This window comes from Acidovorax sp. SUPP2825, from assembly GCF_030158995.1.
GTDB lineage: Bacteria > Pseudomonadota > Gammaproteobacteria > Burkholderiales > Burkholderiaceae_C > Paracidovorax.
This window is the reverse complement of record NZ_BQXK01000014.1, coordinates 55,002-110,132: the sequence shown is the minus strand read 5'-3', so window position 1 is coordinate 110,132 and position 55,131 is coordinate 55,002. Positions and strand designations below refer to the sequence as shown.

The window sequence follows — 55,131 nt, the reverse complement described above, 5'->3', positions numbered from 1 at the left end:
ATGAACGCCTGTATGCCAAATACAAGGCCATCGATCCGCAGACGCTGAACACCGAGCAGCGCCAGGCCTTGCGCAACGCCGTGCGCAACTTCGTGCTGTCGGGCGCCGAGCTGCAGGGGGCGGCGCGCGAACGCTTCGCGCAGATCCAGGAACGCCAGGCGGAACTCAGCCAGAAGTTCAGCGAAAACGCGCTCGACGCCACCGACGCCTTCGCCTACTACGCCCGGGAGGACGAGCTCGACGGGTTGCCCGACGACGTGAAGCAGGCCGCACTGGCCGCCGCGCAAGCCGAGGGCAAAGCCGGCTACAAGCTCACCCTCAAGATGCCTTGCTACCTGCCGGTGATGCAGTTCGCCCGCAGCAGCGCCCTGCGCAAAACGCTGTACCGCGCCTATGTCACCCGGGCCTCGGACCAGGCCGAAGGCGATGCCAAACGCTTCGACAACAGCGCCCTCATCCGCGAGATCCTCGCACTGCGCAGGGAAGAGGCGCAACTGCTGGGATACGCCAATTTCGGCGAGGTGTCGGTCGTCGCCAAGATGGCCGACTCGCCCCAGGAGGTGATCGACTTCCTGCGCGACCTGGCCCGCCGTGCCCGGCCCTACGCCGAAAAAGACGTGGCCGACATGCGCGAGTTCGCCGCGAAGGATCTCGGCATTGCCGATCCGCAGGCCTGGGACTGGCCCTACATCTCCGAGAAGCTCAAGGAAGCGCGCTACGCCTTCAGCGAGCAGGAGGTCAAACAGTATTTCACCGCGCCCAAGGCCCTGGCCGGCCTGTTCAAGATCGTCGAGACGCTGTTCGAAGTGGCCATTCGCCGCGACAGCGCGCCCGTCTGGAACCCGGCCGTGGAGTTCTACCGCATCGAGCGTGGCACGGAGCTCGTGGGCCAGTTCTACCTGGACCAGCCGGCGCGCAACGGCAAACGCGGCGGCGCCTGGATGGACGATGTGCGCACCCGCTGGCTGCGCCCCGACACGGGCAAGCTGCAAACGCCTGTGGCGCACTTGGTGTGCAACTTCGCCGAAGGCGTGAACGGCGCGCCGCCGCTGCTGACCCACGACGACGTCATCACGCTGTTCCACGAGTTCGGCCACGGCTTGCACCACATGCTCACCCAGATCAACGAGCGCGATGTCTCGGGCATCAGCGGCGTCGAATGGGATGCGGTCGAGTTGCCCAGCCAGTTCATGGAAAACTTCTGCTGGGAATGGGACGTGCTCAAGCACATGACCGCCCATGTGGAGACTGGCGAGCCGCTGCCGCGCGCGCTGTTCGACAAGATGATCGCGGCGAAGAATTTCCAGAGCGGCATGGGCACGCTGCGGCAGATCGAATTCGCGCTGTTCGACATGCTGCTGCACACCTCGCACGACCCGTCGCAGGACTTCATGCCCTTGCTGGCCCAGGTCCGCAGCGAGGTGTCGGTGCTGACGCCGCCGGCCTTCAGCCGCACCGCCCACACCTTCAGCCACATCTTCGCAGGCGGGTATGCCGCAGGCTACTACAGCTATAAATGGGCCGAAGTGCTCAGCGCAGACGCTTATGCCGCGTTCGAGGAGACGGCCGGCGCGGACGGCCTGCCCAGCGCCGAGACCGGGCGCCGCTACCGCCAGGCCATTCTGGAAGCGGGCGGCAGCCGCCCGGCCATGGAGTCGTTCAAGGCGTTCCGAGGCCGCGCGCCCAGCCTGGATGCGCTGCTGCGCCATCAGGGCATGGCCGGCAACGCTTGAGCCCATCGATACCCGAGACTGTTCCCTTTGGAGTCCTACGACATGAAGCAACCGCTCTTCGCCCTCGCGCTGGCTTCGACCTTCCTGGCCGTGACCGCCCTGCCCGCCCAGGCACAGCAGGTGTACCGCATCGTCGGCCCCGATGGTAAGGTGACCTTCTCGGACCGCGCGCCCGATGCCAAGACCCCACCGGCCCAGGTGGGCGGCGGACGCGCCAGCGGCCCGGCCCTGCCTTATGAACTGCAGCAGGTCGCCAACCGTTTTCCGGTCACGCTCTATACCGGCAACGACTGCACGCCGTGCGTGAGTGCGCGCAACCTGCTGGTGAACCGCGGCGTGCCGTTCACCGAACGCACCGTGAACACCGAAGAAGACGCCGATGCGCTCAAGCGCCTCAGCGGCTCCACCAATCTGCCCTTCGGCACCATCGGCTCGCAGCAGCTCGTGGGCTTTTCGGACAGCGAGTGGGTACAGTACCTCGACGCGGCCGGCTACCCCAAGCAGTCGCAGTTGCCCCCGAACTATCGCCGGGCCCCCGCGGCGCCGATGGTCGCGGCCAAGCCGGCAAGCCCCCCAGCGACGGCAGCACCTGCCGCGCCGGCCGAAGCACCGCGCCCCACCGCACCGAGCGGCAATGGCGGCAGAACGCCAAGCAACCCGGCAGGCATCACGTTCTGACGCGGCATCCGGCATGGCAGGCCGGTTGCGGCGTCACTTGCGCAGATTGCAGCACTGCCTTCAGTCCCATTCGGTACCAGGCCACCAGGCAGGTAACGGCCCGGCCCTGAGGGTTTTCAGTATTGAACGGTGCGTACGCCCTGCGCCGTGCCCAGCAGGCACACATGGGCTTTCTGGTGCGCGAACACGCCCACGGTCACGACGCCCGGCCACTGGTTCACCTCCGACTCGAAAGCCAGCGGATCGGTGATGCGCAGGCCACGCACATCCAGAATGTGCTGCTGGTTGTCCGTCACCAAAGGCGCGCCGTCTTTCTGGCGCAGCGTGGCTTGGCCGCCAAGGGCCGAGAAGCGGCGGGCAATCTGCTGAGCCGCCATGGGAATCACTTCCACGGGCAGCGGAAACTGGCCCAAGGCATCCACCCGCTTCGACTCGTCGGCAATGCACACGAACTGCCGGGCCAGGGCCGCCACGATCTTTTCGCGCGTGAGCGCAGCGCCGCCGCCCTTGACCATGTGGCCCTGCCCGTCGATCTCGTCGGCGCCGTCGATGTAGACCGCCAGGGACTCGACTTCATTCGCATCGAACACTGGAATCCCCAAGGCTTTCAGCCGCTGGGTGCTGGCTTCGGAGCTGGACACGGCGCCCCGGATGCGGTCTTTGATGGTGGCCAGCGCGGTGATGAAATGGTTCACCGTGGAGCCGGTGCCGACGCCGACGATCTCGCCGGGCACGACGTATTGCAGGGCCGCCTGGCCGACCAAGGCCTTGAGTTCTTCTTGGGTGAGGGGTGAAGGTGTCGTCATGGGGGAAAATCGGGAGTAGTTCACCGAATTATCCCCATGTCCTTGATCCCCTACGCCCTCGCCCGCCCTCTTCTTTTCGGCATGGATGCCGAAGCCGCCCACGACATGACCATGGACATGCTGTCGCGCGGCCAACGCACGCCCTTGCAATGGGCCTGGTGCAACGACACCGTGGACGATCCCGTGACGCTGGCCGGCCTGACCTTTCCCAACCGGGTCGGGTTGGCCGCGGGCCTCGACAAGAACGCCCGCTGTATCGACGCACTGGGTGCCATGGGCTTCGGATTCGTCGAGGTCGGCACCGTCACGCCCAAGGGCCAGCCGGGCAACCCCAAACCACGCATGTTCCGGCTGCCGCAGGCCAATGCGCTCATCAACCGCTTGGGGTTCAACAACGAAGGGCTGGACGCTTTCCTGCACAACGTGCAGCAGGCGCGCTTTCGCACCCAGGCGCGCAAACACCCCATGCTGCTGGGATTGAACATCGGGAAGAACGCCACCACGCCGATCGAGAACGCCACTGCGGACTACCTGGCCTGCCTGGACGGCGTCTATCCCCACGCCGACTATGTCACGGTGAACATCAGCTCACCGAACACGCAGAACCTTCGCGCCTTGCAGAGCGATGCAGCCCTGGATGCGCTGCTGGGTGCCATCGCAGAGCGGCGGGAAGCCCTTGCCCAGCGCCATGCCAATGCCCAGGGGACTCCTCGCCGCGTGCCGGTGTTCGTCAAGATCGCCCCCGATCTGGACGCGGCCCAGGTTGAGCTGATTGCGGCCACACTACAGCGCCACGGGATGGACGGCGTCGTGGCCACCAACACCACAATTGCCCGAGATGCCGTCAAGGGAATGCAGCATGCCGAAGAAACCGGGGGGCTCAGCGGCGCGCCGGTGCTGGAAGCCAGCAATCGGGTGATCCGCCAACTTCGGCAGGCATTGGGGTCTCAATTTCCGATCATCGGCGTGGGCGGCATTCTGAGTGCGGACGACGCGGTGAGCAAGATCAAGGCGGGCGCCGATGTGGTGCAGATCTACACCGGCCTCATCTACCAAGGCCCTTCGCTGGTTCCGCAGGCAGCCCGGGCGATCAAGGCCATGCGCTGAAGCCAATGCAAAAAGGACCCAAAAGGGTCCTTTCGTTCCACGCAAGGCTTACTTACGACGCGTGCGAGGCGCAGCCTCAACGCCGCATTTGCATGATCAGCGGCATGGCCAGACTCGCCCACCGAATCAGCCGGGCCGGCCCCGCCACCACCGCCAGTCCGGCCACCACGGCAATGGCGGCGGGATGCGATCGCGCGAAGGCGAGCAGCCGGATGGTCATCGAGGTGTCCGAGTCGGCAGCTTGCCGTTCGTCTTGTGCGGCCTGCACTTGCATGGCCTGGGATCGTGCGGCGCGCCTTGCCCGCAGACGCTGACGCTGCAACGCAATGCGCTCTAGAATTTTTTGTTGTCGATCGCTCAGGGAAACAGAGCCATCTTGTGATCTGGATGTCATGGGCTCAGAGCCTTTCCTTGATGTCGCGCCAGTCCTGCGCCAGTTCTTGCCGCGTCAGCGCAAATGCATTGCCCGCCTGCTTGGCCACGGAGATCAATCCGATCAAGGCCCCGGCCCACAGCACCAGCCAAGTGCCCGCCACCAGCCAGCCCACCATCGTGCGCTGGGGCGAATCCCAGAATTGCACCAAAACAGCGAGTGACGCCAGCACCAGGGTGACGACCGTGAGACCGCCCACGGCAACCACCAGCATGACCATCAAGCCCAAACGCCGCTTCTGCTCGGCCCATTCGAGCCTCACCAGATCCAGCCGGTCTTCCGCAGCAATGGCCCCTTCGATGACAGCAGCGCGCCATCGCGCAACCCAGCCGTCCAATCCCAGAAGTGCCAACCAATTCATGCGAGCCTCTCTTGAGCCATCAGGTCATTGTTTTTAATGGGGATTAACGGCGTGCCAGCAGGAAGCCGACCAGGGCACCTGCTGCCAAGGCAGCGGTGGCCACGCGCCAGGGTTCGTCATGGGCGTATTGGTCAGCAGCGCGTGCGGCTTCCTTGGCTTGGTAGGCCGCATCCTGGGCAGCGCGCACAGCGGAGTCACGCACCGAGTGGATGCCATCGTCCAGGCGCTGGCGCAGTTGCTTGATTTCCGGAACGCTGTCCAGATCCTTGCTGGACAAAAGGCCACGCAAGTCAGAAACCAGCTTTTCCAGTTCGTTTTGCGCGGAAGAAAGCGTGTTGGATGCAGAAGTCATGAAGAAGCCTTTCATAGCATGGAATAAAGGTAATCCGCCCCATACAGCCGGGCTGTAGGCGGATGTCCCATCTTAGTCACACGCTTTACATACGGCCGTAGGCCATGGCCGCTTGGATGAGAAAGTCAGCGGGAGACTTGATCTGCGACATGCTCGCCCAGAGCCAGGGCACTGGTAAGGCCTGGTGACTCGATGCCGAACAGCTGGATGAGCCCACCCATGCCATGCGTTTCAGGGCCTTGGATGCAAAAGTCCGCTGCGGACTCGCCCGGCCCGTGGATCTTGGGCCGAATGCCTGCATAGCCAGGCACCAGGGCGCCATCCCGCAGGCCCGGCCAATACCGGCGCACTTCCGCATAGAACGCCTCGCCGCGCGCAGGATCGACCGACAGGTCGTAGGCGGAGCCCACCCACTCCACGTCGGGACCGAACTTGGCTTGGTGTCCCATGTCCAGTGTCAGGTGCACGCCCAGGCCAGCCGCTTCGGGAACGGGGTAGATCAAGCGGGAAAACGGCGATGCGCCCGTCAGCGTGAAGTAACTGCCCTTTGCGTACTGGGCCGTTGGCACATGGCGCGGATCGAGGCCATGGAACCGCTTGGCCAGATCGGGCGCCTGCAGGCCTGCGGCATTCACCAGCGTGCGGGCACTCAAGCGTGTACCGTCGCTTGCTTTCAAAACGATAGCATCACCCCCTAGTACTGCATGCGCCAGAGGCGAATTCAGTGCCACGATGCCGCCCTGGTGCTCCAGATCGCCTTGGAGCGAGAGCATGAATGCATGGCTGTCCACGATGCCGGTACTGGGCGACAGCAGTGCCGCCACGCATTCCAGCGCGGGCTCCAAGGCCCGGGCCTGTTCCCGCGTCAGCCATTGCAGGTCGGTGACGCCATTGGCATGCGCCTTTTGCTGGATGCTTTCCAGCGATGCCCGCTGCTCGTCCGACGTGGCAACGATCAGCTTGCCGCAGCGCCGGTGCGCGATGCCCCTCGCCTCGCAGTACGCGTAGAGCATGTCGCGGCCCTGCACGCAAAGCCGGGCCTTGAGCGATCCTTGGGGGTAGTAAATCCCCGCATGCACCACTTCGCTGTTGCGGGAGCTGGTGCCCGTGCCAATCGCATTGGCGGCCTCGAGCACCAGCACCTCGCGCCCCCGCAAGGCCAGGGCACGCGCAACGGCCAAGCCCACTACCCCCGCGCCGACGATGACGCAATCCACCGACTCGGTCATGATGGCTGCCGGCCTTGCGCTTCGAACCCATCGATCACGTTCACCGTGTTGAGGCCCAGCTCCGCCGCGGCATAGCCGCCTTCCAGCACGAACACGGTCGGCAGGTTCAGTTGTGCCAGGCGCTGCCCGATCCGAGAAAAGTCCTGGGATGCCAAGGAGAAGCGCGAGATGGGATCCCCCTCGAACGTATCCAAGCCCAGGGAGACCACCACCGCCTGCGGACCGTAAGCCAGGATGGCCTTGCAGGCCTTTTCCAACGCGGCAAACCATGCGTCGAACCCGGTGCCGGCGGGCAGCGGCAGATTCAGGTTGAAGCCCGCTCCGGCACCGTGGCCGGTCTCGTCCGCATGGCCCAAATAAAAAGGGTATTCGGTCATCGGGTCGCCATGGATGCTGATGAACAGCACGTCCGAACGCTCGTAGAAAATGCTTTGGGTGCCATTGCCGTGGTGGTAGTCCACATCCAGCACCGCCACGCGAGGCATGCCGGAGTTGCGCAGCGTCTGGGCTGCGACGGCCGCGTTGTTGAGAAAACAGTAGCCTCCCATGAAGTCCGGCCCCGCATGGTGGCCGGGCGGCCGCGTCACGCAAAAGGAGGCCCCCGCGGCGCCGCTGGCCACCGAGGAAGCGGCACTGGCAGCCGCGTCCGCGCCGGCCTTGGCCGCGGCCCAAGTGCCTTCGGCCAGCGGCGTCCCGTTGTCCATCGAATACAAGCCATAGCGCGCCGTGAAATTCGCGGGTTCGATGTCCGACCGCAACGTGCGAACCGGCCACACCGAGGGAAACGGCTGAACAGTGGCATTCGCCGGGTCTTGCGCCAGCCATTGCGGCCACGCGGTCTGGAGGAAGGACAGGTACCGCTCGGCATGGATTTGCTTCAACACGGCAGCGCTGTCGACATTGGGCGGCAGTAGCGCGTGGCCACACTCTTTCAGACGCTGCTCCACATAATCCTGGCGCGCCGGCTTCTCGAAGCACGGCACCCGTTCGCCACGAAAGAACTCATGCACCGGGGCATGGGCGTTGTGCAGGGGATTGTGAAAAGTGAGCATCGTCTGGCGGCCTCGGAAATCGAAACCATCGATTGTGGCCGAACGCAGCGCGCCAAACCCATTGGCGGCGGGCATCCGGCGAGGCCTCATCCATCACTAAGCAGGCAACAAAAAACCCCTGCAGACAAAGCCTGCAGGGGTTGATGTGGTGGGTGATACATGGATCGAACATGTGACCCCTGCCGTGTGAAGGCAGTGCTCTACCGCTGAGCTAATCACCCATTGAATCAGCCATGCGATGCACTTCTGATTCAAAAAACACTGGTGGGTGATACATGGATCGAACATGTGACCCCTGCCGTGTGAAGGCAGTGCTCTACCGCTGAGCTAATCACCCGTGTTGTCTTGCGACAAGCCCATGATTATTGCACAGCTTTTTCTACCGAAGACTCAATTCGCCAAATTGTTTTTCCACCACTGGCTTTGTCGATGTGGGCCAGCGTCTCCTCGTGCAACGACAGTTCCTGCTCGCTGGCGGTGAGCACCTGCAAAACCAGCGCGCTCAGATCGATCGGCGCCACACGAATGCCGGACTTGGTGTCGCTTTCTTCGTCAGAGATCAGCAACGGGTCCTGCCCGCGCGTCAGGTTGATGTAGACGTCGGCCAACAGTTCCGCATCCAGCAGTGCGCCGTGCAGCGTGCGGCCGGAATTGTCGACGCCGAGCCGGTCGCACAGGGCATCCAGAGAATTGCGCTTGCCAGGGAACATCTCCTTGGCCATCACCAGCGTGTCGGTCACGCTTTCGACGTACGTCTTGAAGCCGGGGCGGCCCGTCAGTTCCAGTTCCTTGTTGAGGAAGCCCACGTCGAAGGCTGCGTTGTGGATGATGATTTCCGCACCCTGCAGGTACTGCAGGATGTCGTCGGCCATCTCCGCAAACTTCGGCTTGTCCCGAAGGAATTCGTTGCTGATGCCGTGCACCTTGAGAGCGTCTTCATGGCTGTCGCGCCCTGGATTGAAGTACAGGTGCAGGTTGTTGCCGGTGAGCTTGCGGTTCAGCAGTTCCACGCATCCCAGTTCGATGATGCGGTCGCCGCCTTCGGCAGACAGGCCGGTGGTTTCCGTGTCCAGAACGATCTGACGCGACATCAGTGGTTCTCCTTGGCGTGGTTGATGGTGTACTTGGGGATCTCCACCGTCACGTCGCTCTGGGCAAGAATCGCCTGGCAACTCAGGCGCGACTGTGGCTCCAGGCCCCAGGCGCGGTCGAGCAGGTCCTCTTCTTCCTCTTCGGCCTCATTGAGGGACGCTCCCCCGGCACGCACGATCACATGGCAGGTCGTGCAGGCACAACTCATGTCGCAGGCATGCTCGATCTTGATGCCGTTGTCGAGCAAGGCTTCGCAGATCGAGGTACCGGAAGGCGCCGTGATGTCGGCGCCCGCAGGGCAGTACTCGGAATGGGGCAGTATTTTGATGACGGGCATGGGGCTGGATCGTCGTTTAAAGGGTTTGCACGTTCTTGCCGCCAAGGGCCTGCTGGATTCCGCGATTCATGCGGTGCGCCGCGAATGCCTCGGTCCCGTGGGCCAGGGCCTGGGTCGCCGCCTCGATCGCTGCCGCGTCGTCCAGTTCACGCGCCTGCTGCAAGGCCAGCATCAGTGCTTCAATGGTTTCGCGTTCGTCGGTTTCGAGCAGATCGGCATCAGAATCCAGCGCACTGCGGGTGGCCATCAACATGCGATCGGCATCCACGCGCGCTTCGACCAGCGACCGCGCCCGCATGTCCTGCGCGGCCGTTGCAAAGCCTTCTTGCAGCATGCGTGCAATGTGGTCGTCCGACAGGCCGTAGGAAGGCTTAACGTCGACGCGCGCTTCGATGCCACTGCCCTGCTCTTTCGCGCTCACGTTGAGCAAGCCATCGGCATCGACGGTGAACGTGACCCGGATCCTGGCCGCGCCTGCGGCCATCGGTGGAATGCCGCGCAGTTCGAACCGCGCCAAGCTCCGGCAATCCGCCACCAAATCGCGTTCGCCTTGCACCACATGAATGGCCAGGGCGGTCTGGCCGTCCTTGTACGTGGTGAAGTCCTGCGCCTTGGCGGTGGGAATGGTTTCGTTGCGAGACACGATGCGCTCGACCAGTCCGCCCATGGTTTCAATGCCGAGCGACAAAGGAATCACGTCCAGCAGCAGCATGTCGCCCGATGGATTGTTGCCCGCCAACTGGTTGGCCTGAAGGGCGGCACCCAGTGCGACGACCTCGTCCGGATTCAGGTTGTTCAGTGGTTCCGTTCCGAAGAACGATTGCACTGCGCGCTGCACTTGCGGCATGCGCGTCGAGCCACCCACCATGACCACGCCTTGCACCTCTTCGGGAGACAGCTGCGCATCGCGAAGGGTCCGGCGCGCCGCCGCAATCGAACGCTGGGTGAGCGCCGCCGTGGCCGCTTCCAGATCGGCACGGTGCACGGGGACGTCGATGCTGGCGCCCGATACCTCGGCGACGAAGGCTGCAGTCTCGGCAGCGCTGAGCGCCTCTTTGCACGCGCGTGCGGCCAGCCGAACGGCGGCCTTCTCCTGGGCCGTGACGGCCACCAAGCCCTGCTGCTGAAGCACCCAATCGGCCAGCGCCGCATCGTAATCGTCGCCCCCCAGAGCGGAGTCTCCCCCCGTGGCAATCACTTCGAACACCCCTTGGGTCAGCCGCAGGATCGACACATCGAACGTGCCACCACCGAGGTCATACACCGCATAGACGCCTTCGCTGGCATTGTCGAGGCCGTAGGCAATGGCGGCGGCGGTCGGCTCGTTGATGAGCCGCAGCAGATTCAAGCCCGCCAAACGCGCTGCGTCCTTGGTGGCTTGGCGCTGCGCATCATCGAAATAAGCCGGGACGGTGATGACCGCACCGAAAATCTCGTCGTCGAAACTGTCTTCGGCACGGAAACGGAGCGTCGCCAGGATCTCCGCGCTGACCTCCACCGCCGACTTGGCGCCGTCGACGGTTTGCAGGGAGACCATGCCACCGCCGCCTTCATCCTGCGCTTCGACAAAGTCGTAGGGGAGCTTTTCGGGATGGGCAATATCCTGCAGGCTGCGCCCCATGAACCGCTTGGCCGACGCGATGGTATTGCCCGCGTCCTGCGCCTGGGCTGCCACCGCTTCGTAGCCGATCTGGCGGCGGCCTTCTGCCAAGTAGCGAACGACAGACGGCAGCAACACGCGGCCCTGGTCGTCGGGCAGGCACTCGGCCACGCAGTTGCGCACAGCCGCCACCAGGGAATGGGTGGTGCCCAAATCGATGCCCACGGCAATGCGCCGCTGGTGCGGGTCAGGAGATTGGCCGGGTTCTGAAATCTGCAAAAGCGCCATGGGGTCTTTTTCTAGGTGGGAGGCGGCATGCACTGGCTGCCGCATCCATTCGATCGATCGATCAATCAATAAAGGCAGGCGCTATTGTCCCAGTGCGTCTCTGCGGCGGTCGATATCGTCGGCAAATCGCGCAATGAACATGAGGGCTCTGACTTCGTTCGCGGCGGCGGCGTAGTCGCGCTGCCCATCCAAAAGCTGCTCGCAACGCTGCAGCGCTGCAGCGCGCGCGTTTCGAACCGCCTGGTCCAGCGCATCGAGCGAAGAGGGATCTGCCGCGTCGTCGAGCGTCTCGCGCCATTCCATCTGCTGCATCAGAAAATCGGTGGGCATGGCCGTGTTGTCTTCGGCCCGGATCGACGCGCCGCCCAGTTCGCACAGATAGGCCGCGCGCTTGAGGGGGTCCTTGATGCGTTGGTATGCCTCGTTGATGCGCACCGACCATTGCATCGCCAGGCGCTGCGCCGAGGGGCCATGCATGGCAAATCGATCAGGATGGGCTTCGCGCTGCAACTCTTTCCAACGGGCATCCAGGGCCGGGCGATCCTGCGCGAATTGGCGCGGCACGCCGAAGAGTTCGAAGTCGTCGGATTGAAGGTTCATGTCAAGAAAAAAACCGCCAGCACGGAACGCGTTGGCGGTTCATTGCAACCAGCGTGGATAGAAAGGTCAAACCCGGAAGCTCTCTCCGCAGCCACACCGGTCTCGCTCGTTGGGATTGTTGAACTTGAAGCCTTCGTTCAACCCCTCGCGCACGAAATCCAGCTGGGTGCCATCGATATAGGCCAAGCTCTTGGGATCGATGAGCACCTTCACACCATGGTCTTCGAACACCATGTCTTCCGGTCCCTGCTCGTCCACATACTCCAGCTTGTAAGCCAAACCGGAGCAACCTGTCGTCTTCACGCCCAGCCGAACCCCGACGCCCTTGCCGCGACGGGAGAGATAGCGGCTCACATGTCGGGCCGCAGCTTCGGTCAATGTGATCGCCATGTCACCTCGCCCCGCTCAGGCAGCGGCCATAGCGGTGTGCTTGGCCTTGTAGTCTTGCACGGCCGCCTTGATCGCGTCTTCCGCCAGGATGGAGCAATGGATCTTGACCGGGGGCAAGGCCAGTTCCTGCGCAATTTCCGCATTCTTGAGGGCAGCTGCCTCGTCCAGCGTCTTGCCTTTCACCCATTCCGTGACCAGGGACGACGATGCAATCGCCGAACCGCAGCCATACGTCTTGAAGCGGGCATCTTCGATCACACCGGTTTCAGGGTTGACCTTGATCTGCAGCTTCATCACGTCGCCGCAGGCCGGTGCGCCTACCATACCGGTGCCCACCGAATCATCGCCCTTGTCGAACGATCCCACGTTGCGGGGGTTCTCGTAATGGTCGATCACTTTGTCTGAATAAGCCATGATGTTTACCTCTTGAATCTGCTGACCGGCGCCATCAATGCGCGGCCCACTGGATGGCGCTGATGTCAACGCCATCCTTGTACATTTCCCACAAAGGGCTCAACTCGCGCAGCTTGGCCACGTTGTGTCGGATGGTGGATACCGCGTAGTCGATCTCTTCTTCGGTGGTGAAGCGGCCGATCGTCATGCGCAGGCTGCTGTGTGCCAGCTCGTCGCTGCGGCCCAGAGCGCGCAGCACGTAGCTGGGTTCCAGGCTGGCGGAAGTGCAGGCAGAGCCCGACGACACGGCCAGGCCCTTGATGCCCATGATCAGAGACTCGCCTTCGACGTAGTTGAAGCTGATGTTCAGGTTGTGCGGCACACGGCGCTCCATGTCGCCGTTCACGAACACTTGCTCGATGTCGTGCAAACCGTCGAGCAGGCGCTTTTGCAGTGCCTTGGCTTTTGCCAGGTCCTGCCCCATCTCTTCGCGGGCGATGCGGAAAGCCTCGCCCATGCCCACGATCTGATGGGTCGGCAATGTGCCGGAACGCATCCCGCGCTCATGCCCGCCGCCATGCATCTGGGCTTCCAGCCGCACGCGAGGTTTGCGCCGCACATACAGCGCGCCAATGCCCTTGGGGCCGTATGTCTTGTGAGACGCCAGGCTCATCAGATCGACAGGCAGCGTCGAAAGATCGATGTCCACCTTGCCCGTGGCTTGCGCAGCATCCACGTGGAAGATGATGCCCTTTTCACGGCACAGGGCACCGATCGCCGGCAGGTCCTGGATCACCCCGATTTCGTTGTTCACGAACATGACGCTCAACAGGATGGTGTCTGGGCGAATGGCCGCCTTGAGCACCTCGAAATCGAGCAGGCCGTTTTCCTGCACGTCCAGGTAGGTGACTTCGAAGCCTTGGCGCTCCATCTCGCGCATGGTGTCCAGCACGGCCTTGTGCTCGGTTTTCACCGTGATCAGGTGCTTGCCCTTACCCTTGTAGAACTGCCCTGCACCCTTGATGGCCAGGTTGTTGGACTCGGTGGCTCCGCTCGTCCAGACGATCTCACGCGGGTCCGCATTGATCAGGCGAGCAACTTCCACACGGGCTTTTTCAACGGCCTCTTCCGCCTCCCAACCCCAGGCGTGGCTCCGTGAGGCCGGGTTGCCGAAATGCTCGCGCAACCACGGAATCATGGCATCCACGACCCTTGGGTCCACTGGCGTGGTGGCACCGTAGTCGAGATAGATGGGAAAGTGGGGGGTCATGTCCATGGCTGGCTCAGTAAGGGGTCTGGCTGGCGAGAGTCAGAAGTCAAAAATCCGGCGTGTGCGACTGCCCGGCCAAAGCCGGGCATCCACTCACGACTTGGCGAACACGTTGCCCAACGCGAAAACCGAGTTGGGTGCATTGACGCGAATCGGCTTCACGACCGGCGTGGTCGAGATAGCGCGGCGCACGACGGGCTTGTCTTCGATCTGAACGCCCTTGGCCAGTTGGTCGTCCACCAGCTTCTGAAGCGTGACCGAATCCAGAAACTCGACCATGCGCTGGTTGAGCGACGCCCACAGCTCATGCGTCATGCAACGGCCGGCTTCGCCCAGACAGTTTTCCTTGCCGCCGCACTGGGTGGCATCGATGGGCTCGTCCACCGAGACGATGATGTCGGCCACGGTGATGTCCGCCGCCTTGCGGGCCAGCGTGTAGCCGCCGCCTGGGCCGCGGGTGGATTCGACCAGTTCGTGCCGGCGCAACTTGCCGAAAAGCTGCTCCAGATAGGAGAGCGAAATTTGTTGCCGCTGGCTGATTGCCGCCAAAGTGACGGGGCCATTGTTCTGGCGCAGGGCCAGATCGATCATGGCGGTGACCGCAAAACGGCCTTTGGTAGTGAGACGCATCGCAAGCTCCTTGTCGTCAGGCTTGTCCGTTATAGAAACGCCCCGAGGCAACATGATTGCCGCCTGAGGCACCGTCTCCGCCCCTAACTCCGTGCACCTCTCGCTTGAAAGCGAAGAGACTTTGGGAGCCCTTCATCGTTGGGCTGTTTTGTTGAGTGTTTCACCCAAGTATAGCACAAATCCCTATTGTTTTTGTCGGGTAACAAAACCCATCAGTCACCTTTTCTCCCCAACCGTCGCCAACTTGGCCGTTACAGCGCCACCTGGTCGCCCCCGGAGGCCCCGAACGCCTGCGATTTCAACTGGCCCAATTGGTCCCGCACACGGGCCGCCTGTTCGAACTCCAGGTTGCGGGCATGCTCCAGCATGAGCTTTTCCAGCCGCTTGATTTCCCGGGCCACGTCCTTTTCGGACATGTCTTCCACCTGGGCGCGGCGCATCGATTCCTGCTCCAGCCGCTCGGCGTCCTTGCCGGCTTTCTCGCTGTACACCCCGTCGATCAGGTCTCTCACCTGCTTGACGATGCTGCGGGGAGTGATTCCCTTTTCCTCGTTGTGTGCGATCTGCTTGATGCGCCGGCGTTCCGTTTCGCCGATGGCTTTTTTCATGGACTCGGTCACCCGATCGGCGTAGAGGATGGCCTTGCCGTTCAGATTGCGCGCGGCGCGCCCGATGGTCTGGATCAGGCTGCGCTCGGCCCGCAGGAAGCCTTCCTTGTCGGCGTCGAGGATCGCCACCAGCGACACCTCGGGAATGTCCAGCCCCTCTCGCAGCAGGTTGATCCCGACCAACACGTCGAACGCGCCCAGCCGCAGGTCGCGGATGATTTCCACGCGCTCGACCGTGTCGATGTCCGAGTGCAGGTAGCGCACCTTCACGCCGTTGTCGCTCAGGTAGTCGGTCAACTGCTCGGCCATCCGCTTGGTCAGCGTGGTGATGAGCACGCGCTCAGCCTTGTCCACGCGGATGCGGATCTCCTGCAGCACGTCGTCCACCTGGTGGGTGGCGGGGCGCACTTCGACCTCGGGATCGATCAGCCCGGTGGGGCGCACCACCTGGTCCACCACCTGGCCGGAATGGGTCTTTTCGTAGTCGGCCGGCGTGGCGGACACGAAGATCACCTGGCGCATGCGCGTCTCGAATTCCTCGAACTTGAGCGGGCGGTTGTCCAGCGCGGACGGCAGCCGGAAGCCGTACTCGACCAGCGTGGTCTTGCGCGAGCGGTCTCCGCTGTACATGGCGTTGAGCTGACCGATCATCTGATGGCTCTCGTCCAGGAACATGAGCGCATCGCTGGGCAGGTAGTCCGTCAGGGTGCTGGGCGGATCGCCCGGCGCAGCGCCCGACAGGTGGCGGGTGTAGTTCTCGATGCCCTTGCAGTGCCCGACTTCGCTGAGCATCTCCAGGTCGAACCGGGTGCGCTGCTCCAGGCGTTGCGCTTCCACCAGCTTGCCTTCGGACACGAACTGCCCCAGGCGCTCGGCCAGTTCGAGCTTGATGGTCTCCACCGCCGTCAGCACCTTGTCGCGCGGGGTCACGTAGTGGCTGCTTGGGTATACCGTGAAGCGCGGGATCTTCTGCTTGACGCGCCCGGTGAGCGGGTCGAACAGCTGCAGGCTCTCGATCTCGTCGTCGAACAGCTCGATGCGGATCGCCAGCTCGGAGTGCTCGGCCGGAAACACGTCGATGGTGTCGCCGCGCACGCGGAACTTGCCGCGGCTGAAGTCCTGCTCGTTGCGCTGGTACTGCATGCGGATCAACTGCCCGATCACGTCACGCTGGCTGAGCTTGTCGCCCACGCGCAGCGTCATCACCATGCGGTGGTAGCTTTCGGGCTCGCCGATGCCGTAGATCGCCGACACGGTGGCCACGATCACCACATCGCGCCGTTCCATCAGGCTCTTGGTGCACGACAGGCGCATCTGCTCGATGTGCTCGTTGATCGCGGAATCCTTCTCGATGAAGAGATCGCGCTGCGGCACATAGGCTTCGGGCTGGTAATAGTCGTAATAGCTCACGAAATATTCCACGGCGTTCTTCGGGAAGAACTCGCGGAACTCGCTGTAGAGCTGGGCGGCCAGGGTCTTGTTGGGCGCGAAAACGATGGCCGGACGCCCCATCCGCGCGATCACGTTGGCCATGGTGAACGTCTTGCCGGAGCCGGTCACCCCCAGCAGGGTCTGAAAGACCTCGCCGTCCTTGATCCCTTCCACGAGCTTTTCGATGGCCTCGGGCTGGTCGCCCGCGGGGGGATAGGGCTGGTACAGCTCGAACGGCGAGTCCGCGAAGCTGACGAACTGGCCGGTCACGGGTTCGGTGATGACTGGGTGCATGGTGTGGGGCGGTTCGCTTGCATGGGCCGCTAAAATCGGCGGTTGACCCGAAAGCCTATCGCAGCTTGGGGCGCAACGTCAGTTTTCCAACCTCCAAGGACTATTCAATGTCTCTGTTCACCGCCGTCGAAATGGCCCCCCGCGACCCGATCCTGGGTCTGAATGAGCAATACAACGCGGACACCAACCCCCACAAGGTCAATCTGGGCGTGGGTGTGTATTTCGACGACAACGGCAAGCTGCCCCTGCTGCAATGTGTCCAGGCGGCCGAAAAGGCCATGATGGAAAAGCCCGCTGCCCGCGGCTACCTGCCCATCGACGGCATCGTGGCCTATGACAACGCGGTCAAGGCCCTGGTGTTCGGTGCGGACAGCGAGCCCGTCACCTCCGGCCGCGTGGCCACGGTGCAGGCCATCGGCGGCACGGGCGGCCTCAAGATCGGCGCCGACTTCCTGAAGAAGGTCAGCCCCGACGCGAAGGTGCTGATTTCCGACCCCAGCTGGGAAAACCACCGCGCGCTGTTCACCAACGCCGGCTTCACGGTCGATACCTACGCCTACTACGACGCGGCCAAGCGCGGCGTCAACTTCGACGGCATGCTCGCCAGCCTGAACGCGGCCGCGGCCGGCACCATCGTCGTGCTGCATGCCTGCTGCCACAACCCCACCGGCTACGACATCACGGCCGAGCAGTGGGACCAGGTGATCGCGGTGGTCAAGGCCAAGGGCCTGACGCCCTTCCTGGACATGGCCTACCAGGGCTTCGGCCACGGCATCGCCGAAGACGGTGCGGTGATCGGCAAATTTGTCGCCGCCGGCCTGAATTTCTTCGTGTCCACCTCGTTCAGCAAGAGCTTCAGCCTGTACGGCGAACGCGTGGGCGGCCTGTCGGTGCTGTGCGCCGACAAGGAAGAAGCCGGCCGCGTGCTGAGCCAGCTCAAGATCGCCATCCGCACCAACTACTCCAACCCGCCCATCCACGGCGGCGCGGTGGTGGCGGCCGTGCTGGGCAACCCCGAGCTGCGCGCGCTGTGGGAAAAGGAACTGGGCGAGATGCGCGTGCGCATCAAGGCCATGCGCCAGAAGCTGGTCGATGGCCTGAAGGCCGCCGGCGTGAAGCAGGACATGTCGTTCATCACGCAGCAGATCGGCATGTTCAGCTACTCCGGCCTGTCCAAGGACCAGATGGTGCGCCTGCGCAGCGAGTTCGGCGTGTACGGCACCGATACCGGCCGCATGTGCGTGGCCGCGCTTAACAGCAAGAACATCGACTACGTCTGCCAGTCGATCGCCAAGGTGGTGTGACCCCCTGCCCCGGCCGCCAATAAAAAACCGCCTTAGGGCGGTTTTTTATTAAGGGTGTTTCAGGCCGCCAGCACAATATCTTCTAGGGCATATCGCTATAAATAATATAGCAATCAACCCCACAGTACCGACCGCATCGAGATCGAGGCCGACTGGTAGCCCGTGTTGAAGAAGCGCGGCATTTCGCGCGCATCGGCCGCGGCGGCGGCATACAGGAGCGGCAGGTAGTGCTCGTGGCTGGGATGGGCCTGCTGCGCGACCGAGCCCAGCCGCTGAAAGTGCGGCAGCGCATCCAGCTCGCCCTGCTTGATCTGGTTCTGCACCACGGTGTCGAACTCCACCGCCCAGTCGTATGCCTCGGTGGGCGCCGTGCCCCGCCGGGTGACGCGCAGGTTGTGCACGATGTTGCCGCTGCCCACGATGAGCACGCCGCGCTCGCGCAGGGCGCGCAGTTGCCGGCCCAACGCGTAGTGCTCGGCCGGCGGGCGGCCGTAGTCCATGCTGAGCTGCAGCACGGGGATGTCCGCCGCCGGGTACATGGGCTCGAGCACCGACCAGGTGCCATGGTCCAGGCCCCACTCGCCCGCATCCACCCCCAGCGGCTGGCCCGTGGCCGGCGACCGCAACTCGCCCGCCAGGCCCGCGGCGACCACCGGTGCGCCCGGCGCGGGGTACTGCTGGTCGAACAGCGCCTGTGGGAACCCACCGAAATCGTGAATGGTGCGCGGGACGGCCATGCCCGTCAGCTGCCACCCGCCCCGGGTGAGCCAGTGCGCCGAGATGCACAGGATCAACTGCGACGGCGTGCCGCGCGTCCGCAACTCGGTGCCCATGGCCTGCCAGGCGCGGCGCCAGGCGTTGTCCTCGATGGCGTTCATCGGACTGCCGTGGCCCACGAACAGCACCGGCATGCGCGGCGAGGGCTTGAGCCGCTCCAGGGCGTTGGCCGTGGCAGCGCTGGACAAGGGCGACATGAGGAAAGCTCCGGGAAGGGTGGCGAAGCCGGCCAGGGCGGCCACGGACGTTCTGCGTTGCATGCGAAAGGGACGATGGAATGGGATTTTGTATAACCGCGGGGACGGAGCGGCGCGGTGGGCCGAAGTTCCGGCCGGCTCGCCACGTTCCACGGCCGGCCCAGGGCCATGCATTGTTCCACCCCGCGCCGCGCTTTCCATTCACCTCGCCTTCCGCCCATGACTGCACCTTCCCTGCTGCCCCTGCGTGGCGTCCGGCTCCTGAGCCTGGCGCTGAACCTGCCCGGCCCCGCCGCCCTGCTGCGCTGCCAGCGCCTGGGCGCCGAATGCACGAAGCTGGAGCCGCCACCGCCCGAGGGCCATTCCAGCGCGGACCCGATGGCGATGTACAGCCCGCCCGCCTACGCGGCGATGCATGCCCAGGTCCGCGTGGTGCACGCCCACCTCAAGACGGATGCAGGCCAGGCCGTGCTGCAGGCGGAACTGGCGCGCACCGATGTGCTCATCACCTCGTTTCGGCCGTCGGCGCTGGCCAAGCTCGGGCTGGGCTGGGACGCGCTGCACGCGCGCCACCCTCGGCTGTCGATGGTGCGCATCGTGGGCGCGCCGGGCAGCCGTGCGGAAGAGCCGGGGCACGATCTCACCTACCTCGCCGATGCGGGGCTGGTCACCGGCACCACGCTGCCGCCCACGCTGTATGCGGACATGGGCGGCGCCCTCATGGCCAGCGAGGCCGTGCTGCAGGTGCAGTTGGCGCGCGCCGCGTCCGGCCAGGGTACGTGCATCGACGTCGCCCTGTCGGACGCCGCCGAGTGGCTGGCCCAGCCGCGCGACTGGGGCCTGACCCTGCCGGATGGCGATGTGGGCGGCGCGCATGCGGGCTACCGGGTCTATCCGTGCGCCGGCGGAGGGGTGGCGGTGGCGGCCCTGGAGCCGCATTTCTTCGCGCGCCTGGCCCGGGCGGCAGGGTTGCCGCCAGAGGCCGATCCCCGGGCGCCCGGCACCCATGCCGCGATCGCAGCGTTCTTGCAGGGGCAGACGCGCGCCGCGCTCGACGCGCTGGCCACGGGAGAGGACATCCCCCTGCACACGCTGGACTGAACGATGCAAAAGCAAGGCACGGTGCTGCGCTGGGACGCCACGCGCGGGTTCGGCTTTCTGCGCAGCGGCGATACGGGCGTGGATGTGTTCTTTCACGTGCGGGACCTGCAGGGCCTATCGGAGCCGCGGCCCGGCCTGGCCGTGGTGTACGAGGAAATCCACGTGGGCGGAAAAGGGCCGCGGGCGATGGCCGTGCGGGCCGCCCACGGGCCGTTTCAGGCGGGTGGAGGGCCTCAGCCGATGGCGCGACGCGGGCCGCGCCCTCCGTCCCCGGCATCGGCCCCGCCCGCCCGGGCTGATCCCGGCCGCGCACCGCCCCGGCAACCCCAACAGCGTGGGCCTGCCGGAGGCGCCCAGGCACGCGCCGCTGCGTCGCCACCGGCCCGGCGGCGCACCCCTTCGCGCGGTGCGCGCTCCGAGAACCATGGCGTGGCCTATTCGTGGATGGTCGCGTGGCTGGCGCTCGTGGCCTGGGGCGTCTGGACGCAGCGAATCTCCACGGGATGGCTGGCGGCCCTGGTGGCCGTCAACGTGGTGACCTTCGCCGTGTATGCCAGCGACAAGGACGCCGCACGCAGCGGGGGATGGCGCACCAGCGAACAGCGACTGCATCTGCTCGCCGTGCTGGGCGGCTGGCCGGCCGCGTGGTGGGCACAGCAGTGGCTGCGGCACAAGTCGAGCAAGGCATCGTTCCGCGCGGTCTACTGGCTCACCGTGGCCGTGCACTGCGCCGGGCTGGCCGCGGTGCTGGCCCATCAATCGGGCATATTGCTACGTTTTTAGTAGCGGTATGCCGGCGATTTCATTGCGCCACAGGCCGTTTCGATGCCGGGTCTGCGCCAGCCCGGCCACGCCCGTCTCGGACGCGTCCCACACGGTGGCCTTGCCCCGCCCTACAGCGCTGGCGTCCGGGCCCGGGCCCAATGGCCGGTGAATCCACAGCGAGAGGAACCCCATGAAGCCCTTCGTCCTCGACCCGGACATGACGTCCTCGGCCGGCACCTTCTACCCCACCGGCCATGTCTTCGCCCTCTTTCCCGACGAGGCCCACGCCCGCGATGCCGCCGAAGCCCTGGGGGCCGATGGCGAACGCACCGACATCTCCCACGCCACGCCCGACGCCATCCTGCAGCACGTGGTGCGCACGCTGGGCAATGCCGACACCCCCCTGCCCTCGGTGGGCGCGGAAGGCACCATCGTTCGCCGCATTTCCGACCTGGCCGCGGCCGGGCACCATGGCCTGCTGGTCAAGGTGGGCGACGACGACGATGCGGAAACCCTGCAGGCCGCGCTGGAGCCGCACGGCGCGCAAGCCGCCTTCTACTACCGCCGGCTCATCATCGAGGACCTGATTCCGCAGCCCGTGCCTTGACAGGCAGGTCAGCGAGCCGAAACGTGACCGGACCGGCGCCTTGGACTTTGGCGCCCCTGCCGATATAGTTCGCCATGGCCTGCCTCCCTGCGTCGTCTGCCCGATGCCTCCCCTTCGCGATGGGAGCGCCGGGCATGGCCTTGCCGCAGGACCTTCGCCGCGCGCCGGCGAACGTCCCCATTTCTTCCTGGTGACTGCATGGACGCGCCGACTCCCCCGCAAGGAAACCGTCGGCGCCCGTGGACGTCCGGCCTCACCGGCCCCTTCATTGCCATTCTGATCCTGCAGGCCGTCGTGGCCTCCGCCAGCCTGTACGTGCTGTCCACCGTGCGCGCGTTCGTCGCGGGCGAAAGCCAATGGACCAAGGGCCAGAAGGATGCCATTCACCACCTGGGCCAATACGTCGTCACCGGCGAGGGCCGCCTGTACGAGCAGTTCCACCAAGCCTTGCAGATTCCCCTGGCCGACCGTGAGGCACGGCTGCTGATCGAGGCCCCCGAACCCGATGTGGCCGGCGCCCGCGAGGCCCTCCTGCGCAGCGGCAACCACCCGAGCGACCTCACGGGGCTGATCTGGATGCTGCGCCTGTTCCGGGACCACGACATCCTGCGCGAGCCCATCCGGCACTGGATGCTAGGCGACGAATACCTGCAGCGGCTGGACGCCCTGTCGCGCGAGATCCGGGCGGGGTACGTGGCCGGCGGCGTGACGCCGGACATGGTGCAGCGCTGGCAGCGCCTGGTCGATGAGATCGACGTCGGCGTCACGCCGGCCGCCACCGACTTCAGCGCAGCGATGGGCGACAGCTCACGGCGCATCATGGGCTGGCTGCTGTGGCTGAACGTGGCCACGGTGCTGGCGCTGATCGCCCTCACCCTGGCCCACACCCGCCAGTTGATGGGACAGCGCCGCCAGGTGGAAGCCATTCTGGAAGCCGAACGCGAACAGGCGCACACCACCCTGGCGGCCATCGGCGATGGCATCGTCACCACCGACCTGCACGGCAACGTGCGCTACATGAATCCCGCGGCGGAAAACCTGCTGGCCCGCTCCGGCCAGGACAGCCTGGGCATGCCGCTGGCGCAGCTGCTGCACACGGGCCCCCACGACGGCGCCAAGGCCACCGGCACCGCGGAGCCACCCGCCCCCCACGGGAGCATCGCCCAACTGCTTGAACGCGCGCTGCACGGCACCGTCGGGCTGCACGACGAACACCCGCACCGCATCGTGCGGCCGGACGCCAGCACCGTCCCCGTCACGTTGGTGGGCTCACCGCTGATGAACCAGGGCCAGTTGGCGGGCGCCGTGCTGGTGCTGCACGACGTGACGCGCGAGCAGCAATACCTGGAGCAGCTCGCCTGGCAGGCCAGCCACGACACGCTCACCGGCCTGGTGAACCGGCGCGAGTTCGAGCGGCGCCTGGGCCAGATGCTGGCGCGGCCACGGCCCTCCGAGGTGGCGGGCGCGCTGCTGTACATCGATCTGGACCAGTTCAAGGTGATCAACGACACCTGCGGCCACCCCGCGGGCGACGAGATGCTGCGCGAGGTCTGCCGCATGCTGCAACGCGGTCTGCGAGAGGGCGACACGCTGGCGCGGCTGGGCGGCGACGAATTCGGCGTGCTGCTGCACGACTGCCCCCAGGAGGTGGCCGAGCGGATCGCCGAGCAGATCCGCCACCACGCGCAGGAGTTGCGCCTGCCCTGGGGCGCCCGCACCCTGCGCACCGGCCTGAGCATCGGCCTGGTGCACCTGACGGCCGACCTCACCAGCCTGCAGGAGGTGCTGCGCGTGGCCGACATGGCCTGCTACGGCGCCAAGGAGCGCGGCCGCAACACGGTCTACGTCTACCAGCCGCAGGACGCGGCCATGTCGCGCCACCTGGACGACATGCACTGGGTGCAGCGCATCCGCCAGGCGCTGGAGCAGGACCGCTTTCAGCTCTACACGCAGGAGATCGCCCCGCTGCGGGCGCCGAACGACGGCGGCGTGCATGTGGAGGTGCTGCTGCGCCTTCAGGGGGAAGGCGGCCAGGCGATCTTCCCCGGCGAATTCGTGCCGGCCGCGGAACGCTTCGGCCTCGCGCAGGCCCTGGACCGCTGGGTGGTCGAGCACACCTTCGCCGCGCTGGCCGAGCGCCGCCGGCAGCCGCAGGAGCGGCCCATCACACTGTGCGCCATCAACCTGTCCGGCACCAGCGTGGGCGACGAAAGCCTGCTGGAGTACCTGCGCGACCAGATGGCCCGCTACGCCGTGCAGGCCAACCAGCTGTGCTTCGAGGTCACCGAGACCGCGGCCATCGCCCACCTGCCCAACGCGATCCGCCTGATCCGCGAGCTCAAGCAGCAGGGCTGCCATTTCGCGCTGGACGACTTCGGCGCCGGCATGTCTTCGTTCACTTACCTGCGGCACCTGCCGGTGGACTACCTCAAGATCGACGGCGCGCTAGTGCGCGACATGCTGGAGGACCCGGCCAACCGGGCGATGGTGGAGATGATCAACCACATCGGCCACGTGATGGGCAAGCAGACGATCGCCGAGTTCGCCGAGACGCCGGCCATCGTGGAGGCGCTGCGCGCCATGGGTGTGGACCATGCGCAAGGCCATGCCATCAGCCGCCCGGAACCGATGCCCCGGGCCGCGGTCCAGGGCGCTGCCCCGGCGGGCGGGCCGGGCGCGGCGCCGCCGGAGGGCTCAGCGCCCCTTGCGGAACGTTTTACCGGAAGGGGTCCCGCCGGCGGGCTTGCCGGCTAGGCCGGCGCGGGGCGGCAGGCCGGTGTGCTGGGTCAGCATGCGGCCGGCCACGGGTTGCTGGGCGGCCTTGTTGAACGCCAAGCCCTTGGCCGGCGGCGCCTTGCGTTGTGCCGCCACCGGGGCCACGGTGCTGTTCTTTCGGCGCGCGCTCTGGTAGCTGCCGTCCGTCATCGGCTGGAAGGTCGGAATCAGGTGGTGCTTGCCGTTGCCGATCAGGTCGGCGCGGCCCATGGTCTTCAGCGCCTCGCGCAGCAGCGGCCAGTTGTTGGGATCGTGGTAGCGCAGGAAGGCCTTGTGCAGGCGCCGGCGCTTTTCGCCGCGCACGATGTCCACTGCCTCGCTGTCGCGGCCGATCTTGCGCAGCGGGTTCTTGCCCGAGTGGTACATGGCCGTGGCCGTGGCCATGGGGCTGGGGTAGAAGGTTTGCACCTGGTCGGCACGAAAGCCGTTCTTCTTGAGCCAGATGGCCAGGTGCATCATGTCCTCGTCGCTCGTGCCCGGGTGCGCGGCGATGAAGTACGGGATCAGGAACTGCTTCTTGCCCGCCTCTTCGCTGAACTGCTCGAACATCTGCTTGAACTTGTCATAGCTGCCGATGCCCGGCTTCATCATCTTGGTGAGCGGGCCCTGCTCGGTGTGCTCGGGCGCGATCTTGAGGTAGCCGCCCACGTGGTGCTGCACCAGCTCCTTCACGTACTCGGGCGACTTCACGGCCAGGTCGTAGCGCAGGCCGGAGCCGATCAGGATCTTCTTGATGCCCTTGAGCGCGCGGCCGCGGCGGTAGATCTTGATGAGCGGGCCGTGGTCGGTCGTGAGGTTCTGGCAGATGCCCGGGTACACGCAGCTGGGCTTGCGGCAGGCGGCCTCGATCTCGGGGCTCTTGCAGCCCAGCCGGTACATGTTGGCCGTGGGGCCCCCTAAGTCGGAGATGGTGCCGGTGAAGCCGCTCACCTTGTCGCGGATGTCCTCGATCTCCTGGATGATCGAATCTTCGGAGCGGCTCTGGATGATGCGGCCCTCGTGCTCGGTGATCGAGCAGAAGGTGCAGCCGCCGAAGCAGCCGCGCATGATGTTCACGCTGAAGCGGATCATCTCCCACGCCGGGATCTTGGTCGCGCCGTCGTGGCTGCCGTTCTCGTCGGCGTAACTCGGGTGCGGGCCGCGCGCGTAGGGCAGATCGAACACGTAGTCCATCTCGGCCGTGGTCAGCGGGATGGGCGGCGGGTTGATCCACACGTCGCGCGCCGTCGGGCCCTCGCCGTGGGCCTGCACCAGGGCGCGGGCGTTGCCGGGGTTGGTCTCCAGATGCAGCACCCGGTTGGCGTGGGCGTAGAGCACCGGATCGCTCTTGACCTGCTCGTAGCTGGGCAGGCGGATCACGCTGCGGTCGCGCGGCGGCACCTTGAGCTTGGCCTTGAGGTTCGGGTTGGCCACGAACAGCATCGGCTGGATGGCGGGGTTGGGCTCGGCGGATTTCGAGCCATTTTGCCCTTGCGCCCTAGTATCCATTGGCATAGATGCTATCGAATCAGGAGCATCCTCCTTGCTGCAGGTGCTGCCTTGGGCGGCGGCCTGCTCGCTGGTCGTCATGTAGGGGTTGACGTGCGCCTCGACGCGGCCGGGCTCGTCCACGCTGGTGGAGTCGATCTCGAACCAGCCCAGGCCGGTTTCATCGTCGGACCGGCGCACGAAGGCGGTGCCGCGCACGTCGGTGATCTGCTCCACGGGCTCGCGCGCGGCCAGGCGGTGGGCCACCTCGACGAGGGCGCGTTCGGCGTTGCCGTACAGCAGCAGATCGCACTTGGCGTCCACCACGACAGAGCGGCGCACCTTGTCGCTCCAGTAGTCGTAGTGGGCGATGCGGCGCAGGCTGCCTTCGATGCCGCCCAGCACGATGGGCACGTCCTTGTAAGCCTCGCGGCAGCGCTGGCTGTACACGATGGCTGCGCGGTCGGGCCGCTTGCCGCCCACGTCACCGGGGGTGTAGGCGTCGTCGCTGCGGATCTTCCGGTCGGCGGTGTACCGGTTGATCATGGAATCCATGTTGCCCGCCGTCACGCCCCAGAACAGGTTGGGGCGGCCCAGCGCCTTGAAGGCCTCGGCGCTCTGCCAGTCGGGCTGCGCGATGATGCCCACGCGAAAGCCCTGCGCCTCCAGCGTGCGGCCGATCACGGCCATGCCGAAGCTGGGGTGGTCGACGTAGGCATCGCCCGTCACCAGGATCACGTCGCAGCTGTCCCAGCCGAGGCGCTCCATCTCGGTGCGGCTCATGGGCAGGAACGGGGCCGTGCCGAAGCGTTTCGCCCAATACGGGCGATAGCTGGTCAGCGGCTTCGCGGCGCGCGCGAAAAAGGAAACGTCAACGGGGGCGTTCATGGAGGGCAAGGCGTGGGGAAGCCGCGATTTTAGGCTTTTGGGCCTTTCCTGTCGAAACCAAAGGCCAAGGCGCGTTCCCGCGCCCTGCGCCGCTGGGGGTTAGCTGCGGGTGGCGAGCGGCCTGGCGGCGGCCTCGGTGCGCGGCGTGGCGGGCCCCGATCGGCCTGTCACCATTCGCCGGAGGCACGCACCCGCTGGTCCAAGTCCGGGGCGGGCGGCTCGCCGTAGGGCGAGTGCAGTTCGGTGGCCCTGGCGGTCCAGGCGGTAGGAATAGCGGCCAAAGCGCCCTCCTCCACGCGGCCCGGCCCGTTGGCGCCGGCCAGGGCAGCGGGAAACACCATGGCGTTCATCACGTGGGTCAGCGCAGCGGCAAGCATGGCGGGTCCTTTTCATGCGGGGTTGCCGCCAGCGTATGGCGGCGGGGTGACTGTTTCGTGTCAACGAAAAAGGGGCCGCTGAAAAGGGCCCCCTCTGTATGCAACCGGCGACAGCACCGGGTGGCGGAAGGTTATTTCGCCAGGGTCAGCGTGCCCTTCATCAGCGCGGAATGGCCGGGAAAGGAGCAGAAATAGGCATAGGACTCGCCGGCCTTGAGCGCCTGGGTGGAGAACGTCACCGAATCGCTCTCGCCGCCGCCCACGATCCTGGTGTGCGCGATCACCCGGGCGTCCGCGTCCTTCACGTAGTTCTTGGCGGCCCCGGCAGCGATGCCGTCCGTGGCCACCGCCTGCAGGTCGGCGGCCTTGCTCAGCACCCAGTTGTGGCCCATGGCGGTCTTGGGAAGCTTGCCCACGTGCTTGAGCTTGACGGTGAATTGCTTGCAGCTTTGCGGCACCGCGAGGGTCGCCTTGTTAAACTGCATCGCATCGTTGCCTTCGATCTCGGCCGTGCAGTCGGCGGCCCAGGTGGGGCCAGCCGCCAATACCAGGGCCAGCGCAGCGAATTTCCAGTGGTTTGCCATGAGGTCTTCCTTCTTCATAAAACAGGTGCTTGCGCCTGGCGTTGCCGGGCTGCTCCATGCAGCCGGGCGACGCAACAGCGCGATGCAGGGAGCGTATGCGCGGGGGCCCTGCAGCGCCTTGAGGTGCATCAAGCCTTGTGCCGAATGCCGTCCATGGACCCGGCATGCAGTTAAGCTCCGCCGCCCATGCCCTACACCGTGCGAACCCCCACCCATAGCGAACTGGTCATCAAGAAAAGCCGGTTCATCGGCTGTGTGCAGCCCATGGCGGACCGCGCGTCGGCCCAGGCCACCGTCGATGCGCTGCGGCAGCAGCACCCCGGTGCCGCGCACGTCTGCTGGGCGCTGCTGGCGGGCGGCCAGTCGGCCGCGGTGGACGATGGCGAACCCGGCAGCACTGCGGGCCGGCCGATGCTGGAGGTGCTGCGCCACCAGGACCTCGAAGGCGTGCTGGCCACCGTGGTGCGCTATTTCGGCGGCGTCAAGCTGGGTGCGGGCGGGCTGGTGCGGGCCTACACCGACACCATCGCGCAGGCGCTGCTGCCGGCTGAGAAGGTGCCGCTGCAGCGCATGGTGGCGCTGCAGTGCGAGGTGCCCTATGCCCTGGAGGGCCTGGTGCGCCGCGAGGTCGAGGCGGCCGGCGCCACGCTGGGCGAGGTGGCCCACGGCTCGCTGGTGGCCGTGCGCATCCAGCTGCCTCAGCCGCAGGAGGCGGCGTTCGTGCAGCGGCTGAACGACGCCTGCCAGGGCCGCATCGGCTGGATCGCGCCGTAGCGCCGCCATCGCCTGCGCCGAAAGTGCCCTGCACCTACAGGCCCCGCCCTGCGGCCCGGGGACACTCAGCCATTCGCCACCCCTGAGGAGATCGACCCATGAGCCCACCCCTGGACGCCATCATCATCGGCGCGGGATCGGCAGGCCTTGCCGCGTTGCGCGAGGTTCGCAAACGCACCGACCGCGTGCGGATCGTCAACGATGGCCCCTGGGGGACCACCTGCGCACGGGTGGGCTGCATGCCCTCCAAGATGCTGATCGAAGCGGCCAACGCCTACCACCGGCGCCACGCATTCGACACCTTCGGCCTGCGCGGCGGGGACGGCCTCTCCGTCGACATGCCTGCCGTGCTGGAGCGCGTGCGCGCCCTGCGCGACGAGTTCGTGGCGGGCACCGAGAAGGCATCGGCGGTCGGCGACCAGGGCATTTCGGGCCACGCGCGGCTGCGCGGCCCGGGCACGGTGGAAGTGGGCGGGCAGACTTACCACGCCCGCAGCGTCATCATCGCCACCGGCTCGCGCCCCATCATTCCCGAGGAATGGCTCGCGTTCGGCGACCGCATCCTGACCACCGACACCCTCTTCGAGCAGCCCACCCTGGGACCGCGCATGGCGGTCATCGGGCTGGGACCGCTGGGCGCGGAACTGGCGCAGGCCCTGTCTCGGCTGGGCGTGGAAGTGGCGGCGTTCTCGACCGGGCCATCGCTGGCCGGGCTGTCCGACCCCGACATCCTCGGCGCGCTGAAGGCCGTGCTGAAAGACGAATTCGTGGTCAGCGTGGGCGAGGAGGCCCGCTTGCGCGAAGTGCCGGGCGGGATCGAGGTCAGCAACGGCAGCACCACGGTGGTGGTGGACCAAGTGCTGGCGGCCATGGGTCGGCGGCCGAACATCGAACACCTCGGCCTCGATACCCTGGGCATCCCCCTGGACCCGCACGGCAAGCCGCCTGTGGATGCGCGCACCATGCAGATCGCGGACCTGCCCGTGTTCATGGCCGGCGATGCCGACGACCGCCGGCCGCTGCTGCATGAGGCCTCCGACGAGGGCCACATAGCCGCCCTGAACGCCATGGCACCCGAGCCGCAGTGCTTTCGCCGGCGCACGCCGCTGTCCATCGTGTTCACCCAGCCCAACGCGGCGGTGATCGGCCAGGCCTGGAAGGACCTGAAAGAGGGCGAATTCGTGACGGGCTCGGTGGATTTCTCCCGCCAGGGCCGCGCACGCGCGGCGCAGCACAACCAGGGCCGCCTGAACGTGTATGCGGAGCGCGAAAGCGGCCGCATCCTGGGCTCGGAGCTGTGCGCCCCCAGCGGAGAGCACCTAGCGCATCTGCTGGCGCTGGCCATCGACCGGTCGCTCACGGTGCAGGACCTGCTGCGCATGCCGTTCTACCACCCGGTCCTGGAGGAAGGCCTGCGCACCGCGCTGCGCGATGCGGCTTCGCACCTGCCCAGCGGCAGCGCGTCGGACCTGTCGGCCTGCTCCGCCTATGGGGCCAGCGCGCTCGATTGAATATTCCGCCCCCGCCTGGGCTTCAGTTCCAGGCGGGGGTGCCGAAAAGGGAGGGGTCTTTGCCTTCGCCTCGCCCCGAGGCCCCAACAGGAGCACCCCATGGATGTCGCGCTTTCCCAATCGGTCGTCAACACCGCAACGGCCATGGCCAGCCAGAAGAATTCCGATGCCCTGAACATCCGGGTGCTGAAAAAGGCGCTGGACACCCAGGAGGCCTCCGCCACCTTGCTGATCGAGTCGATGAAGCAATCGATGCCCCAACCGGCACTGGCCACCTCCGGCGCGCTGGGCACCCAGGTCAACACGTTCGCCTGAGCCGGTGGCCCCGAGGGGCCGCCCAGTCCAGGGAGCGGTCTCATGGCGACAGCCCCGGTCTAATTCACCCAAACGACCAAAAGATGAAACTTAGAATACTCTTTTAGCTAAAAAAGAGTATAAACAGGATCATGACCAACGATCTGATCCACAGCCTGACCGTGGCACGCAAGGCCAGCCAGCTCACGCAGGCCGAGTTGGCTGAACGGGCCGGCCTCTCGCGGATGACGGTGCAGCGCACCGAAGGGGGCGACCTCGATCCCCGCTATTCCACACTGACGGAAATGGCCCGCGTGCTGGGGATGGACATCATCGCCGTGCCCAGCACCCTTCGGCCGAGCCTGCAGGCCTTCATCCAGTCGGGCGGCAAATTCCTGGGTCAGCCCCAGGGCGTGGATGCCCCGCCTTCGGTGATCGACAGCCTGCGCAAAGAAGGCTGAGCGCGGCCGGCTGACCCGCCATGAGCACCTCCATCCGCTACCTGCGCCTGTACCTGCACCGCCCGGCCGGCCAGGGTGCCGGCCGCACGGCGATCGGCTACCTCTCGCAGTACGGCGACATCCTGCGCGTGTCGTTCGATGCCAGCTACATCAACGACCCCGGCCGCCCCACCCTGTCGCTCAGCTTTCAGGGCGAGACCGAGGCCGCCACGCAGCAGATCCTGGCTTCGGCGCGCGACGCCCGGCTGGTGCGCACCGATGGCCGCTGGCCGGTGTACTTCCAGAACCTGCTGCCCGAAGGCCACAACCGCGAGCGCCTCGCACGCGAACGCGGCTGCGCGCCCGACGACGAGTTCGAGCTGCTGGCCGCCGCAGGCCACGACCTGATGGGCGCGCTGGAGGTAGAGCCCGTGCCCGCACAGGACGGCGTGCCCGACGTGGTTCGCCACTGGCACACCACCCAGGGCCTGGACGTGCTGGAGCCGGGCTTCGTCGAATACCCCGTGGAGGACGCTGCCTCGCTGCCCGGCGTGGTCACCAAGTTCAGCGCGGTGCAGGAAGGGCGGCGCTACACCGTGCACCGCAAGGGCGCGGCCGGCAGCGTGATCCTGAAGCTGCCCACCACCGCCCACCCCGACTTGGTGGCCAACGAACACGCCGGCTACCAGCTGTGCCGGGCGCTCGGCCTGGACTGCGCCCAGGCGGATGTCATCACCCGCGCCGAGGCCGACCTGCCCGACGCTGTGCCCTTCGACGAGATCCTGGCCGTGCAGCGGTTCGACCATCTGCCCGGCGGCCAGCGGGTGCACATGGAAGAGTTCAACCAGGTGCTGGGCTACACGCCGCGACAGAAGTACGGCAAGGGCATCCTGCAGGACTACGCCACCATGCTGCGCGTGCTGGACCGCCTGAGCCACCAGCCCGTGCACGACACCCGCGAGTTCCTCGCCCGCATGGTCGCCTTCATCCTCATGGGCAACACCGATGCGCACCTCAAGAACTGGGCGCTGGTCTACCCTGACGGGCGCGCGCCGCAGTTGTCGCCGCTGTACGACCCGGTGTGCGTCGCCGCGTTCTTCGAGGGCGTGCCCGAAAGCCAGTACACGGTGAACCGGGCCATCGACAAAACCCTGCGCGCCTTTTCATGGGACGACATGGAAGGGCTGATCAAGGCCGCCGGCCTGCTGCGGGCGCCGCGCCATCTTGCGCTGCTGCGCGATTCGGTGCGCCTGGCCCAGCAGACATGGCCCGAGCGCATCGCCGACGCGCCACCCGCGATGCGCCGATCGGTCGCGGAGCGCCTGGCAGGCGGTGTCGCGCTCACACGGAACTGAAAGCACAACTCCCAGCATGATCACCCCATCACTGAAACCAGCCGATCCCCTTTGCCCGCCCGGCGAGCGCGGCGCCTTGCAAGTGCCCTACCTCAAGCGCTGCTGGTCGCGCTGGATGACGGCGCGCCAAGGCCTGCCCACGGGCGAGAACGCGGAATCCCATCGCACACAGATCGTGCTCGCGGCACTGGGCCTGGGCCTGGAGCAGACCATGCAGCACGTGCTGTGGCATGCGCCGGAGTTCGCGGACTTCGAGGACTGGATCGTGCGCACCGCCGGGGCGCCCGATGCCGCCACCATCGCCCGCATCCAGGCGCTGGTGGACGGCGGGCCAGCGCCCGACGCCGTGGCCCGGCTGCACGCCCAGGTCGACGCCATGCCGCCCGTGCTGGATGCCGACGACCTGGCGCACTGGGACGAGCACGGCTACGTGATCGTGCGGCAGGCCGTGACGCCCGACGACAGCGCCGCCGCGGCGCAAGTGGTGTGGGAGGCGGTGGGCGCCACGCCGGACGATGTCGAGTCGTGGTACCGCAACGCCCCGCGCAACATCATGGTGCAGCTGTTCCAGCACCCCGCGTTCGACGCGAACCGCCGGGCGCTGCGCATCCACAAGGCGTTCGCGCAACTGTGGGGCACCGCCGACCTGTGGCGCAGCACGGACCGCTGCGGTTTCAATGTGCCGGAGCGCCCTGGCCACCCTTACCAGGCGCAGGGGCTGCACTGGGACGTGAGCCTGCACCCCCCCATCCCGTTTTGCACCCAGGGCATCCTGTACCTCACGGACACGCCGCCCGAACAGGGTGCGCTCACCGTGGTGCCGGGCTTTCACCGCCAGGTGGAAGGGTGGCTGGCCGGACTGCCGCCGGACGCCGATCCGCGCAGGCAGGATTTCCAGGCGTTGGGCGCCCGGCCCATCGGCGCGGGGGCCGGCGATCTGGTGATCTGGCAACAGGCCCTGCCCCATGGAGCCAGCCCCAACCGCGGCGCGCGGCCCCGACTGGTGCAGTACATCAACATGATGCCCGCCGAGGTGCCGATTCAGGCCATCTGGCGCTGACCAGCCTCTACCGATCCCCTATCGGGGCGTGCCCGAAACCCGCCAGATGGCGTTTCCCACGTCATCGGCCACCAGCAGCCCGCCGCGCGCATCCAGCGCCACGCCGACGGGACGGCCATAGGCATCGCCTTCGGGGCTGAGGAACCCGGTCAGCACGTCAATCGGCTGGCCCTTGGGCTGGCCGTTTTCGAAGGGCACGAAGACCACCTTGTAGCCACTGCGCGGCTTGCGGTTCCACGAGCCGTGCAGGCCCACGAAGGCCCCCTGGGCCAGCTGCCGCGGCAATCCGTTGCCCGCCGATGGCGGGCCCGAGAAGGCCAGCCCCAGGGGCGCCACGTGGCTGCCCAGCGCATAGTCGGGTGCGATGGCTTTGGCGACCTGGTCCGGCTGGGGTGGTTTCACCCGCACATCCACATGCTGGCCGTAGTAGCTGTAGGGCCACCCGTAGAACGCGCCCTCCTTCACCGAGGTGAGGTAGTCGGGCACGAGGTCGCTGCCGATCTCGTCGCGTTCGTTCACCACCGTCCACAGCGCGCCGCTGCCGGGGGCCCAGCCCAGGCCGTTCGGATTGCGCAGGCCGCTGGCGAAGATGCGGTGGGCGCCGCTGGTGCGGTCCACCTCCCAGATGGCGGCGCGGCCTTGCTCGGCCTCAATGCCGTTCTCGGCCACGTTGCTGTTGGAGCCCACCGTCACATAAAGCTTGCTGCCGTCCGGGCTGGCGATGAGGTTCTTGGTCCAGTGGTGGTTGAACGGCAGGCCGGGAAGGTCCACCACCTTGGTGGCCGGTGCCGTGATGGTGGTCTGGCCCGCCGTGTACGGAAAGCGCACCACCGCATCGGTGTTGGCGACGTAGAAATCGCCCCCCACCAGCGCCATGCCGAACGGGGAATGCAGGCCCTGCAGGAACACGCTGCGGGTTTCCGCGACGCCGTCGCCGTCGGTGTCGCGCAGCAAGGTGATGCGGTCGGCCGATGGCGCGCCCGAGCCCGCGCGGCCCATGACCTTGCCCATGACCCAGTTGCGCACGTTCTTCACCAGCCCCTGGTCTTCCTTGGGCTTGGCCGGCGTGTTGCTCTCCGCGACCAGCACGTCGCCGTTGGGCAGCACGTACACCCAGCGCGGATGGTCCAGCCCCTTAGCCAGCGCGGTGACCTGCATGCCCGCCATGGGCGTGGGCTGCATGCCGTCGGGCCAACCCTTGGCGGGTGCGATGTGAACGGTGGGGATCAGGGTCTTGTGGGGTTCGGGCAGCGTGGGCGACGGGCCCACGCCGGCCTCGGGCGGCAGCCGTGCCGTATCGCCGCAGCCGGCCAGGGCCCCGGCCAGCGCGCAGCCCAGGACGGCGACAGGCCAGCGGGCGGTTGAAAACGGGGGGAGATGGGAGCGTTGCGCGTGCATGGGGGAACCTGCCTTCTGTGCTGTTGGGGTGCCGATCGCGGCAGATGCGCCGCGATGCGGGCCAGTGTGCCGCGCCGGTACTACCGCCCCTGTCAGCCATGGGCGCGAACGCGCCAGACAGGTCTCCCATCCCCTCCCCGGCATGCAGCGGGCCCGGGCGCCAGGGCGCCAGGGCACCGGGCCGGGTCACGTCACAGCGCGGCGTCAGTCCACCTTGATGTTGGCGGCCTTGATCACCTGCGCCCACTTGGCAACTTCGGCCTTCTGGAAGGTGGCGATCTGCGCGGTCGTCATGTCGGCCGGCTCCATGCCGAAGCTCTTGAGGCGGGTCTGCATGTCCGGCTGCGCGAGGATCTTGCGGATCTCAGTGTGCAGGCGGGTCACGACCGGCTCGGGCGTACCGGCGGGCACGAAGATGGCCTGCCACGACTGCACCTCGAAATCGGCCAGGCCCTTCAAGCCGGATTCGGCCACGGTGGGTACATCAGGCATCGAGCCCAGGCGCTTGGCCGAGGTGACGGCAATGGCGCGCAGCTTGCCGCTCTGGATGTGCGGCGCGGCCACGACGGTGGTGTCAAACATCATGTCCACCTGCCCCCCGATCACGTCCTGGATGGCCGGGCCGCTGCCCTTGTACGGTACGTGGGTGAACTTCACGCCCGACTTGTAGGCCAGCAGCTCCAGCGCCAGATGCTGCGAGGTGCCGGTGCCGGCGGAGGCCGACGACAGGCCGCCCGACTTGCCGCGGGCAGCGTCCAGCACGTCCTTCAGCGTTTTGTAGGGGCTGCTGGCCGCCACCACCAGCACCACCGGGTTGGTGCCGATGAGCGTGACGGGCGCGAATGACTTCACCGGGTCGTAGCCCAGCTTCGGGTACAGGCTCACGTTGATGGCGTGTGAGCTGATGGTGCCGCCCAGAAGCGTGTAGCCGTCCGGTGCCGCGCGGGCCGCGATTTCCGAGCCGACGCTGCCGCCCGCCCCACCCTTGTTGTCCACCACCACGGTCGTGCCCAGGGCAGTGCCCAGCTGCTGGCTGATCAGCCGGCCCAGCGTGTCGGTGGTGCCGCCCGCCGCGAACGGTACGAGGTAGGTGATGGTCTTGCCGGTGGGCCAGGTGCCCTGCGCGAAGGCTGGCAGGCCGATGAAGCTGCCGGCGGCGGCCGCAGCGGCCGCGGCGGCGATGAAGGTTCTGCGTTGCATGTGCGTTGTCTCCTGGTTTTGAAAAATCAGACCGCTCCGCGCGTTTCCACGTAGAGCGAATAAATCGAGTGGCTGCTGGCCATGAAGAGGCGGTTTTTCTTGGGGCCGCCGAAGACGAGGTTCGGGCAGCGCTCGGGCAGGCGGATATGGCCGATGGCCTTGCCAGACGGGTTGAACACCATCACGCCGTCCAGGTCCGCGGCGACCGAGTCGGCCGCGCCCGTGCTGCCCCAGCCGCACCACAGGTTGCCGTCTTCATCGACCTTGAATCCGTCCAGCGCGCCCGCCCCGCCCTCGATCAGCACGGTCGGGTTGGCCAGCCCCTGGCGGGCGGTGACGTCGTAGCGCACGATCTGGCGGCGGTTGTCGGCCGTGCGCGCCACGAGGTAGAGCTGCTTTTCGTCCGGCGTGAATGCCAGCCCGTTGGGAAAGCGCGCCTCCAGCACGCGGTCCAGCCGGCCGGACGGATCGATGCGGTACAGCGCATGCGGGAGCTCGGAGACGGCCTTGTCGCCCTCCCAGTGGCCGCCGATGCCGAACGGCGGGTCGGTGAACCAGACCGAGCCGTCGCTCGGGCAGACGATGTCGTTGGGTGAATTCAGGCGCTTGCCCTCGAAGCGGTCGGCCAGCACGGTGATGCTGCCGTCGTACTCGGTGCGGGTCACGCGGCGGGTCAGGTGCTCACACGCCAGCAGCCGGCCCTGGCGGTCGCGGCCCAGGCCGTTAGAGAAGTTGGAGGGCTGGCGGAACACGCCGGTCTGCCCCGTGGCCTCGTCCCAGCGCACGATGCGGTTGTTGGGGATGTCGGAAAACAGCAGGTAGCGCCCATCGCCGAACCACACCGGGCCTTCGACCCAGCGAAAGCCCGTGGCGATCTGCTCCACGCTGCTGCTGAACAGGCGGTACTTGGCGAACGACGGATCCAGGATCTGCACCGAGGGATCGGGGTAGCGCTGCTGCGGCTTGAAGTCGAACGCCTGGGCCTGCGCGAGGCCCGTGGCCGTGGCGGCCAGCGCGCCGGCCATGAAACGGCGGCGTGATGGCGGGGTCTGGGGGGCGGCGTCTTGTGTCGCTCTTTGCATGGGTTTTGTCTCCGGTCGTGTTTTCAGGAAGCGCGGCGGGCCACATGCCCCGAGGCCGCGCGGGCGGGCAGGCGCATGCGTGCCCACGCACCAAGGCGTCAATGCCTCAAGGCAGATCGACGATCTCGACCCAGTTGGGGTTCTTGCCCGCCGCCACGCGCGTGGGCGTGCCCGGCACCCCGGTGGCTGGATCGATGGGGTGCAGCGACACGCTGTGCGAGTCCTGCCCCGCCGCGATCAGGAAGCGCCCCGAGGAATCGACGGCAAAGCCGCGCGGCGACTTCTCGGTGGGCACCTGGCCGAGCGGCTCGAGCTGCCCGGTGGCCGCATCGACGCGGAAGGTGGACAGCGTGCTCGACGTGCGCTCGGACGCATACAGCGTGCGCCCATCGGGCGACAGGTGCAGGTCGGCCGCCCAGGGCTTGCCGGTGAAGCCCGGGGGCAAGGTGGTGGTGCGCTGCACCTCGCGCAGCGTGCCGCGCTCGGCGTCGTATGCCATCACGTGCAGGGCCGCGTCCAGCTCGTCCACCACGTACATGTACCGCTGCGCCTTGTCCCAGACGAAGTGGCGCGGGCCGGCCTTTTCCGGGGCCACCGCGGTCAGCGCCGGCTCGTTGGCGGTCAGCTTTCCGGTGGCGGCGTCGAAGCGCCAGCTCGACAGATGGTCACCGCCCAGGCTGGTGGCGAACACGTAGCGGTTGGCCGCGTCGGCATGGATGGCGTGCGCGTTGGGCGCCGTGGGAATGAGCTGCTGCACCGCGCCCACCAGCCCGTCCTTGTCGATGCTGTTGACGGTGATCTTGTGGCCCGGGTAGGACGCGGCGAACAGCCAGCGGCCGGTGGCATCGGTGTCGATGTTGGCCATGCTGTCCGCCAGGGCGGCCTCGCCCTGCTTCTTCAGGCGGCCGCTGGCCGGATCGATGGCCAGCGTCACCACGCGGAAAGGCTGCGAGCGCAGCGCCACGTACAGCTGGCGCTTGTTGGGCGAGACCGCCATGGGCATGGCCTGGCCGCCCACGGGCACGGTCTCCACCGGCTGGAGTTTGCCGGCGGCGCGGTCCAGCTCGTACACCGACACGTCCTGGCTGTCGGCGTTCGACACATAGACCCAGGTGGCGGCCGAGGCCGCGCCGCTGGCCGCCATCAGCGTGGCGGCGGCCACGGGGGCCAACGCCACCGCGCGCAGAAAGGAAGAAGAAATCGCCATGGATCGCTCTCTTTCCGGGGTCACTTGACCACCATGAACATGCTGGGCAGCCAGGTCGAGAAGGCCGGCACGAAGGTCACGAGGGCCAGCGCGAAGATCAGCGCGCCGTAGAAAGGCCAGATCGTGCGCATCACCGTGCCCACCGACACGCCGCCGATCGCGCAGCCCACGAACTGGGTGGTGCCCACGGGCGGCGTGTTCAGGCCCAGCGCGCAGTTGATCAGCATGACGATGCCGAACTGCACCGAGCTCATGCCGTAGTGCTGGGCGATGGGCAGGAAGATCGGCGTGCACAGCAAGATGGTGGCCGCCATATCCAGGAAGGTGCCCAGCACGAACAGGATGATGTTGATCAGCAGGAAGATCACCCATGGCGTGCTGGTCACCTGCGACAGCATCTGGCCCGTGAGTTCGGCCACGCCGTACAGGCTGATGAGGTAGCCGAAGGTGCTGGAGATGCCGATCAGCAGCAGGATCACGCCCGTGGTGCGCACCGCCTTCGAGGCCGCCTTGATGAAGTGCTCCCACTTCAGCGTGCGGTACAGGAACACGGTCAGGCCCAGCGCATACAGCACGGCCACGGCCGCCGATTCGGTGGCGGTGAAGATGCCCGAAAGAATGCCCCCCAGGATCAGCACGACGATGAACAGCCCCGGCAGCGCGGCGGCGAACGAACGCCCGACGATCTGCCAGCCCGGGAACGTGCCCGCGGGGTAGCCGCGCTTGACGGCCACAAGGTAGGCCGCGGCCAGGTTGCTGATGGTGAGCACCAGCGCGGGAATCAGCGCCGCGAGGATCAGCGCCGCGATGGACACCTTGCCGCCGGCCGCCAGCGAATAGATGATGAGGTTGTGGCTGGTGGGCATGAGCGCCCCCACCAGCGCCGCGTGCGTCGTCACGTTGACGGCGTAGTCGGCGTGGTAGCCCTCCTTCTTCATCATCGGGATCATCACGGCGCCCATGGCCGACACGTCCGCCACCGGCGAGCCCGAGACGCCGCCGAACAGCGTGCAGGCCACCACGTTGGACATGCCCAGCCCGCCGCGCACGTGGCCCACCAGGTTGCGCGCGAAGTTGACGATGCGGTCGGCGATGCCGCCGTACAGCATCAGTTCGCCCGCGAAGATGAAGAACGGAATCGCCAGGAACGAGAAGATGCCCATGCCCGAGGTCATCTGCTGGAAGCCGACCTCCAGGGGCAGGCCTTCGTACAGCAGGGTGGCCAGGGCCGACAGGCCGATGGAAAACGCCACGGGCACGCCCAGCAGCAGGAACAGCGTGAACGACACGCTCAGGATCAAAAGTGGCACGGTCATGGTTTTTCTCAGCCCCAGGCGGGTTCGACTTCGCGGCCCTGGGCCAGCGCGATGATGTGTTCGATCGAGAACATCACGATCAGGACGCCGGCGATCGCGGCCGGCACGTATTTCCAACCTTCGGAGATCCACAGCGTGGGCAGCCGGTAGTCCCACACCGACTGCGCGAGCGACGCGCAGCTGTAGGCCATCACGGCGCCGAACACGAGCACCAGCGCGTGGATGAGGTATTCCATCTTCAGGCGCAGCCAGTCGGGCGCCAGCACCAGGAACGATTCGAGCCCGATGTGGCCGGCATCGCGCACGCCCACGGCCACGCCGAACATGGTGACGTAGATCACCAGCAGCAGGGCCAGGCTTTCCGCCCAGGTGGGCGTGTTGTTGAGCACATAGCGTCCGAACACCTGCCAGCTCACGGCGCAGATCACTGCGACCAGGCCGAGGATGCCCAGCCACATGCAGACGCGGGCGAGCGTGCGGCAAATTTGGGTATACATGTTGTTATGAGTAAAAAAGGCCCCCGGCACAATATTCACTAGGGCACCATGCTATTGATTTAAGAGCAAAAAAAGCCCACTTCAGGAAGTGGGCAGAAAGGGACTTACTGGGTGTCCTGAACGCGCTTGACCAGGTCCTTGAGCTTGGCGTCCGGGATGAACTTGTCGTACACCGGCTTCATGGCGGCCTGGAACGGGGCCTTGTCGATTTCGATGATCTCGGCACCGCCGGCCTTTACCGTCGCCAGCGACTTGATCTCGCGTTCGGCCCATTGCTTGCGCATGTAGGGCACCGACTCCTTGGCGGCCTGGCGGATCCAGCCCTGCTCTTCGGGCGACAGGCGGTCCCAGGCGCGCTTGGAGAACAGCAGCATCTCGGGGGCCATGGAGTGCTCGGTCTTGGTGTAGTACTTGGCCACCTCGAACGAACGCGAGCTCTCGTACGTGGGATAGTTGTTCTCGGCCGCGTCGATCAGGCCGGTCTTGAGGCCCGTGTACACCTCGCCCATGGGCATGGGGGTGGCGTTGGCGCCCATCGCCTCCAGCATCGACACCCACAGGTCGGACTGCTGCACGCGCACTTTCAGGCCCTTCATGTCGGCGAAGCTGCGCACGGGCTTCTTGGCGGTGAACATCGAGCGGGCGCCGCTGTCGTAGTAGGCCAGGCCCACGAAGCCCTGCTTTTCGCAGGCCTTGAGGATTTCCTCGCCGATCGGGCCGTCCAGCACCTTGTGCAGATGCTCGACCGAGCGGAACAGGAACGGCATCGTGGGCACCACGGTCTCGGGGCAGATGTTGTTCATCGCGCCGATGTTGATGCGCACCAGTTGCAGGGCGCCGATCTTGGCCTGCTCGATGGTGTCCTTCTCGCTGCCCAGGGCGCCGTTGTTGAACACCTTGATGGTGTGCTTGCCGCCCGACAGGGCTTTCAGGCGCTCGCCCATGAACTTGACCGCCGTCACGGTCGGGTAGTCGTCAGGGTGGATGTCCGCGGAGCGCAGCTCGGTGGCCTGCGCGGCGCCGAAGCCCAATGTGAGTGCGGCCAGGGTGGCCAGGGTGGTCTTCAGGAATTTCATTTGTCTGCCTCGTCTCTTTTGCTGTTGGAAATACGTTTTGGGGGAGAAATCGGTAGAGGGACCCAGGCCCCGTTCAGACAGGGGCGGTGAATTCTGGCTCCGGCACGCCCTGCGTACCCGGGCGCAATGCGAAGACACCGCCGGCCAACGGCTGGTCCGACAGGTCCACGCCTGCGGGGCGGATGGAGGTGACGTACAGCGTGTCGAGCTGCGGGCCGCCGAAGGCGCACATGGCGGGCTTTTTCACCGGCACGGCCAGGGACCGGTCGAGCCGGCCATCGGGGGTGAAGCGGTGCACCAGGCCCGCGTCGTTGCCGCAGATCCAGTAGCCACCGTCCACATCGATCGCCGCGCCATCGGGGCGCCCGGGCAGCGGATTCATGTCGGCGAACAGGCGCCGGCGGCTCGGCGTGCCGGTCTCGGTGTCGTAGTCGAAGGCCCAGATCGCCTGCACCTGGGGGTGCGAATCGGACAGGTACATCGTGCGCCCGTCGGGACTGAAAGCGATGCCGTTGGGCACGATCAAATCGCCCAGCGCCAAGTCGGTGCCCGCGCCGGCCGCCATCTCCTGCGCACCGAACCGGTACACCTTGCCCACGCGGGCGGCGGCGCCCATGTCCTGCAGCATGGTGCCGGCGATGAACCGTCCCTGGCGGTCACAGCGGCCGTCGTTGAAGCGCATGCCCGCCCGGGCGTGGTCGGCCGTGGCCAGGCGCTGCGCCTGCAGCGTGCCGGATGCGGCACCGCCCTGTGGCAGGTCGAGCTGGAACCAGCCGCTTTCCAAACCGGCAAGCCATCGGCCGGGCTGCCAGCCCCAGGGTGCGATGCAGGCGACCATCTCGGGTGCCTTCCACTGCGCCTGCTCGCCGGTCTGTGCGGACCAGCGGTGCAGCACGCCCTGGGGAATGTCGGCCCAGTACAGCGCCTGCTCGGCCGCGCGCCACACCGGGCTCTCGCCCGTCGCGCAGCGCGCATCCAGCACCAGTTCCGCGCTGGCGTTCACGGCAGTCATCCTTCGAACGGGCCCTGGGCCGTGAAGGCCCCGCCCTGGTAGATGGCGGCCGGGTCGGTCGGCGCGGGTGCGGGCTGGGCCTCGACCTGGGCACGAAAGGGTTCGGAGCTGTCCTTGGGCGTGAATCCCAGGTGCGCTGCCGCATGGTTGTCCCACCACAGATCGCGGTTGGCGGAGGCGCCATACACCACGGTGTGGCCCACGTCCGGGGTGAACAGGGCCTTTTCGACGAGCTGGGTGAGGTCGTCGTAGCTCAGCCAGGAACTCATCATGCGGCGGTCGCGCGGCGCAGGGAAAGAGGAGCCGATGCGCAGGCTCACCGTCTCGATGCCGTAGCGGTCGAAATAGAAGCTCGCCATGTCTTCGCCGAACGACTTGGACAGGCCGTAATAGCCGTCGGGCCGGCGACGGGCGTTGGCGTCGATGCGCTCGTCCTGGCGGTAAAAGCCCGTCACATGGTTGGAGCTGGCGAACACCACGCGGCGCACGCCGTGGCGACGCGCGCCTTCGTAGATGTGGAACACGCCCTTGATGTTGGCTTCCAGGATCTGCTCGAAAGGCCGCTCGACCGATACCCCGCCCAGGTGCACGATGGCGTCGCAGCCAGCCACCAGCGCGTCCACCGCAGCCTTGTCGGCCAGATCGCAGGGCACTACTTCTTCATCGGGGCCGCGCGACGGGGCCAGGGTGGAGATGTCGGACAGCCGCAGCACCTCGGCATACGGGCGCAATCTTTCGCGCAAGACCTGGCCCAGGCCGCCTGCGGCGCCGGTCAAAAGAAGACGGGGTAAACGGGACGGCTGGCTCATGAAGCTCCTCTGGCTAGTATTTGTCATATGTTGTCATACAACGTTCAGCGATTATCATCACCGCCATGGCCGCACCGATAAAGGGATTACCCGCATACCCCGCCCCCACCGAATCAACGGCCCCGAACCTGTCCCCGGCCCCGGTCCGGCGCGCTCGCGGACTGGCCAACGCCGTGGTCGAAGACTTCTCTGGAAAGATCCGCGACCGGCTGCTGACGCCGGGCGACAAGCTGCCCACCGAATCGGAAATCATGCGCGCCCACGACGTGAGCCGCACCGTGGTGCGCGAGGCCCTGTCCAAGCTGCAGGCCGCCGGCCTCGTGGAAACGCGGCACGGCATCGGCACCTTCGTGCTGCCCCCGCGTGCCGGCGGCGTGTTCCGGCTGGACCCGTCCGAACTCACGGCGTCGGTGGACGTTCTGGCCGTGCTGGAGCTGCGCATCAGCCTGGAAACCGAATCGGCCGGCCTCGCGGCCATGCGCCGCAGCGAAACGCACCTGCAGGCCATGCGCCAGGCGCTGGACGACTTCGAGCGCAACGTGGCCATGGGCGGCGACACGGTGGGGCACGACTTCCGCTTCCACCTGCAGATCGCCGAGGCGACGGGCAACCCGTACTTCGCCGACATCATGAACCACCTGGGCACCACGCTGATTCCGCGCACCCGCATCTCGGGCATCCGCAACGCGGTCCGGGGCCACGAATACCTGAGCCGGGTGAACCGCGAGCACGAAGAGATCTATTCGGCCATCGCTCGCAAGGACCCCGAGTCGGCGCGCGCGGCCATGCGCATCCACCTCACCAACAGCCGCGAGCGCCTGCGCCTCGCGCAGGAGGCGGCCAAGAGCCCGCCGGCTCCGGTGCAAGCCCCCGCCGCCACACCCGAAGCCTGAAACCCAGCCACCGGTCCAAAGGCCGGGCAGCGCGGGTCATCGTTAACCCGAAGAGCCGCGGAAAAGCATCCTCCGGCGCTTGTGCCTTGCTATTTTTAAGTTGTATGATGACGTACAACAAAAAATGATCCAACCCAAGCAAGGAGACATGCAATGACTTTGAACCGCCGCCACGCCATGGTCTATGGTGCCGCCGCCCTGGCCAGCACCACGGCCATGGGCCAGACCGCCAATTGGCCCACCAAAACGTTGCGACTCATCGTGCCCTACCCGCCCGGCGGCAGTTCGGACATCATTGCGCGCGCCATCAGCCAGCCGCTGTCGGACCTGCTCAAGCAGAACGTCATCGTGGAAAACAAGCCCGGCGCCAACGGAAACCTGGGCGCCGACTTCGTCGCCAAGGCGCAGCCCGACGGCTACACCATGCTGCTGTGCGACGTGGGGGCGCTGGCCATCAGCCCCTCGGTCTATACCAAGCTGCCATTCAACCCCTCCAAGGACCTGCGTGGCGCGACCATGCTGGCCTACTCGCCGCACATGCTGGTGGTGCACCCGTCCGTGCCCGCCAACAACCTGAAGGAACTGATCGCCCTGTCCAAGACGGCCGACCTGAATTTCGCCGTCACCGCCACGGGCAGCGCACCGCACCTGGCCGGCGTGGCGCTGGAGCGCGCCAGTGGCGCCCGCTGGCAATATGTGCCTTACAAGGGCGGAGTGACCGCCATCCAGGACACGATGGCCGGCCAGACCCAGGTGCTGATGAACGGCATGCTCGCCACCCTGCCCCACGTGCAGAGCGGCAAGCTCAAGGTGCTGGCGCTGTCCAAGGCTACGCGCATGCCGCTGCTGGCCGATGTGCCCACCATCGCCGAGCAGGGCATCCCCGGCTTCGAGTCCGGCACCTGGCAAGGCATCCTCGTGCCGCGCGGCACGCCCGATCCGATCGTGCAGCGCCTGAACACGGCCCTCATCTCCGTCATCCGCACGCCGGAAATCCGCTCTCGCCTCGCGGGCCAGGGCGCCGAGGTCGTGACCATGGCCGCCGCCGAGCAGGACAAGTTCTTCGAGAAGGAGCGCGCACGCTGGGCCAGTGTGGTGTCGGCGGCGCAGATCCGGCTCGACTGATTTTTCACTTTTCCCTTTTTCCACCCACTACCCCGTACCGCCATGCAACCTCAAGAACTCAAGACCATCATGGGCTCCGGCCTCCTGTCGTTCCCGCTCACGGACTTCGACGCCCAGGGCCAATTCAACGCCAAGGGCTACGCGGAGCGCCTGGAATGGCTGGCCCCCTACGGTGCCAGCGCTTTGTTCGCGGCAGGCGGCACAGGTGAGTTCTTCTCGCTCACGGCGGACGAGTACCCCGGCATCATCAAGACCGCCGTGGACACCTGCCGCGGCAAGGTGCCGATCATCGCCGGCGCCGGCGGCCCCACCCGCTTTGCCATCCAGTGCGCCCAGGCGGCCGAGAAGGCCGGCGCCCACGGCATCCTGCTGCTGCCGCACTACCTCACGGAAGCCGGCCAGGAAGGCCTGGCCGCGCACGTCGAAGAGGTGTGCAAGAACGTGAAGTTCGGCGTGATCGTCTACAACCGCGGCCAGAGCCGCTTCACTCCCGAAACGCTGGCACGCCTGGCCGAACGAAACGCCAACCTGGTGGGCTTCAAGGACGGCGTGGGCGACATCGAGCTGATGAACTCCATCTACATGAAGATGGGCGACCGCTTCGCCTACCTGGGCGGCCTGCCGACCGCCGAGGTATATGCCGCGGCCTACAAGGCACTGGGCACGCCGGTGTACTCGTCGGCCGTGTTCAACTTCATCCCCAAGACGGCGATGGACTTCTACAAGGCCGTGGCGAACGACGATCTGGCGACGCAGCACCACCTGCTGCGCGAGTTCTTCATGCCTTACCTCGAACTGCGCAACCGCATGGCCGGCTATGCCGTCAGCATTGTCAAGGCCGGCGCGAAGATCGTCGGCCACGACGCCGGCCCCGTGCGCGCCCCGCTCACGGACCTCAAGCCCGGCGAAATGCAGGAACTCAAGGCACTCATCGACAAGCTCGGCCCGCAATAAGGCGCCGCGGCTGAAGATCCGGCGCCCGGCCGTGCACGGGCGCCGGTGGGTCAAGCCATCCGCACGGGGCATCCATAAAACCACACCACAACGGAGACAAGAGATGTACAAGAAACTGTTCCTGGCCGCGGCCACGGCCGTCACCCTGCTGGCCCTGGGCGGCTGCGCCACGGCACCGGCCGGCGCGGGCACCGATGCGCCGCAGTCGGTCGCCACCGCGGCCGAGCGCCTGCGGATCGCCATGATCGACCCGTCCCCCGCCGCACTGAACCAGCTCGTCGCAGACGACCTGAGCTATGGCCACTCGGGAGGCCGGGTGGACACCAAGGCCAGCTTCATCAGCGACCTGCTCGACGGCAAGTCCGACTTCGTCACCATCGTCATCAGCGACCAGACCATCAAGGTGGTTGGCGACGTGGCCATCGTCCGCCACACCCTGACGGCCGATACCAACGATTCGGGCAAGCCCGGCAAGGTGCAGATCAAGATCCTGGGCGTCTGGCAAAAGCAAGGCGCCGACTGGAAGCTGCTGGCCCGCCAGGCCGTCCGCGCAGCGCCCTGAGCCCCCCCACGAGAAGGCCGTTTGTGCGGCTTTCTTCTGGGGCTTCGATCCTTTTTGCTCCCTGCGACCGCTTTCACACCGGCCTGCAACCCGAGGCCCTGGATGCGGCGCCGTACCATCCCCGCCCATGAGCACCACACCCCGGCCCCGCCTTCTGCAAATCGCCCGCCTGCCCTTGCCGGCGCTCGAAGCCGACCTGGCTGCGCAGTTCGACATCGTTTGCCTGTCCGACCAACCCGATCCCGCCGCTTTCCTTGCCGAACGCGGCGCTGATTTCACCGGCGTGGTCACCTCCGCATCCATTGGACTGAAACGCGAAGTGATCGACGCCTTGCCGCGTTTGCAGGTCATCAGCAGCTTCGGCGTGGGCTTCGACGCGCTGGACATCGCGGCCGCCAGCGCGCGGGGGATCCAGGTGGGCTACACCCCCGGCGTGCTGAACGATTGCGTGGCCGACCTGGCCTTTGCCCTGCTGCTGGATGTGTCGCGCGGCGTCAGCGCCAGCGACCGCTTCGTGCGGCGCGGCGACTGGACCACCGCCCGGTTCGCGCCCCAGACCCGGGTGTCCGGCAAGCGGTTGGGGCTCGTCGGCATGGGCCGCATCGGACAGGCCGTGGCCGAACGGGCCTCGGGCTTTTGCATGGAGGTCGGCTACCACAACCGCCGGCCCAGCGCCCAGTCCGCCCTGCCCTATTTCGACTCGTTGCTGGAACTGGCCCGATGGGCCGACTACCTGGTGCTGACCGTGGCCGGAGGGGCGGAAACCCGCCATCTGGTCGATCGGGCCGTGCTGGAGGCCCTCGGCCCCCGCGGTTTTCTGATCAACGTGGCACGGGGCAGCGTGATCGATGAGGCCGCCCTGATCGACGCTCTGGCAGAACGCCGCATCGCGGGTGCGGGCCTCGACGTATTCGAAAACGAACCATCGGTACCAGCCGCGCTTCTGGCGCTGGACAACGTGGTGCTGACACCGCACACCGCCAGCGCCACCCATGAAACCCGCCGCGCCATGGCCGACATGGTGCTGGACAACCTGCACGCCTTCTATGCCACAGGTGCTGTCCGCGCCCCGGTGCCCGGCACCGGCACAGCTTGAACCCACTTCGCTCCGCCACTCTCCGAAGCCTACACCCATGCCCACTGCCATGCACACCCCTACCGTCACCGAAGTCCGCGTCATTCCGGTCGCCGGGCGCGACGGCATGCTGCTCAACCTGAGCGGCGCGCACGCCCCGTTCTTCACCCGCAACCTGTTCATCCTCACCGACAGTGCCGGGCGCACCGGAGTGGGCGAAGTGCCGGGTGGCGAAAAGATCCGGCAGGCCCTGGAAGATGTCCGGCCCCTGCTCGTCGGGCAGCCGGTGGGCAACCATCTGGCGCTGCTGCAGCGGGTGCAGGCCGCCCTCGCAGGGCGCGACAGCGGCGGACGCGGCCTGCAGACGTTCGACCTGCGCATCGCCATCCACGCCGTCACCGCCGTGGAGTCGGCCTTGCTCGACTTGCTGGGCCAGCACCTGGGCGTGCCGGTGGCCGCACTGCTCGGAGAAGGCCAGCAGCGCGACCGCGTGGAAATGCTCGGCTACCTGTTCTTCGTGGGCGATGCCGGCCAAACCGATCTGCCCTACGTGCGCGCCCAGGATGTGGATGCCACCGAGAGCGATTGGAGCCGCGTGCGCCATCTGCAGGCCCTCACGCCCGAGACCATCGTGCGCCAGGCCGAGGCCGCGCACGCACGCTATGGTTTCAACGACTTCAAGCTCAAGGGGGGCGTGCTGCGCGGCGAGGACGAAGTCCTGGCCATTCGGGCGCTGCATGAGCGCTTTCCCAAGGCGCGCGTTACCCTCGACCCCAACGGCGGCTGGCTGCTCAAGGACGCCGTTCGCCTGTGCCGGGACCTGCACGGCGTGCTCGCCTATGCGGAAGACCCCTGCGGTGCCGAAGACGGCTTTTCGGGCCGCGAGATCATGGCCGAGTTCCGCCGCGCCACCGGGTTGCCCACGGCCACCAACATGGTGGCCACCGACTGGCGCCAGATGGTGCATGCGCTCTCGCTCCAGTCGGTCGACATTCCACTGGCCGACCCGCACTTCTGGACCATGGCCGGCTCGGTGCGCGTGGCCCAGACCTGCCGAGACTGGGGCCTGACCTGGGGTTCGCACTCCAACAACCATTTCGACGTGTCGCTGGCCATGTTCACGCATGTGGCGGCTGCGGCCCCGGGCAAGGTCACGGCCATCGACACCCACTGGATCTGGCAGGATGGCCAGGGCCTGACACAATCGCCGCTGCAGATCGTGGACGGGCATGTGACCGTGCCGACCACCCCGGGCCTGGGCGTTCAGCTCGACATGGCGGCCGTGGAGCGCGCGCACCAGCTCTATCTCCAGCATGGGCTGGGCGCACGCGACGACAGCATCGCGATGCAGTACCTTCACGCCGGCTGGAAGTTCGATCCCAAGCGTCCTTGCCTCGTTCGCTGACCCGCAAGGCTGGCCTAAACTGCTGTCATGCCTTTTTCACACGCATGGCCTGACAACACCGCCCGAAGCCTGCTGCCCTGGATCTTTTTGGGAGCAACAGCCGGCTGCGGCGCGCAGACCCGTGATGTCACCGGTGAAATCGCCGTCAGCAGTGACCTCACCGAACGGGGTTTCCAGACGCCCATCAAGCGCCCCATCGTCCAGGGGCTGCTCACGCTCTACGATGCGACGGGATGGTCGGCCGGCGCCGTGCTGGGAATGCAGACCAACGGCCGCCGCTACGGCCGGGCGATCGTCCGCCTCGCCTACGACGGTGTGCTGTCCAATGACTGGCAGTACCAAGCCGTCACCCAGTACTACGCCTATCCGGACAACCCCACCGCCCAGTTGCTGGACCGGCTGGAAACGGCCCTGAGCTTCAGCTATCGCGATCTGATCACGGCAGGTGCGTCGGTATTTCGATATCCCCACACCCGGGATGCCGCCCGTCCCATGCGGTGGGCCGTGGATCTGGGCGGTCGTCTACCGATCGACGAGCAATTTTCCTTGACGGGCACCATCGGGCTGGCCGAGGTCCGCCCGCGAGACCGTCATGCGTATGGCAGCGTTGGCGCCGCCTGGCGCCAAGGCCCCTGGCGCGCCTCACTCAGCTATTTGGCCACCGACAGTCGGGCCCGCCCGTTGTCCCCCGGCAACACCGCAGGCCACTGGTCGTTCATGTGGGCCCGTTCTTTTTGAAGCATCCGCAACCTTTTGGTGCATTGCAGGCACACACGTCGCAAGATTCAACCCTCCCAGACGTCCATCCGCCCGCTTCTACGCCATGGCTGCCCTCTCCTTTCCTGACGATTCAGCCGATCTCGAACTGCTGCATGGCATCGCGTCCGGCGATCGCGCGGCGCTAGCAGCGTTGTACCGGGCATACCACCGCCGGCTCTGCCAGTTTCTGACCCGCCTGACCCGCCGGTCCGACCTGATCGAAGAGATCGTTAACGATTGCTTCTGGATCGTCTGGCAGAAAGCGGGCAGTTTCCGTGAAGAGTCGAAAGTCTCTACCTGGATCATGGGCATCGCCTATCGCTGCGGGCTCAAGGCCCTGCGGCAGGACGGAGGGGCGGACATGCCGTCCGTTGCGGACGATGACCCGGAAGTCCAGCCCGATCTGGCCACCGACCCTGGCGAGGCAAGGGAGTTGCGCAACTGGCTCGACAAGGGCATGGAGCGGCTTTCGGTAGACCAGCGTTTGGTGCTGGAGCTGGCCTATACGGGCGGGCATTCGCTGGAAGAAATCGCCGTCATCACCCAGTCACCCGTCGGAACGGTCAAAGCGCGCATGTTCCACGCGCGCGTGAAGCTGCGCAACTTGCTGCCGGCCTTGGCCACCCGCAGCATCGCTCAATAGGATTGCACCATGCCCTCCCGTTTCCCAGATTCCCCGAGCCAGGACCGCTCCCATTTGCTCACCCAGGAGGCCCTGCCCTGGATCGTCAACGGCCGTACCAGCGATGAACAGCGCGCAGAAGTGGAAAAGCACCTGGCCCAGTGCGCCGACTGCCGGGACGAACTCCAGACACAGCAGCAGGTGCAGGCCGCCATGGCATTGCCCCCCACACGCGTGCCCGATGAACAGGCGGGCCTGGACAAGCTGCTGACGCGCATCGAGCTGGATGCCCTTTGCGATCAACCGCTGCCCAAAACCGCCGCAGTTGCACGCCGGCAGGGTGGCCGGCTCACCTATGCCTTGGCCACCTTCGCCGTCTTCCAAGCCGTTGCCTTGGCCTTCATGGGGCATCGCTTGTCCGAACAGGAACCATCGGCGTTCCAGACATTGAGCAGCCCTCCCGCCCCGGGCGCTGCGGCCGTTGGTCAGCCAAACGCCATCCGTGTCGTTCCCGATGGACGCATCACCCTGGCAGACTGGAAGGCGTTGCTGGATTCGTTGAACCTGCAAGTGGTCAGTGGCCCCAACGCGATGGGGGCCTATGCGGTGTCCGCGAAAGACATGCGCCAATCGAATACCCAGGCCCTGGAGCGGCTGCGCAGCACCCCGGGAATGCAGATGGTCGAACCCATCGGAGGCCCGCCATGACCACCCGTCTTCTGACTGCGGCCTTGCTGCTGGCATGCACACTGGCTGGTTGCAGCAGCGTACCGGCGGAACTCCCTCCTGACGCCACGACGCTGCAGCCCTCCGGCGAGGCGGGCATGCGTGCCGACAGCACCCGCTACATCATCGTGGCAGTTCCCAATCCGCTGGAACATGTGCCTGGCCGCGCGGGCACCAGCCTGTCCAGCTATGGCGCCCCACCGCGCTACACCATGGGCAATCGTGCGGCAAGGACAGTCCAGGCCATCGCCGTGGACTACGGCCTGCGGGAAGTGACTGCCTGGCCGATCCCGCCGATGAATGCGCACTGCGTGGTGTTCGAGATCAGCGCCACCGCGTCCCGCGACGCGCTGCTGCACGCGCTTTCGCGCGATGCCCGCGTGCAACTGGCGCAGCCCCTGCAGGACTTTTCGGTCAACGCAGGCCCGGAGCCGGAGGCTTCGTCCGTGGCCTACAACGACCCCTACATGCCCTTGCAACAGGGCTTTGTGGACATGCAGGTGGCACGGGCGCACAAGCTCAGCACAGGCAAAGGAGCGCACATTGCCGTGATCGACACGGGCGCTCAGACGGAGCATCCGGAGTTGCGCGGGCAGATCGATGCCGCCTACAACCTCGTCGATGAAAATGCCGCGGGCTTTCAGCAAGATCAGCACGGGACCCAGGTCGCGGGCATCATCGCCGCGGTGGGGAACAACCTGCAGGGCATCGTCGGTGTCGCGCCCGAGGCGAAGGTAAGCCTCTACAAAGCCTGCTGGTATCCGGCGCATCAGCCAGCAGCCGGTGCACGCTGCAACTCCTTCACCCTGGCCAAGGCGCTCGTGGCCGTGATGTCGTCCGATGCGCGCACCATCAACATGAGCCTGGGCGGCCCGGAGGACCCGTTGCTCAGCACGCTGCTGGGCCAACTGGTCAAACAAGGCCGTGCGGTGGTCGCAGCGCTTCCGTCCAGCGGAGAGCGCACGGGTTTTCCCGCCGGAGTGCCGGGTGTGATCGTCGTGGGAATGGCCGACAACGCCAATCTGGCGGCCAAGGGGGTTCTGGCCGCCCCCGGAAAAGACGTGCTCACGCTGCAACCCCAGGGGCGCTACGACTTCGCCACAGGCTCTTCGATGGCCGCGGCCCACGTGAGCGGGATGATTGCATTGCTCCAATCCAGTGCCCCGCAACTCGACATCACGACGATCAAGAACCTCCTGCTGGACAGCGAAAAAAGTGTGGGCAAGCCATGGATGGTCAATGCCGAGCGGGCGCTGGAATCCCTGCCGAACCAGGGCCAGCGGCTGGCCAAACGCTGACCGGCCACCGACCAGCCATCCATCTGCCAGAAACGCGCCCTAGCCAAAAAGAAAACCCTCCAAGTCCGGATAGGACTTCGAGGGTTTTGCACCAGCCAGCCGATGCCTCCCGGCACCCGCTGACGTGATTACATGTTGTCGATCATGACCTGGCCAAAGCCAGAGCAGCTCACTTGCGTCGCGCCTTCCATCAGTCGGGCGAAGTCATAGGTGACCTTCTTGCTGGCGATCGATTTCTCGATGGACCGGATGATCAGGTCCGCGGCTTCCGTCCAACCCATGTGGCGCAGCATCATTTCTGCCGAAAGGATTTCAGAGCCGGGGTTCACATAGTCCTTGCCGGCATACTTCGGCGCGGTGCCGTGCGTGGCTTCGAACATCGCCACCGTGTCGGACAGATTGGCGCCAGGAGCGATGCCAATGCCCCCCACCTGGGCCGCCAGAGCGTCCGAGATGTAGTCGCCGTTCAGGTTGAGCGTGGCCACCACGCTGTACTCGGCGGGGCGCAGCAGGATCTGCTGCAGGAAGGCGTCCGCAATGCTGTCCTTGATGGTGATGTCCTTGCCCGTCTTGGGGTTCTTGAACTTCATCCAGGGGCCACCGTCGATCAACTCGGCACCGAACTCCTTCGCAGCCAGCGCGTAGGCCCAGTCACGGAAGCCGCCCTCGGTGAACTTCATGATGTTGCCCTTGTGCACGATGGTCACGCTGGGCTTGTCATTGTCGATGGCGTACTGGATCGCCTTGCGCACCAGGCGCTCGGTGCCTTGGCGGGACACGGGCTTGACGCCAATGCCGGAAGTGTCGGGAAAGCGGATCTTCTTGACGCCGAATTCTTCCTGCAGGATCTTGATGAGTTTCTTGGCCTTTTCGGACTCCGCCTCAAACTCGATCCCGGCATAGATGTCTTCCGAGTTCTCGCGGAAGATCACCATGTTGGTCTTTTCGGGTTCCTTGACCGGCGAGGGCACGCCCTTGAAGTACTGGATGGGGCGCAGGCAGACATACAGGTCCAGCTCCTGGCGCAGCGCCACGTTCAGCGAACGGATGCCACCGCCCACGGGGGTGGTCAATGGGCCCTTGATGGAAACCACGTAGTCGCGCACGGCGTGCAGCGTTTCTTCCGGCAGCCACACGTCGGGGCCGTAGACCTTGGTCGACTTTTCGCCAGCGAACACTTCCATCCAGTGAATCTTCTTCTTGCCACCATAGGCCTTCGCCACCGCAGCGTCCACGACCTTCAGCATCACAGGGGTGATATCGAAACCAGTGCCGTCGCCCTCGATGTACGGGATGATGGGCTGATCCGGCACGTTCAACGACATGTCGGCGTTGACGGTGATTTTCTGGCCTTCGGCGGGCACCTTGATGTGCTGGTAGCTGGTCATTGAGCGGGTCTCTCCGGTGAAACGATGAAGGGGCTTCAGCTGGTTGGGCAAACGCGGTACAGCCGGCGATTCTAAGCCTTTAAAAAATCACATATTTCCTGTCAACGGCCTCCGTGACGACGCCGTTGTGGAGGTGCTTCGCGGCACTTCGCGCGGCTCCCATCCGAACCTCTTCAAGGAATTGGCATATATGAAAAAACTCCTCGCTGTCCTGGTTGCTGGTCTGTTCGCCGCTGGTGCTTTTGCACAAGGCGCAACGCCAGCCGCACCGGCAACCCCCGCCGTGACTTCCGCCCCCAGCGCCGAGCCAGCCGCCACCGCCCCCAAGGCGCACGCCAAGGCCAAGGCCAAGAAGCCTGCAGCCCACAAGGTCGCCCACAAGAAGGCCACCAAGAAGCACGCCAAGACGGCTGCCTAAACAATAAGCACCATCGTCGGCAAGGCCTTCAGCCCGCGCCGACGCCCTCCAAAAAAGCCCGCCTCCGCGGGCTTTTTTGCCTTTGGCTGCTACCCTTTCAATTCCCATTGCATTTATGGAAAGCCGGATGATGAAATCCTTTCTCGTGCGCACGGCGAACGGCTCTCAAGAAGCCCTTGCCCCGCTTTTGGCTGCGCTCGTCCTCTCCGTCTGTACGGCGGCAGGCGCCCAGGAATCACCCCAGATGAACCTGCAGCGCGTTGAACTGGGTGCCGGCATGCACCGCATCGACGCACAGGTCGCGGCGTCTCCGCAAGAGCGGCAGATCGGCCTCATGCATCGCAAGGAGATGCCCCAGCAGGAAGGCATGCTGTTCGTGTTCGAAGCGCCTGCCGTCCAGTGCTTCTGGATGAAAAACACGATCCTGCCCTTGACCGCCGCTTTCGTCGCGGACGACGGCACCATCGTCAATCTGGCGGACATGAAGCCGCAGACCGAAGATTCACACTGCTCGGAAAAGCCGGTGCGTTACGTGCTGGAAATGAACCAGGGCTGGTTCTCGAAAAAGGGGATCAAGGCGGGCTTCAAACTGTCCGGCACGCCCTTCGCCCGCCGCTGACCGGCTGAGCAGGTCCACAAGCCCTCCATTAGAGACAGAGGGCATGCCAAAAACAAAAACGGCCCAAAGGGCCGTTTTTGATTGGGCGCGGAACGCTCAGGCGAAGTTGCTTTCAGCAAACTTCCAGTTCACCAGTTTGTCGAAGAAGGTTTCGACGAACTTGGGGCGCAGGTTGCGGTAATCGATGTAGTACGCGTGCTCCCACACGTCGACCGTCAGCAGGGCCTTGTCGGCCGTGGTCAACGGGGTGCCGGCCGCGCCGGTGTTCACGATATCGACGCTGCCGTCGGCCTTCTTCACGAGCCACGTCCAGCCGGAGCCGAAGTTGCCCACGGCACTCTTCACAAAAGCCTCCTTGAAGGCGGCATAGCTGCCCCACTTGGCGTTGATGGCATTGGCCAGTGCGCCGGACGGCTCGCCGCCGCCGCTGGGAGCCATGCAATTCCAGAAGAAGGTGTGATTCCAGATCTGGGCTGCATTGTTGTAGATACCGCCACTGGACTTCTTCACGATTTCCTCGAGCGTCATGCTCTCGAATTCCGTGCCCTTTTGCAGGTTGTTCAGGTTCACCACGTAGGCGTTGTGGTGCTTGCCGTGGTGGTATTCCAGGGTTTCCTGGCTGTAGTGAGGCGCCAGTGCGTCGATCGCATAGGGCAACGGTGGCAGGGTATGTTCCATGGTGCAGTCCTTCGTGGGTTGAAATTCTTGGAATGGGACCGCTGCCCTTCAA

At 66.2% G+C, this 55,131-nt stretch carries 56 protein-coding genes and 2 tRNA genes (1 of these 58 cut by a window edge); 26 read left to right on the top strand and 32 right to left on the bottom strand.

Annotation, left to right across the window (positions count from 1 at the left end; translation table 11 throughout):
- Together AVAK2825_RS17845 and AVAK2825_RS17840 are read left to right on the top strand one after the other, a co-directional pair.
- On the top strand, positions 1-1,733 hold the 3' portion of the coding sequence (locus tag AVAK2825_RS17845) for a M3 family metallopeptidase (RefSeq protein WP_284401323.1). It extends 307 nt beyond the left edge of the window; the window shows 1,733 of its 2,040 coding nt (coding positions 308-2,040); the start codon falls outside the window, past its left edge; its stop codon occupies positions 1,731-1,733.
- 42 nt (positions 1,734-1,775) lie between these two features.
- Positions 1,776-2,411, top strand: coding sequence for a glutaredoxin domain-containing protein (locus AVAK2825_RS17840; RefSeq protein ID WP_284401321.1), 636 nt, complete (start codon positions 1,776-1,778; stop codon positions 2,409-2,411).
- 116 nt (positions 2,412-2,527) lie between these two features.
- Here the strand turns inward: AVAK2825_RS17840 and rpiA are convergent, their stop codons facing one another.
- Positions 2,528-3,217, bottom strand: coding sequence for a ribose-5-phosphate isomerase RpiA (rpiA, locus tag AVAK2825_RS17835; RefSeq protein WP_284401320.1), 690 nt, complete (start codon positions 3,215-3,217; stop codon positions 2,528-2,530).
- 36 nt (positions 3,218-3,253) lie between these two features.
- Here rpiA and AVAK2825_RS17830 point away from each other — a divergent pair, with 36 nt between their 5' ends.
- Positions 3,254-4,324, top strand: coding sequence for a quinone-dependent dihydroorotate dehydrogenase (locus tag AVAK2825_RS17830; RefSeq protein ID WP_284401319.1), 1,071 nt, complete (start codon positions 3,254-3,256; stop codon positions 4,322-4,324).
- A gap of 76 nt (positions 4,325-4,400) precedes the next feature.
- Here the strand turns inward: AVAK2825_RS17830 and AVAK2825_RS17825 are convergent, their stop codons facing one another.
- The 16 genes from AVAK2825_RS17825 to uvrB all read right to left on the bottom strand — a co-directional run bounded on the left by AVAK2825_RS17825 (position 4,401) and on the right by uvrB (position 16,684).
- Positions 4,401-4,718, bottom strand: coding sequence for a hypothetical protein (locus AVAK2825_RS17825; RefSeq protein WP_284401317.1), 318 nt, complete (start codon positions 4,716-4,718; stop codon positions 4,401-4,403).
- Positions 4,719-4,722: 4 nt separating this feature from the next.
- Positions 4,723-5,118, bottom strand: a complete 396-nt coding sequence (locus AVAK2825_RS17820) for a phage holin family protein (protein WP_272569133.1) — start codon at positions 5,116-5,118, stop codon at positions 4,723-4,725.
- A 43-nt stretch (positions 5,119-5,161) separates the two neighbouring features.
- Entirely contained in the window at positions 5,162-5,470 is a 309-nt protein-coding gene (locus AVAK2825_RS17815; protein ID WP_272553263.1) for an ElaB/YgaM/YqjD family protein, read from the bottom strand.
- Between the two features lie 125 nt (positions 5,471-5,595).
- A complete protein-coding gene (locus AVAK2825_RS17810; RefSeq protein ID WP_284401315.1) occupies positions 5,596-6,699 on the bottom strand; it encodes an NAD(P)/FAD-dependent oxidoreductase in 1,104 nt (367 codons plus the stop codon).
- Positions 6,696-7,751: a histone deacetylase family protein gene (locus AVAK2825_RS17805; protein ID WP_284401356.1), complete on the bottom strand. Its 1,056-nt coding sequence runs from the start codon at positions 7,749-7,751 to the stop codon at positions 6,696-6,698. The genes AVAK2825_RS17810 and AVAK2825_RS17805 overlap by 4 nt, the downstream gene beginning before the upstream one ends.
- Positions 7,752-7,897: 146 nt before the next feature.
- Positions 7,898-7,972 (bottom strand) — tRNA-Val (locus AVAK2825_RS17800).
- A 41-nt stretch (positions 7,973-8,013) separates the two neighbouring features.
- Positions 8,014-8,088 (bottom strand) — tRNA-Val (locus tag AVAK2825_RS17795).
- 25 nt (positions 8,089-8,113) lie between these two features.
- Positions 8,114-8,842, bottom strand: coding sequence for a DNA polymerase III subunit epsilon (gene dnaQ, locus AVAK2825_RS17790; RefSeq protein WP_272569130.1), 729 nt, complete (start codon positions 8,840-8,842; stop codon positions 8,114-8,116).
- The gene (gene fdx, locus AVAK2825_RS17785) at positions 8,842-9,180 is read right to left on the bottom strand and encodes an ISC system 2Fe-2S type ferredoxin (RefSeq protein WP_284401312.1); all 339 of its coding nucleotides are present in this window, start codon (positions 9,178-9,180) and stop codon (positions 8,842-8,844) included. Before fdx ends, dnaQ begins: the two co-directional genes overlap by 1 nt.
- A 16-nt stretch (positions 9,181-9,196) precedes the next feature.
- A complete protein-coding gene (gene hscA, locus AVAK2825_RS17780; protein ID WP_284401310.1) occupies positions 9,197-11,068 on the bottom strand; it encodes a Fe-S protein assembly chaperone HscA in 1,872 nt (623 codons plus the stop codon).
- Between the two features lie 81 nt (positions 11,069-11,149).
- Complete coding sequence (gene hscB, locus AVAK2825_RS17775; protein ID WP_284401309.1) at positions 11,150-11,668, bottom strand: Fe-S protein assembly co-chaperone HscB; 519 nt, start codon at positions 11,666-11,668, stop codon at positions 11,150-11,152.
- A gap of 66 nt (positions 11,669-11,734) precedes the next feature.
- Positions 11,735-12,058, bottom strand: coding sequence for an iron-sulfur cluster assembly protein IscA (iscA, locus tag AVAK2825_RS17770; protein WP_092739252.1), 324 nt, complete (start codon positions 12,056-12,058; stop codon positions 11,735-11,737).
- 15 nt (positions 12,059-12,073) lie between these two features.
- Positions 12,074-12,472 carry a Fe-S cluster assembly scaffold IscU gene (gene iscU / locus AVAK2825_RS17765; protein ID WP_272553075.1) on the bottom strand — a complete coding sequence of 133 codons (399 nt, stop codon included), beginning with the start codon at positions 12,470-12,472 and terminating at the stop codon, positions 12,074-12,076.
- 34 nt (positions 12,473-12,506) lie between these two features.
- Complete coding sequence (locus tag AVAK2825_RS17760) at positions 12,507-13,727, bottom strand: IscS subfamily cysteine desulfurase (protein WP_284401304.1); 1,221 nt, start codon at positions 13,725-13,727, stop codon at positions 12,507-12,509.
- A gap of 87 nt (positions 13,728-13,814) precedes the next feature.
- Entirely contained in the window at positions 13,815-14,351 is a 537-nt protein-coding gene (iscR, locus tag AVAK2825_RS17755) for a Fe-S cluster assembly transcriptional regulator IscR (protein ID WP_092739258.1), read from the bottom strand.
- Positions 14,352-14,602: 251 nt separating this feature from the next.
- The gene (gene uvrB / locus AVAK2825_RS17750) at positions 14,603-16,684 is read right to left on the bottom strand and encodes an excinuclease ABC subunit UvrB (protein ID WP_284401297.1); all 2,082 of its coding nucleotides are present in this window, start codon (positions 16,682-16,684) and stop codon (positions 14,603-14,605) included.
- A gap of 107 nt (positions 16,685-16,791) precedes the next feature.
- Between uvrB and AVAK2825_RS17745 the strand changes: the two genes are divergently transcribed.
- Positions 16,792-17,988, top strand: coding sequence for an amino acid aminotransferase (locus tag AVAK2825_RS17745; protein ID WP_284401295.1), 1,197 nt, complete (start codon positions 16,792-16,794; stop codon positions 17,986-17,988).
- Between the two features lie 113 nt (positions 17,989-18,101).
- Here AVAK2825_RS17745 and ygiD read toward each other — a convergent pair whose 3' ends face one another.
- Positions 18,102-18,962, bottom strand: a complete 861-nt coding sequence (ygiD, locus tag AVAK2825_RS17740) for a 4,5-DOPA-extradiol-dioxygenase (protein ID WP_502870561.1) — start codon at positions 18,960-18,962, stop codon at positions 18,102-18,104.
- A gap of 219 nt (positions 18,963-19,181) precedes the next feature.
- Here ygiD and AVAK2825_RS17735 point away from each other — a divergent pair, with 219 nt between their 5' ends.
- The 4 genes from AVAK2825_RS17735 to AVAK2825_RS17720 all read left to right on the top strand — a co-directional run bounded on the left by AVAK2825_RS17735 (position 19,182) and on the right by AVAK2825_RS17720 (position 24,189).
- Positions 19,182-20,063 carry a CoA transferase gene (locus AVAK2825_RS17735; RefSeq protein WP_284401292.1) on the top strand — a complete coding sequence of 294 codons (882 nt, stop codon included), beginning with the start codon at positions 19,182-19,184 and terminating at the stop codon, positions 20,061-20,063.
- A gap of 3 nt (positions 20,064-20,066) precedes the next feature.
- On the top strand, positions 20,067-20,846 hold the full coding sequence (locus tag AVAK2825_RS17730) for a cold shock and DUF1294 domain-containing protein (protein WP_284401290.1): 780 nt from the start codon (positions 20,067-20,069) through the stop codon (positions 20,844-20,846).
- Between the two features lie 172 nt (positions 20,847-21,018).
- Positions 21,019-21,435 carry a hypothetical protein gene (locus tag AVAK2825_RS17725; protein ID WP_272569117.1) on the top strand — a complete coding sequence of 139 codons (417 nt, stop codon included), beginning with the start codon at positions 21,019-21,021 and terminating at the stop codon, positions 21,433-21,435.
- 198 nt (positions 21,436-21,633) lie between these two features.
- Entirely contained in the window at positions 21,634-24,189 is a 2,556-nt protein-coding gene (locus AVAK2825_RS17720; protein ID WP_284401288.1) for an EAL domain-containing protein, read from the top strand.
- Here AVAK2825_RS17720 and AVAK2825_RS17715 read toward each other — a convergent pair.
- The 3 genes from AVAK2825_RS17715 to azu all read right to left on the bottom strand — a co-directional run bounded on the left by AVAK2825_RS17715 (position 24,130) and on the right by azu (position 27,526).
- A complete protein-coding gene (locus AVAK2825_RS17715) occupies positions 24,130-26,565 on the bottom strand; it encodes a YgiQ family radical SAM protein (RefSeq protein WP_284401286.1) in 2,436 nt (811 codons plus the stop codon). The two genes, AVAK2825_RS17720 and AVAK2825_RS17715, sit on opposite strands and share 60 nt — an antisense overlap.
- A 167-nt stretch (positions 26,566-26,732) precedes the next feature.
- Entirely contained in the window at positions 26,733-26,942 is a 210-nt protein-coding gene (locus tag AVAK2825_RS17710; RefSeq protein ID WP_284401284.1) for a hypothetical protein, read from the bottom strand.
- 131 nt (positions 26,943-27,073) lie between these two features.
- Positions 27,074-27,526: an azurin gene (gene azu, locus AVAK2825_RS17705; RefSeq protein WP_284401281.1), complete on the bottom strand. Its 453-nt coding sequence runs from the start codon at positions 27,524-27,526 to the stop codon at positions 27,074-27,076.
- 186 nt (positions 27,527-27,712) lie between these two features.
- On the opposite strand from azu, the gene AVAK2825_RS17700 reads away from it, so the two are divergent.
- From AVAK2825_RS17700 to AVAK2825_RS17675, 6 genes are all read left to right on the top strand, one after another.
- Positions 27,713-28,300 carry an IMPACT family protein gene (locus tag AVAK2825_RS17700; protein WP_284401278.1) on the top strand — a complete coding sequence of 196 codons (588 nt, stop codon included), beginning with the start codon at positions 27,713-27,715 and terminating at the stop codon, positions 28,298-28,300.
- A gap of 98 nt (positions 28,301-28,398) precedes the next feature.
- Positions 28,399-29,811 (top strand): dihydrolipoyl dehydrogenase, encoded by a 1,413-nt coding sequence (locus AVAK2825_RS17695; protein WP_284401276.1) that lies wholly within the window; start codon positions 28,399-28,401, stop codon positions 29,809-29,811.
- A gap of 99 nt (positions 29,812-29,910) precedes the next feature.
- Entirely contained in the window at positions 29,911-30,126 is a 216-nt protein-coding gene (locus AVAK2825_RS17690) for a YjfB family protein (RefSeq protein ID WP_272569111.1), read from the top strand.
- Between the two features lie 131 nt (positions 30,127-30,257).
- The gene (locus AVAK2825_RS17685; RefSeq protein WP_272569110.1) at positions 30,258-30,566 is read left to right on the top strand and encodes a helix-turn-helix domain-containing protein; all 309 of its coding nucleotides are present in this window, start codon (positions 30,258-30,260) and stop codon (positions 30,564-30,566) included.
- Positions 30,567-30,586: 20 nt separating this feature from the next.
- Positions 30,587-31,900, top strand: a complete 1,314-nt coding sequence (locus tag AVAK2825_RS17680; RefSeq protein ID WP_284401274.1) for a type II toxin-antitoxin system HipA family toxin — start codon at positions 30,587-30,589, stop codon at positions 31,898-31,900.
- A gap of 16 nt (positions 31,901-31,916) precedes the next feature.
- The gene (locus AVAK2825_RS17675) at positions 31,917-32,960 is read left to right on the top strand and encodes a phytanoyl-CoA dioxygenase family protein (RefSeq protein ID WP_284401272.1); all 1,044 of its coding nucleotides are present in this window, start codon (positions 31,917-31,919) and stop codon (positions 32,958-32,960) included.
- Between the two features lie 18 nt (positions 32,961-32,978).
- On the opposite strand, the gene AVAK2825_RS17670 is transcribed toward AVAK2825_RS17675, so the two are convergent.
- The 9 genes from AVAK2825_RS17670 to AVAK2825_RS17630 all read right to left on the bottom strand — a co-directional run bounded on the left by AVAK2825_RS17670 (position 32,979) and on the right by AVAK2825_RS17630 (position 42,557).
- A complete protein-coding gene (locus AVAK2825_RS17670; RefSeq protein ID WP_284401270.1) occupies positions 32,979-34,358 on the bottom strand; it encodes a PQQ-dependent sugar dehydrogenase in 1,380 nt (459 codons plus the stop codon).
- A gap of 204 nt (positions 34,359-34,562) precedes the next feature.
- On the bottom strand, positions 34,563-35,558 hold the full coding sequence (locus tag AVAK2825_RS17665) for a Bug family tripartite tricarboxylate transporter substrate binding protein (RefSeq protein ID WP_284401267.1): 996 nt from the start codon (positions 35,556-35,558) through the stop codon (positions 34,563-34,565).
- A 26-nt stretch (positions 35,559-35,584) separates the two neighbouring features.
- Entirely contained in the window at positions 35,585-36,640 is a 1,056-nt protein-coding gene (locus AVAK2825_RS17660) for an SMP-30/gluconolactonase/LRE family protein (protein WP_502870560.1), read from the bottom strand.
- 106 nt (positions 36,641-36,746) lie between these two features.
- Complete coding sequence (locus AVAK2825_RS17655) at positions 36,747-37,847, bottom strand: lactonase family protein (protein ID WP_284401265.1); 1,101 nt, start codon at positions 37,845-37,847, stop codon at positions 36,747-36,749.
- A 20-nt stretch (positions 37,848-37,867) separates the two neighbouring features.
- Positions 37,868-39,163: a TRAP transporter large permease gene (locus AVAK2825_RS17650; protein ID WP_272569102.1), complete on the bottom strand. Its 1,296-nt coding sequence runs from the start codon at positions 39,161-39,163 to the stop codon at positions 37,868-37,870.
- A gap of 8 nt (positions 39,164-39,171) precedes the next feature.
- Entirely contained in the window at positions 39,172-39,660 is a 489-nt protein-coding gene (locus tag AVAK2825_RS17645) for a TRAP transporter small permease (protein WP_272569100.1), read from the bottom strand.
- A gap of 104 nt (positions 39,661-39,764) precedes the next feature.
- Entirely contained in the window at positions 39,765-40,736 is a 972-nt protein-coding gene (locus tag AVAK2825_RS17640; RefSeq protein WP_284401250.1) for a TRAP transporter substrate-binding protein, read from the bottom strand.
- A 73-nt stretch (positions 40,737-40,809) separates the two neighbouring features.
- Positions 40,810-41,739, bottom strand: a complete 930-nt coding sequence (locus tag AVAK2825_RS17635) for an SMP-30/gluconolactonase/LRE family protein (protein WP_502870559.1) — start codon at positions 41,737-41,739, stop codon at positions 40,810-40,812.
- 5 nt (positions 41,740-41,744) lie between these two features.
- Positions 41,745-42,557, bottom strand: a complete 813-nt coding sequence (locus AVAK2825_RS17630; protein ID WP_272569096.1) for an NAD-dependent epimerase/dehydratase family protein — start codon at positions 42,555-42,557, stop codon at positions 41,745-41,747.
- A 65-nt stretch (positions 42,558-42,622) separates the two neighbouring features.
- Between AVAK2825_RS17630 and AVAK2825_RS17625 the strand changes: the two genes are divergently transcribed.
- The 10 genes from AVAK2825_RS17625 to AVAK2825_RS17580 all read left to right on the top strand — a co-directional run bounded on the left by AVAK2825_RS17625 (position 42,623) and on the right by AVAK2825_RS17580 (position 51,976).
- Complete coding sequence (locus AVAK2825_RS17625; protein WP_284401242.1) at positions 42,623-43,450, top strand: FadR/GntR family transcriptional regulator; 828 nt, start codon at positions 42,623-42,625, stop codon at positions 43,448-43,450.
- Between the two features lie 153 nt (positions 43,451-43,603).
- On the top strand, positions 43,604-44,575 hold the full coding sequence (locus tag AVAK2825_RS17620; RefSeq protein WP_284401241.1) for a Bug family tripartite tricarboxylate transporter substrate binding protein: 972 nt from the start codon (positions 43,604-43,606) through the stop codon (positions 44,573-44,575).
- Positions 44,576-44,617: 42 nt separating this feature from the next.
- Positions 44,618-45,529 (top strand): 5-dehydro-4-deoxyglucarate dehydratase, encoded by a 912-nt coding sequence (gene kdgD, locus AVAK2825_RS17615; RefSeq protein WP_284401238.1) that lies wholly within the window; start codon positions 44,618-44,620, stop codon positions 45,527-45,529.
- Positions 45,530-45,632: 103 nt separating this feature from the next.
- Positions 45,633-46,091: a nuclear transport factor 2 family protein gene (locus AVAK2825_RS17610; RefSeq protein WP_284401235.1), complete on the top strand. Its 459-nt coding sequence runs from the start codon at positions 45,633-45,635 to the stop codon at positions 46,089-46,091.
- 127 nt (positions 46,092-46,218) lie between these two features.
- The gene (locus AVAK2825_RS17605; RefSeq protein ID WP_284401233.1) at positions 46,219-47,187 is read left to right on the top strand and encodes a 2-hydroxyacid dehydrogenase; all 969 of its coding nucleotides are present in this window, start codon (positions 46,219-46,221) and stop codon (positions 47,185-47,187) included.
- A 49-nt stretch (positions 47,188-47,236) separates the two neighbouring features.
- A complete protein-coding gene (locus tag AVAK2825_RS17600) occupies positions 47,237-48,571 on the top strand; it encodes an enolase C-terminal domain-like protein (RefSeq protein WP_284401231.1) in 1,335 nt (444 codons plus the stop codon).
- Positions 48,572-48,598: 27 nt separating this feature from the next.
- The gene (locus AVAK2825_RS17595) at positions 48,599-49,309 is read left to right on the top strand and encodes a TorF family putative porin (protein WP_284401228.1); all 711 of its coding nucleotides are present in this window, start codon (positions 48,599-48,601) and stop codon (positions 49,307-49,309) included.
- Positions 49,310-49,394: 85 nt separating this feature from the next.
- Positions 49,395-49,973 (top strand): RNA polymerase sigma factor, encoded by a 579-nt coding sequence (locus AVAK2825_RS17590; RefSeq protein WP_284401226.1) that lies wholly within the window; start codon positions 49,395-49,397, stop codon positions 49,971-49,973.
- 54 nt (positions 49,974-50,027) lie between these two features.
- Positions 50,028-50,660, top strand: coding sequence for a zf-HC2 domain-containing protein (locus tag AVAK2825_RS17585; protein ID WP_284401224.1), 633 nt, complete (start codon positions 50,028-50,030; stop codon positions 50,658-50,660).
- Positions 50,657-51,976, top strand: a complete 1,320-nt coding sequence (locus AVAK2825_RS17580; protein WP_284401222.1) for a S8 family serine peptidase — start codon at positions 50,657-50,659, stop codon at positions 51,974-51,976. Before AVAK2825_RS17585 ends, AVAK2825_RS17580 begins: the two co-directional genes overlap by 4 nt.
- A gap of 128 nt (positions 51,977-52,104) precedes the next feature.
- On the opposite strand, the gene icd is transcribed toward AVAK2825_RS17580, so the two are convergent.
- Positions 52,105-53,364: an NADP-dependent isocitrate dehydrogenase gene (gene icd, locus AVAK2825_RS17575; RefSeq protein ID WP_284401220.1), complete on the bottom strand. Its 1,260-nt coding sequence runs from the start codon at positions 53,362-53,364 to the stop codon at positions 52,105-52,107.
- Positions 53,365-53,554: 190 nt separating this feature from the next.
- Between icd and AVAK2825_RS17570 the strand changes: the two genes are divergently transcribed.
- Positions 53,555-53,782 carry a hypothetical protein gene (locus tag AVAK2825_RS17570; protein ID WP_284401218.1) on the top strand — a complete coding sequence of 76 codons (228 nt, stop codon included), beginning with the start codon at positions 53,555-53,557 and terminating at the stop codon, positions 53,780-53,782.
- 130 nt (positions 53,783-53,912) lie between these two features.
- Positions 53,913-54,401, top strand: a complete 489-nt coding sequence (locus AVAK2825_RS17565; protein ID WP_284401212.1) for a DUF192 domain-containing protein — start codon at positions 53,913-53,915, stop codon at positions 54,399-54,401.
- A 96-nt stretch (positions 54,402-54,497) separates the two neighbouring features.
- Here the strand turns inward: AVAK2825_RS17565 and AVAK2825_RS17560 are convergent, their stop codons facing one another.
- Complete coding sequence (locus AVAK2825_RS17560) at positions 54,498-55,079, bottom strand: superoxide dismutase (RefSeq protein ID WP_272569080.1); 582 nt, start codon at positions 55,077-55,079, stop codon at positions 54,498-54,500.
- Positions 55,080-55,131: the final 52 nt, after the last annotated feature.

Excerpts from the sequence above, each read along its gene's own strand:
- AVAK2825_RS17825 (WP_284401317.1), bottom strand. The coding sequence starts at position 4,718 with ATGACATCCAGATCACAAGATGGCTCTGTTTCCCTGAGCGATCGACAA.
- AVAK2825_RS17730 (WP_284401290.1), top strand. The coding sequence starts at position 20,067 with ATGCAAAAGCAAGGCACGGTGCTGCGCTGGGACGCCACGCGCGGGTTC.
- AVAK2825_RS17560 (WP_272569080.1), bottom strand. The coding sequence starts at position 55,079 with ATGGAACATACCCTGCCACCGTTGCCCTATGCGATCGACGCACTGGCG.
- hscB (WP_284401309.1), bottom strand. The coding sequence starts at position 11,668 with ATGAACCTTCAATCCGACGACTTCGAACTCTTCGGCGTGCCGCGCCAA.
- AVAK2825_RS17620 (WP_284401241.1), top strand. The coding sequence starts at position 43,604 with ATGACTTTGAACCGCCGCCACGCCATGGTCTATGGTGCCGCCGCCCTG.
- kdgD (WP_284401238.1), top strand. The coding sequence starts at position 44,618 with ATGCAACCTCAAGAACTCAAGACCATCATGGGCTCCGGCCTCCTGTCG.
- AVAK2825_RS17640 (WP_284401250.1), bottom strand. The coding sequence starts at position 40,736 with ATGAAATTCCTGAAGACCACCCTGGCCACCCTGGCCGCACTCACATTG.
- rpiA (WP_284401320.1), bottom strand. The coding sequence starts at position 3,217 with ATGACGACACCTTCACCCCTCACCCAAGAAGAACTCAAGGCCTTGGTC.
- AVAK2825_RS17595 (WP_284401228.1), top strand. The coding sequence starts at position 48,599 with ATGCCTTTTTCACACGCATGGCCTGACAACACCGCCCGAAGCCTGCTG.
- AVAK2825_RS17840 (WP_284401321.1), top strand. The coding sequence starts at position 1,776 with ATGAAGCAACCGCTCTTCGCCCTCGCGCTGGCTTCGACCTTCCTGGCC.
- AVAK2825_RS17660 (WP_502870560.1), bottom strand. The coding sequence starts at position 36,640 with ATGCAAAGAGCGACACAAGACGCCGCCCCCCAGACCCCGCCATCACGC.
- iscU (WP_272553075.1), bottom strand. The coding sequence starts at position 12,472 with ATGGCTTATTCAGACAAAGTGATCGACCATTACGAGAACCCCCGCAAC.
- iscA (WP_092739252.1), bottom strand. The coding sequence starts at position 12,058 with ATGGCGATCACATTGACCGAAGCTGCGGCCCGACATGTGAGCCGCTAT.
- AVAK2825_RS17760 (WP_284401304.1), bottom strand. The coding sequence starts at position 13,727 with ATGGACATGACCCCCCACTTTCCCATCTATCTCGACTACGGTGCCACC.
- AVAK2825_RS17580 (WP_284401222.1), top strand. The coding sequence starts at position 50,657 with ATGACCACCCGTCTTCTGACTGCGGCCTTGCTGCTGGCATGCACACTG.
- hscA (WP_284401310.1), bottom strand. The coding sequence starts at position 11,068 with ATGGCGCTTTTGCAGATTTCAGAACCCGGCCAATCTCCTGACCCGCAC.
- fdx (WP_284401312.1), bottom strand. The coding sequence starts at position 9,180 with ATGCCCGTCATCAAAATACTGCCCCATTCCGAGTACTGCCCTGCGGGC.
- AVAK2825_RS17675 (WP_284401272.1), top strand. The coding sequence starts at position 31,917 with ATGATCACCCCATCACTGAAACCAGCCGATCCCCTTTGCCCGCCCGGC.
- AVAK2825_RS17570 (WP_284401218.1), top strand. The coding sequence starts at position 53,555 with ATGAAAAAACTCCTCGCTGTCCTGGTTGCTGGTCTGTTCGCCGCTGGT.
- AVAK2825_RS17590 (WP_284401226.1), top strand. The coding sequence starts at position 49,395 with ATGGCTGCCCTCTCCTTTCCTGACGATTCAGCCGATCTCGAACTGCTG.
- AVAK2825_RS17655 (WP_284401265.1), bottom strand. The coding sequence starts at position 37,847 with ATGGCGATTTCTTCTTCCTTTCTGCGCGCGGTGGCGTTGGCCCCCGTG.
- AVAK2825_RS17725 (WP_272569117.1), top strand. The coding sequence starts at position 21,019 with ATGAAGCCCTTCGTCCTCGACCCGGACATGACGTCCTCGGCCGGCACC.
- uvrB (WP_284401297.1), bottom strand. The coding sequence starts at position 16,684 with ATGCACCCAGTCATCACCGAACCCGTGACCGGCCAGTTCGTCAGCTTC.
- AVAK2825_RS17805 (WP_284401356.1), bottom strand. The coding sequence starts at position 7,751 with ATGCTCACTTTTCACAATCCCCTGCACAACGCCCATGCCCCGGTGCAT.
- AVAK2825_RS17745 (WP_284401295.1), top strand. The coding sequence starts at position 16,792 with ATGTCTCTGTTCACCGCCGTCGAAATGGCCCCCCGCGACCCGATCCTG.
- AVAK2825_RS17565 (WP_284401212.1), top strand. The coding sequence starts at position 53,913 with ATGAAATCCTTTCTCGTGCGCACGGCGAACGGCTCTCAAGAAGCCCTT.
- AVAK2825_RS17815 (WP_272553263.1), bottom strand. The coding sequence starts at position 5,470 with ATGACTTCTGCATCCAACACGCTTTCTTCCGCGCAAAACGAACTGGAA.
- AVAK2825_RS17685 (WP_272569110.1), top strand. The coding sequence starts at position 30,258 with ATGACCAACGATCTGATCCACAGCCTGACCGTGGCACGCAAGGCCAGC.
- dnaQ (WP_272569130.1), bottom strand. The coding sequence starts at position 8,842 with ATGTCGCGTCAGATCGTTCTGGACACGGAAACCACCGGCCTGTCTGCC.
- AVAK2825_RS17735 (WP_284401292.1), top strand. The coding sequence starts at position 19,182 with ATGACTGCACCTTCCCTGCTGCCCCTGCGTGGCGTCCGGCTCCTGAGC.
- AVAK2825_RS17670 (WP_284401270.1), bottom strand. The coding sequence starts at position 34,358 with ATGCACGCGCAACGCTCCCATCTCCCCCCGTTTTCAACCGCCCGCTGG.
- AVAK2825_RS17695 (WP_284401276.1), top strand. The coding sequence starts at position 28,399 with ATGAGCCCACCCCTGGACGCCATCATCATCGGCGCGGGATCGGCAGGC.
- AVAK2825_RS17650 (WP_272569102.1), bottom strand. The coding sequence starts at position 39,163 with ATGACCGTGCCACTTTTGATCCTGAGCGTGTCGTTCACGCTGTTCCTG.
- AVAK2825_RS17690 (WP_272569111.1), top strand. The coding sequence starts at position 29,911 with ATGGATGTCGCGCTTTCCCAATCGGTCGTCAACACCGCAACGGCCATG.
- AVAK2825_RS17680 (WP_284401274.1), top strand. The coding sequence starts at position 30,587 with ATGAGCACCTCCATCCGCTACCTGCGCCTGTACCTGCACCGCCCGGCC.
- AVAK2825_RS17645 (WP_272569100.1), bottom strand. The coding sequence starts at position 39,660 with ATGTATACCCAAATTTGCCGCACGCTCGCCCGCGTCTGCATGTGGCTG.
- azu (WP_284401281.1), bottom strand. The coding sequence starts at position 27,526 with ATGGCAAACCACTGGAAATTCGCTGCGCTGGCCCTGGTATTGGCGGCT.
- AVAK2825_RS17710 (WP_284401284.1), bottom strand. The coding sequence starts at position 26,942 with ATGCTTGCCGCTGCGCTGACCCACGTGATGAACGCCATGGTGTTTCCC.
- AVAK2825_RS17625 (WP_284401242.1), top strand. The coding sequence starts at position 42,623 with ATGGCCGCACCGATAAAGGGATTACCCGCATACCCCGCCCCCACCGAA.
- iscR (WP_092739258.1), bottom strand. The coding sequence starts at position 14,351 with ATGCGTCTCACTACCAAAGGCCGTTTTGCGGTCACCGCCATGATCGAT.
- AVAK2825_RS17820 (WP_272569133.1), bottom strand. The coding sequence starts at position 5,118 with ATGAATTGGTTGGCACTTCTGGGATTGGACGGCTGGGTTGCGCGATGG.
- ygiD (WP_502870561.1), bottom strand. The coding sequence starts at position 18,962 with ATGTCGCCCTTGTCCAGCGCTGCCACGGCCAACGCCCTGGAGCGGCTC.
- AVAK2825_RS17810 (WP_284401315.1), bottom strand. The coding sequence starts at position 6,699 with ATGACCGAGTCGGTGGATTGCGTCATCGTCGGCGCGGGGGTAGTGGGC.
- AVAK2825_RS17665 (WP_284401267.1), bottom strand. The coding sequence starts at position 35,558 with ATGCAACGCAGAACCTTCATCGCCGCCGCGGCCGCTGCGGCCGCCGCC.
- AVAK2825_RS17610 (WP_284401235.1), top strand. The coding sequence starts at position 45,633 with ATGTACAAGAAACTGTTCCTGGCCGCGGCCACGGCCGTCACCCTGCTG.
- AVAK2825_RS17700 (WP_284401278.1), top strand. The coding sequence starts at position 27,713 with ATGCCCTACACCGTGCGAACCCCCACCCATAGCGAACTGGTCATCAAG.
- AVAK2825_RS17605 (WP_284401233.1), top strand. The coding sequence starts at position 46,219 with ATGAGCACCACACCCCGGCCCCGCCTTCTGCAAATCGCCCGCCTGCCC.
- AVAK2825_RS17715 (WP_284401286.1), bottom strand. The coding sequence starts at position 26,565 with ATGAACGCCCCCGTTGACGTTTCCTTTTTCGCGCGCGCCGCGAAGCCG.
- icd (WP_284401220.1), bottom strand. The coding sequence starts at position 53,364 with ATGACCAGCTACCAGCACATCAAGGTGCCCGCCGAAGGCCAGAAAATC.
- AVAK2825_RS17630 (WP_272569096.1), bottom strand. The coding sequence starts at position 42,557 with ATGAGCCAGCCGTCCCGTTTACCCCGTCTTCTTTTGACCGGCGCCGCA.
- AVAK2825_RS17720 (WP_284401288.1), top strand. The coding sequence starts at position 21,634 with ATGGACGCGCCGACTCCCCCGCAAGGAAACCGTCGGCGCCCGTGGACG.
- AVAK2825_RS17830 (WP_284401319.1), top strand. The coding sequence starts at position 3,254 with ATGTCCTTGATCCCCTACGCCCTCGCCCGCCCTCTTCTTTTCGGCATG.
- AVAK2825_RS17600 (WP_284401231.1), top strand. The coding sequence starts at position 47,237 with ATGCACACCCCTACCGTCACCGAAGTCCGCGTCATTCCGGTCGCCGGG.